Origin of the sequence: Tissierella pigra, from assembly GCF_018917845.1 — a bacterium.
GTDB lineage: Bacteria > Bacillota > Clostridia > Tissierellales > Tissierellaceae > Tissierella > Tissierella pigra.
The window spans coordinates 115,344-173,014 of record NZ_JAHLPJ010000001.1; the positions used below are offsets into that span (position 1 = coordinate 115,344).

At 29.7% G+C, this 57,671-nt stretch carries 60 protein-coding genes and 1 riboswitch (2 of these 61 cut by a window edge); of the genes, 46 read left to right on the plus strand and 14 right to left on the minus strand.

Features of this window, described 5'->3' with window-relative positions; genetic code table 11:
- A protein-coding gene (locus tag KQI41_RS00510) for an ABC transporter ATP-binding protein (protein ID WP_216584577.1) crosses the window boundary here: on the plus strand, positions 1–18 show its end. Its footprint begins 1,833 nt before the window's first position; only the last 18 of its 1,851 coding nucleotides appear in the window; its start codon lies beyond the left edge, outside the window; it ends in the stop codon at positions 16–18.
- A 57-nt stretch (positions 19–75) separates the two neighbouring features.
- On the opposite strand, the gene KQI41_RS00515 is transcribed toward KQI41_RS00510, so the two are convergent.
- The 3 genes from KQI41_RS00515 to KQI41_RS00525 all read right to left on the minus strand — a co-directional run bounded on the left by KQI41_RS00515 (position 76) and on the right by KQI41_RS00525 (position 2,937).
- Positions 76–1,281, minus strand: a complete 1,206-nt coding sequence (locus KQI41_RS00515) for an aspartate kinase (RefSeq protein WP_216584578.1) — start codon at positions 1,279–1,281, stop codon at positions 76–78.
- Between the two features lie 108 nt (positions 1,282–1,389).
- Positions 1,390–1,576: riboswitch (Lysine riboswitch) on the minus strand.
- Positions 1,577–2,090: 514 nt separating this feature from the next.
- The gene (locus KQI41_RS00520; RefSeq protein ID WP_154439597.1) at positions 2,091–2,291 is read right to left on the minus strand and encodes a helix-turn-helix domain-containing protein; all 201 of its coding nucleotides are present in this window, start codon (positions 2,289–2,291) and stop codon (positions 2,091–2,093) included.
- A 55-nt stretch (positions 2,292–2,346) separates the two neighbouring features.
- Positions 2,347–2,937, minus strand: a complete 591-nt coding sequence (locus tag KQI41_RS00525; protein WP_216584579.1) for a 5' nucleotidase, NT5C type — start codon at positions 2,935–2,937, stop codon at positions 2,347–2,349.
- 186 nt (positions 2,938–3,123) lie between these two features.
- Between KQI41_RS00525 and KQI41_RS00530 the strand changes: the two genes are divergently transcribed.
- The 8 genes from KQI41_RS00530 to KQI41_RS00565 all read left to right on the plus strand — a co-directional run bounded on the left by KQI41_RS00530 (position 3,124) and on the right by KQI41_RS00565 (position 7,930).
- The gene (locus KQI41_RS00530; RefSeq protein ID WP_216584580.1) at positions 3,124–3,654 is read left to right on the plus strand and encodes a sigma-70 family RNA polymerase sigma factor; all 531 of its coding nucleotides are present in this window, start codon (positions 3,124–3,126) and stop codon (positions 3,652–3,654) included.
- Complete coding sequence (locus tag KQI41_RS00535) at positions 3,647–3,952, plus strand: hypothetical protein (protein WP_154439594.1); 306 nt, start codon at positions 3,647–3,649, stop codon at positions 3,950–3,952. The genes KQI41_RS00530 and KQI41_RS00535 overlap by 8 nt, the downstream gene beginning before the upstream one ends.
- Positions 3,942–4,340: a hypothetical protein gene (locus KQI41_RS00540; RefSeq protein WP_154439593.1), complete on the plus strand. Its 399-nt coding sequence runs from the start codon at positions 3,942–3,944 to the stop codon at positions 4,338–4,340. The genes KQI41_RS00535 and KQI41_RS00540 overlap by 11 nt, the downstream gene beginning before the upstream one ends.
- A 146-nt stretch (positions 4,341–4,486) precedes the next feature.
- A complete protein-coding gene (locus tag KQI41_RS00545; RefSeq protein WP_216584581.1) occupies positions 4,487–4,714 on the plus strand; it encodes a DUF2249 domain-containing protein in 228 nt (75 codons plus the stop codon).
- Between the two features lie 133 nt (positions 4,715–4,847).
- On the plus strand, positions 4,848–6,089 hold the full coding sequence (locus KQI41_RS00550) for a hypothetical protein (protein WP_154439591.1): 1,242 nt from the start codon (positions 4,848–4,850) through the stop codon (positions 6,087–6,089).
- A gap of 143 nt (positions 6,090–6,232) precedes the next feature.
- Entirely contained in the window at positions 6,233–6,940 is a 708-nt protein-coding gene (locus tag KQI41_RS00555; protein WP_216584582.1) for a LytR/AlgR family response regulator transcription factor, read from the plus strand.
- Positions 6,931–7,563, plus strand: a complete 633-nt coding sequence (locus tag KQI41_RS00560) for a hypothetical protein (protein WP_154439589.1) — start codon at positions 6,931–6,933, stop codon at positions 7,561–7,563. The genes KQI41_RS00555 and KQI41_RS00560 overlap by 10 nt, the downstream gene beginning before the upstream one ends.
- A 73-nt stretch (positions 7,564–7,636) precedes the next feature.
- On the plus strand, positions 7,637–7,930 hold the full coding sequence (locus tag KQI41_RS00565; protein WP_154439581.1) for a transposase: 294 nt from the start codon (positions 7,637–7,639) through the stop codon (positions 7,928–7,930).
- 352 nt (positions 7,931–8,282) lie between these two features.
- Here KQI41_RS00565 and KQI41_RS00570 read toward each other — a convergent pair whose 3' ends face one another.
- A complete protein-coding gene (locus tag KQI41_RS00570; RefSeq protein ID WP_154439588.1) occupies positions 8,283–8,657 on the minus strand; it encodes a hypothetical protein in 375 nt (124 codons plus the stop codon).
- 375 nt (positions 8,658–9,032) lie between these two features.
- Here KQI41_RS00570 and KQI41_RS00575 point away from each other — a divergent pair, with 375 nt between their 5' ends.
- From KQI41_RS00575 to KQI41_RS00605, 7 genes are all read left to right on the plus strand, one after another.
- On the plus strand, positions 9,033–9,800 hold the full coding sequence (locus tag KQI41_RS00575; protein WP_154439587.1) for a type IV toxin-antitoxin system AbiEi family antitoxin domain-containing protein: 768 nt from the start codon (positions 9,033–9,035) through the stop codon (positions 9,798–9,800).
- Positions 9,793–10,734, plus strand: coding sequence for a nucleotidyl transferase AbiEii/AbiGii toxin family protein (locus KQI41_RS00580; RefSeq protein WP_154439586.1), 942 nt, complete (start codon positions 9,793–9,795; stop codon positions 10,732–10,734). Before KQI41_RS00575 ends, KQI41_RS00580 begins: the two co-directional genes overlap by 8 nt.
- Positions 10,735–10,941: 207 nt before the next feature.
- Positions 10,942–12,480 carry a stalk domain-containing protein gene (locus KQI41_RS00585; protein WP_216584583.1) on the plus strand — a complete coding sequence of 513 codons (1,539 nt, stop codon included), beginning with the start codon at positions 10,942–10,944 and terminating at the stop codon, positions 12,478–12,480.
- A 66-nt stretch (positions 12,481–12,546) separates the two neighbouring features.
- A complete protein-coding gene (locus tag KQI41_RS00590) occupies positions 12,547–13,620 on the plus strand; it encodes a hypothetical protein (protein WP_154439585.1) in 1,074 nt (357 codons plus the stop codon).
- 56 nt (positions 13,621–13,676) lie between these two features.
- Positions 13,677–15,119, plus strand: a complete 1,443-nt coding sequence (locus KQI41_RS00595) for a leucine-rich repeat protein (RefSeq protein ID WP_154439584.1) — start codon at positions 13,677–13,679, stop codon at positions 15,117–15,119.
- Between the two features lie 372 nt (positions 15,120–15,491).
- Complete coding sequence (locus KQI41_RS00600) at positions 15,492–15,659, plus strand: hypothetical protein (protein ID WP_154439583.1); 168 nt, start codon at positions 15,492–15,494, stop codon at positions 15,657–15,659.
- Positions 15,660–15,913: 254 nt separating this feature from the next.
- Positions 15,914–16,507 (plus strand): PBECR4 domain-containing protein, encoded by a 594-nt coding sequence (locus tag KQI41_RS00605; protein ID WP_154439582.1) that lies wholly within the window; start codon positions 15,914–15,916, stop codon positions 16,505–16,507.
- Between the two features lie 5 nt (positions 16,508–16,512).
- On the opposite strand, the gene KQI41_RS00610 is transcribed toward KQI41_RS00605, so the two are convergent.
- Together KQI41_RS00610 and KQI41_RS00615 are read right to left on the minus strand one after the other, a co-directional pair.
- Positions 16,513–17,376 (minus strand): IS3 family transposase, encoded by an 864-nt coding sequence (locus KQI41_RS00610; protein ID WP_342366204.1) that lies wholly within the window; start codon positions 17,374–17,376, stop codon positions 16,513–16,515.
- A 10-nt stretch (positions 17,377–17,386) separates the two neighbouring features.
- Entirely contained in the window at positions 17,387–17,680 is a 294-nt protein-coding gene (locus KQI41_RS00615; protein ID WP_154439581.1) for a transposase, read from the minus strand.
- Between the two features lie 108 nt (positions 17,681–17,788).
- Between KQI41_RS00615 and KQI41_RS00620 the strand changes: the two genes are divergently transcribed.
- Complete coding sequence (locus KQI41_RS00620; RefSeq protein WP_154439580.1) at positions 17,789–18,349, plus strand: SagB/ThcOx family dehydrogenase; 561 nt, start codon at positions 17,789–17,791, stop codon at positions 18,347–18,349.
- 148 nt (positions 18,350–18,497) lie between these two features.
- Here KQI41_RS00620 and KQI41_RS00625 read toward each other — a convergent pair whose 3' ends face one another.
- Positions 18,498–19,391, minus strand: coding sequence for a helix-turn-helix transcriptional regulator (locus KQI41_RS00625; RefSeq protein ID WP_154439579.1), 894 nt, complete (start codon positions 19,389–19,391; stop codon positions 18,498–18,500).
- 146 nt (positions 19,392–19,537) lie between these two features.
- Here KQI41_RS00625 and KQI41_RS00630 point away from each other — a divergent pair, with 146 nt between their 5' ends.
- From KQI41_RS00630 to KQI41_RS00655, 7 genes are all read left to right on the plus strand, one after another.
- Positions 19,538–20,884, plus strand: a complete 1,347-nt coding sequence (locus KQI41_RS00630) for an MATE family efflux transporter (protein ID WP_154439578.1) — start codon at positions 19,538–19,540, stop codon at positions 20,882–20,884.
- Positions 20,885–21,161: 277 nt separating this feature from the next.
- Positions 21,162–21,890: a TraX family protein gene (locus KQI41_RS00635; RefSeq protein WP_216584585.1), complete on the plus strand. Its 729-nt coding sequence runs from the start codon at positions 21,162–21,164 to the stop codon at positions 21,888–21,890.
- A 19-nt stretch (positions 21,891–21,909) separates the two neighbouring features.
- The gene (locus KQI41_RS19020) at positions 21,910–22,044 is read left to right on the plus strand and encodes a hypothetical protein (RefSeq protein ID WP_268233511.1); all 135 of its coding nucleotides are present in this window, start codon (positions 21,910–21,912) and stop codon (positions 22,042–22,044) included.
- A 184-nt stretch (positions 22,045–22,228) separates the two neighbouring features.
- A complete protein-coding gene (gene lplA / locus KQI41_RS00640) occupies positions 22,229–23,254 on the plus strand; it encodes a lipoate--protein ligase (protein WP_216584586.1) in 1,026 nt (341 codons plus the stop codon).
- Positions 23,245–24,087, plus strand: a complete 843-nt coding sequence (lipA, locus tag KQI41_RS00645) for a lipoyl synthase (protein WP_216584587.1) — start codon at positions 23,245–23,247, stop codon at positions 24,085–24,087. Before lplA ends, lipA begins: the two co-directional genes overlap by 10 nt.
- 314 nt (positions 24,088–24,401) lie before the next feature.
- Positions 24,402–25,232: an ATP-grasp domain-containing protein gene (locus tag KQI41_RS00650; RefSeq protein ID WP_216584588.1), complete on the plus strand. Its 831-nt coding sequence runs from the start codon at positions 24,402–24,404 to the stop codon at positions 25,230–25,232.
- Between the two features lie 102 nt (positions 25,233–25,334).
- Complete coding sequence (locus KQI41_RS00655; protein ID WP_154439573.1) at positions 25,335–26,255, plus strand: GGDEF domain-containing protein; 921 nt, start codon at positions 25,335–25,337, stop codon at positions 26,253–26,255.
- A gap of 26 nt (positions 26,256–26,281) precedes the next feature.
- Here the strand turns inward: KQI41_RS00655 and KQI41_RS00660 are convergent, their stop codons facing one another.
- The 4 genes from KQI41_RS00660 to KQI41_RS00675 all read right to left on the minus strand — a co-directional run bounded on the left by KQI41_RS00660 (position 26,282) and on the right by KQI41_RS00675 (position 29,556).
- Entirely contained in the window at positions 26,282–26,947 is a 666-nt protein-coding gene (locus tag KQI41_RS00660) for a DUF6320 domain-containing protein (RefSeq protein WP_154439572.1), read from the minus strand.
- 14 nt (positions 26,948–26,961) lie between these two features.
- A complete protein-coding gene (locus KQI41_RS00665) occupies positions 26,962–28,227 on the minus strand; it encodes a hypothetical protein (RefSeq protein ID WP_154439571.1) in 1,266 nt (421 codons plus the stop codon).
- A gap of 20 nt (positions 28,228–28,247) precedes the next feature.
- Positions 28,248–29,159 carry an alpha/beta hydrolase gene (locus tag KQI41_RS00670; RefSeq protein WP_154439570.1) on the minus strand — a complete coding sequence of 304 codons (912 nt, stop codon included), beginning with the start codon at positions 29,157–29,159 and terminating at the stop codon, positions 28,248–28,250.
- Between the two features lie 133 nt (positions 29,160–29,292).
- Entirely contained in the window at positions 29,293–29,556 is a 264-nt protein-coding gene (locus KQI41_RS00675) for a YciI family protein (RefSeq protein ID WP_154439569.1), read from the minus strand.
- Between the two features lie 154 nt (positions 29,557–29,710).
- On the opposite strand from KQI41_RS00675, the gene KQI41_RS00680 reads away from it, so the two are divergent.
- The 15 genes from KQI41_RS00680 (at position 29,711) to KQI41_RS00750 (ending at position 47,094) form a co-directional block, all read left to right on the plus strand.
- Positions 29,711–30,265, plus strand: a complete 555-nt coding sequence (locus tag KQI41_RS00680) for a DJ-1 family glyoxalase III (protein ID WP_216584589.1) — start codon at positions 29,711–29,713, stop codon at positions 30,263–30,265.
- 362 nt (positions 30,266–30,627) lie between these two features.
- On the plus strand, positions 30,628–31,071 hold the full coding sequence (locus KQI41_RS00685) for a hypothetical protein (protein ID WP_216584590.1): 444 nt from the start codon (positions 30,628–30,630) through the stop codon (positions 31,069–31,071).
- A gap of 150 nt (positions 31,072–31,221) precedes the next feature.
- Complete coding sequence (locus tag KQI41_RS00690) at positions 31,222–32,190, plus strand: Rpn family recombination-promoting nuclease/putative transposase (protein WP_154439563.1); 969 nt, start codon at positions 31,222–31,224, stop codon at positions 32,188–32,190.
- Between the two features lie 276 nt (positions 32,191–32,466).
- Positions 32,467–33,699 (plus strand): ABC transporter substrate-binding protein, encoded by a 1,233-nt coding sequence (locus tag KQI41_RS00695; RefSeq protein WP_216584591.1) that lies wholly within the window; start codon positions 32,467–32,469, stop codon positions 33,697–33,699.
- 15 nt (positions 33,700–33,714) lie between these two features.
- On the plus strand, positions 33,715–34,416 hold the full coding sequence (locus KQI41_RS00700) for a GTP-binding protein (protein WP_154439561.1): 702 nt from the start codon (positions 33,715–33,717) through the stop codon (positions 34,414–34,416).
- Complete coding sequence (locus KQI41_RS00705; RefSeq protein WP_216584592.1) at positions 34,409–35,410, plus strand: ATP-binding cassette domain-containing protein; 1,002 nt, start codon at positions 34,409–34,411, stop codon at positions 35,408–35,410. Before KQI41_RS00700 ends, KQI41_RS00705 begins: the two co-directional genes overlap by 8 nt.
- Complete coding sequence (locus KQI41_RS00710) at positions 35,411–35,653, plus strand: hypothetical protein (protein ID WP_154439559.1); 243 nt, start codon at positions 35,411–35,413, stop codon at positions 35,651–35,653.
- 147 nt (positions 35,654–35,800) lie between these two features.
- Complete coding sequence (hcp, locus tag KQI41_RS00715) at positions 35,801–37,465, plus strand: hydroxylamine reductase (protein WP_154439558.1); 1,665 nt, start codon at positions 35,801–35,803, stop codon at positions 37,463–37,465.
- 289 nt (positions 37,466–37,754) lie between these two features.
- A complete protein-coding gene (locus KQI41_RS00720; protein WP_154439557.1) occupies positions 37,755–39,275 on the plus strand; it encodes a YfcC family protein in 1,521 nt (506 codons plus the stop codon).
- Between the two features lie 124 nt (positions 39,276–39,399).
- A complete protein-coding gene (pepT, locus tag KQI41_RS00725; RefSeq protein WP_154439556.1) occupies positions 39,400–40,611 on the plus strand; it encodes a peptidase T in 1,212 nt (403 codons plus the stop codon).
- An 18-nt stretch (positions 40,612–40,629) separates the two neighbouring features.
- The gene (locus KQI41_RS00730) at positions 40,630–42,078 is read left to right on the plus strand and encodes an aminoacyl-histidine dipeptidase (protein WP_216584593.1); all 1,449 of its coding nucleotides are present in this window, start codon (positions 40,630–40,632) and stop codon (positions 42,076–42,078) included.
- 111 nt (positions 42,079–42,189) lie between these two features.
- The gene (locus KQI41_RS00735) at positions 42,190–43,590 is read left to right on the plus strand and encodes a sigma-54 interaction domain-containing protein (RefSeq protein ID WP_154439555.1); all 1,401 of its coding nucleotides are present in this window, start codon (positions 42,190–42,192) and stop codon (positions 43,588–43,590) included.
- Positions 43,591–43,935: 345 nt separating this feature from the next.
- Positions 43,936–44,577, plus strand: a complete 642-nt coding sequence (locus KQI41_RS00740; RefSeq protein ID WP_154439554.1) for a cyclodeaminase/cyclohydrolase family protein — start codon at positions 43,936–43,938, stop codon at positions 44,575–44,577.
- Positions 44,578–44,610: 33 nt separating this feature from the next.
- Positions 44,611–45,534 carry a glutamate formimidoyltransferase gene (gene ftcD / locus KQI41_RS00745; protein WP_326828315.1) on the plus strand — a complete coding sequence of 308 codons (924 nt, stop codon included), beginning with the start codon at positions 44,611–44,613 and terminating at the stop codon, positions 45,532–45,534.
- A 75-nt stretch (positions 45,535–45,609) separates the two neighbouring features.
- Positions 45,610–47,094, plus strand: a complete 1,485-nt coding sequence (locus KQI41_RS00750) for a YjiH family protein (protein WP_154439553.1) — start codon at positions 45,610–45,612, stop codon at positions 47,092–47,094.
- 36 nt (positions 47,095–47,130) lie between these two features.
- On the opposite strand, the gene KQI41_RS00755 is transcribed toward KQI41_RS00750, so the two are convergent.
- Positions 47,131–47,994: a LysR family transcriptional regulator gene (locus KQI41_RS00755; RefSeq protein WP_216584594.1), complete on the minus strand. Its 864-nt coding sequence runs from the start codon at positions 47,992–47,994 to the stop codon at positions 47,131–47,133.
- Positions 47,995–48,107: 113 nt separating this feature from the next.
- On the opposite strand from KQI41_RS00755, the gene KQI41_RS00760 reads away from it, so the two are divergent.
- From KQI41_RS00760 to KQI41_RS00770, 3 genes are all read left to right on the plus strand, one after another.
- Positions 48,108–49,466 carry an MATE family efflux transporter gene (locus KQI41_RS00760; RefSeq protein WP_154439552.1) on the plus strand — a complete coding sequence of 453 codons (1,359 nt, stop codon included), beginning with the start codon at positions 48,108–48,110 and terminating at the stop codon, positions 49,464–49,466.
- A gap of 40 nt (positions 49,467–49,506) precedes the next feature.
- Entirely contained in the window at positions 49,507–49,734 is a 228-nt protein-coding gene (locus tag KQI41_RS00765; RefSeq protein ID WP_154439551.1) for a DUF896 domain-containing protein, read from the plus strand.
- Between the two features lie 114 nt (positions 49,735–49,848).
- Entirely contained in the window at positions 49,849–51,087 is a 1,239-nt protein-coding gene (locus KQI41_RS00770; protein WP_326828314.1) for a metal-dependent hydrolase family protein, read from the plus strand.
- A gap of 40 nt (positions 51,088–51,127) precedes the next feature.
- On the opposite strand, the gene ytaF is transcribed toward KQI41_RS00770, so the two are convergent.
- Complete coding sequence (ytaF, locus tag KQI41_RS00775) at positions 51,128–51,748, minus strand: sporulation membrane protein YtaF (RefSeq protein WP_154439549.1); 621 nt, start codon at positions 51,746–51,748, stop codon at positions 51,128–51,130.
- Positions 51,749–52,122: 374 nt separating this feature from the next.
- On the opposite strand from ytaF, the gene KQI41_RS00780 reads away from it, so the two are divergent.
- From KQI41_RS00780 to KQI41_RS00790, 3 genes are read left to right on the plus strand one after another with little or no spacing between them, the layout of a single operon-like run.
- Complete coding sequence (locus KQI41_RS00780; RefSeq protein WP_154439548.1) at positions 52,123–52,902, plus strand: ABC transporter ATP-binding protein; 780 nt, start codon at positions 52,123–52,125, stop codon at positions 52,900–52,902.
- Complete coding sequence (locus KQI41_RS00785; protein ID WP_154439547.1) at positions 52,903–54,528, plus strand: hypothetical protein; 1,626 nt, start codon at positions 52,903–52,905, stop codon at positions 54,526–54,528.
- A gap of 12 nt (positions 54,529–54,540) precedes the next feature.
- Positions 54,541–55,395, plus strand: coding sequence for an AAA family ATPase (locus KQI41_RS00790; RefSeq protein ID WP_154439546.1), 855 nt, complete (start codon positions 54,541–54,543; stop codon positions 55,393–55,395).
- Positions 55,396–55,452: 57 nt separating this feature from the next.
- On the opposite strand, the gene abc-f is transcribed toward KQI41_RS00790, so the two are convergent.
- A complete protein-coding gene (gene abc-f, locus KQI41_RS00795; RefSeq protein ID WP_154439545.1) occupies positions 55,453–57,333 on the minus strand; it encodes a ribosomal protection-like ABC-F family protein in 1,881 nt (626 codons plus the stop codon).
- Between the two features lie 287 nt (positions 57,334–57,620).
- Here abc-f and KQI41_RS00800 point away from each other — a divergent pair, with 287 nt between their 5' ends.
- Positions 57,621–57,671, plus strand: the start of a protein-coding gene (locus KQI41_RS00800) for a GNAT family N-acetyltransferase (RefSeq protein WP_195837936.1). Its footprint extends 447 nt past the window's final position; 51 of the gene's 498 nt are visible here — the first part of the coding sequence; the start codon lies at positions 57,621–57,623; its stop codon lies beyond the right edge, outside the window.

Genomic DNA, 57,671 nt, shown 5'->3' on the forward strand with positions numbered 1-57,671 from the left:
AGTCAATTTGTAGCATAAAAAAATTCAATCTAATTTAGATAAAATTATAAGTGACCAAGGATAAAACCTTGGCACTTATAATTTAAACTCGTTGGTGATTTTAATTATTGCTTTATCTTTATCCTTAGTATTTATCGTATATGATATTCTAATTTCTGAAGTTGTAACTTGTTTAAATTCAATATTATTGGTGGCAAAAATTTCAAATATCTTTGCTGCAACTCCAGATTGAGTTCTCATGCCCAATCCTATTACTGAAATTTTGGTTATATTCTCTTCTATATCAGCTTTTATCTCTTTCATTGTTATTTTCAATTCATTAATTATATTATTTATTGATTTCTTACTGTCTTTGGGAGCAGTAAAAGAAATATTCACATATCCACCTATTGGTGCAGTTTGACTAATCATATCAATATTTATATCTCTTTCAGATAATTTACTAAATATATTAGATATTCCTCCAATACGATAAGGTACGTTATTAATTGTTACCATTAAATCACTATCACTAACAGTAAGACCTGTAATTACTTTAGATTCCATAGACTTATCATACTCCTTTATATAAGTTCCTTTAAGCTTACCAGTACTTAATGCAATATAAATAGGCACATGATATTTACATCCTATTTCAATAGCTCTAGTTGCTATGACATTAGCACCTAAACTGGACATCTCAATCATTTCATCATAACTAATATAATCTAACTTTTTTGCATTTGGATATATCCGAGGGTCAACTCCATAAATACCTTGTACATCAGTATATATTTCACAAGGACAATCTAACTTGGCTGCCAATGCAACAGCAGTGGTATCAGAACCACCTCTACCTAAGGTTGTTATGTCTCCATTATGGCTTATACCTTGAAATCCAGCTACTATGATTACTTTCCCTTCACTTAATTGTTTTTTTATGTTTTTGATATTAATATCTAAAATAGTGGACTTAGTATGTTTGTCATCAGTTGTTATACCAGCTTGGAATCCAGTTAATGCTACGGCATCTTGTCCTTTTTCCTTTAGTGCCATAGCTAAAAGAGCTGATGTAATTTGTTCTCCTGTAGATAAGAGCATATCTAATTCTCTTTCACTAGGATTTTTAGAAATTTTCTTTGTCATTTCAATAAGGTTGTTAGTAGTTTTTCCCATGGCAGAAACAACAGTAACAATATCAAAACCAGATTTTTTTCTTTCTATAATAAGATTAGCTATAGAATTAATCTTATCAATTGTCTCTACTGATGTTCCACCATATTTCTGTACTATAATGGACAATTAAATCACTTCCTCTATTTAAATTAAAAAAACAGTCATGAGTAAAAGAACTCATAACTGTTTTAGTTGCAAAGATAACAAACTAAAAAATCATATAACTTTTACCCTGTGTAATATAGCACTCTATTAGAGACTGGGTAATCAACTAATGGCAGTGATGTATCTATTAAATACATCCCCAACATATAATTCTAGGGGAAATTATACGTTTCGGCAGTTACACCTTTTTTATAGGAATAGGACTCCCTAAATCTGACCTATAATACTAATTGCAACTGCATCCTCTATATTACAACTAAAACTATGAAATTGTATTTTGAAAAGTATAGCATGTACTAGAGAAATTGTCAAATTAAGATTTTGAGATAATAGAGAATACTTTAAATTTAGGAGTTATTAATATAGATATTTCGATAATATAGATAAATTATTAGGTCTAAGATTAGGTAGAGATGACTATGATACTAAGACTTTCAGCCCTAAAGAAGAGGATTATAGAATAAAAGCACGGCTGAGGAGAAAGGTATATTTAAACACTATTTCAAAGTTATTAGATTATTTAAAGTCATATACATTGTACTAAAATCCACAGTAAGAGATGCAGATTTAATTCTAGTAATGACAGATAGAGATATAATAGAATAAGGAAGCCATGAAGAGCTTCTAAAGAAAAATGGATTCTATGCAGAACTATATAATAGTCAATTTGCAGCATAATATGGGATTATAAATATAAAAAACATTACCCCTTGATATTTTATTAAGGGGTAATTTTGCTAGTATTTTTAATCAAAATTGATTTAAGTAGTCTATGTTCTTAAAACTAATTCATCTATCTTAACACCTAAAGCTTCTGCCAGCAAAACTACCTTATTGAAAGCAGGATTCCTCTTCGTTCCTCGCTCTAGTTCTTCAATATAAGATTTAGAGATATGAGTGAAGTTTGATATATCTAATGTAGTATATCCTTTGCTGTTTCTTAGTTCTCTTACCTTCGAACCATTTAACATAAAAACCCTCCTCTAAAAGACTATATTTAATTATACTTAATATAATCTAAAACTATTACGCAATTCTAAAATCATTAAAGGATTTTTCTGCATAACCTTTTATTATGTTTTCTATTTCAAACCAGTTATTTACACGTGTAACTCTTTCTGGTATAGGTCCTTTATTATAGTTACAATCCATAAGAAGTACTTGAAATCCTGATTCTGATAATTGTATAGCATTTTCATATCTATCTTCTATAAAAATATCACAATTTAAGTCTTTAGCAGTTTTGACTTTGTTATGGGAACCCAATAAGGTCAAAGAATCCATAGGTATATTGTAGTAGGAAAGCCACATAAGGGTTACAGTTTTCATTCGTTCTTCTCTTGCAGTTACAAAATAAATTTGATGATTTTTGTATAAACTATCAAGAACCCTTTTTACACCCATTCTGATTTTAGTTTCAAGGTGTAATGTCTCCCCATATAGAGCATAGAATAATTCATAGGCTGATCTATCTATGCCCAAAACTTGGTGTATTTCATATACTGTCACATCTTCAGGTGTAATTGTAGTATTGAAATAGGTGTTTACCATAGGAATCCAGTCATAAGCTTCAGTAATAGTTCCGTCGATGTCGATACATAAATTTAACTGTTTCATCAATATCGCCTCCATATATATTGTGACTTAATTATATAATATAAATATAAAATCTCTTTTAACAACAAGTTAAGTTTAGGTAAAGAATTCTTCATAAAATGGAATTAGTAAAAAAATAAAAAATTATATTTGAAAATGAACTAATTTTAATTACAAACGTAGTAAATATATAAGGAGGGTGAGGGTTTGAAAAAAGATATAGATTTATTAGTCAATGAATATAAAACTAAAATATATACTTTTTGCTTTCATCTTTCTAAAAATAAACAAGATGCAGATGATTTGTTTCAAGATACTTGGATAAAAGTATTCTCTAGTATTGATTCCTTTGATGAAAGTAAAAGTTTTGAAGGTTGGCTATATACTATTACACTTAATTGTTATAGGGATAAATACCGAAAAGCAAAACGATGGTTAAATAGGATAATTGATTTCAACGATACAGATACAAAAAATAAGATATTGGAAAATGCTAAATCTATATTGGGATTGCCAGAAGAAGAATATTGTGAAGAAGAAGAGAAAAGAAAAGTACAACAGGCAGTAGATAAACTAGACGATAAATATAGATTGCCATTGGTACTGTATCATTTTAAATCCTTATCTTACAAGGAGATTGGAGAAATGTTAGAAATTCCAGAAGGTACTGTTAAATCTAGAATAAATACTGCAAGGAAAAAACTAAAATGTATCTTAAAGGAGGACAGATATGAATGATAAAAAAATAGAACAAATACTAGATGAAATAGGAAAAGAAGAAATTAAACCTTCACAGGACATAGTAGATGACACAATTTCATTTATAAAAAATAGAGATATTTACTTTATAATTGCAGTATCTATTATATCCTATATAGTCCTTATTTTAGGAACTACTGTATTAGGATATAACCTTGGTTTAAAAGTTACAGTTTTTCTATTATGTATAATTCATTTTATTGGTCTGATCCCAACAGTGGGAGCAATAATTATAGCAAAGAATAATAAGGAAGGAGAGTGTCATTATGAAAAGTAAAAAATTATTTCGATTTATTACTGGTTTATGGATAGGTTTTGGAGTACTTCCTCTGACTTTAATTATACTGAAGTTAGCATATGATGGAAACATATCATCTAAAGCCCTCACTCTATTTTTATTAGGTTTAGTGATAATAGGTATTATAATTGTTGGAATATGTAAATATGTATATAAAGATGCAAAAGAAAGAGGAATGGATCCTTATTTATGGATGGCAACTGCTGCCTATGTGCCTAATCTTGTAGGATTAATAGTGTATATAGTTATGAGAAAGCAGTTTAGCCCCAATATAGAAAGGTTAAGATGTGAAAGTTGCAGTACAGAAGTAAAAGGAGACTGGAAATATTGTCCTAATTGTTCCAATAAATTATCTAAATCCAAATAGTGGTAAATAACAGTAAAAGGTCTCTAATGTGGAGACCTTTTACATTCTATTTCAAAAAGATTAAGAAAAAGTTTCAATAGACATTAGACATAATATGAATATCTTAGGGTATAATTCATACTAAGTATAATATTAGGAGGAGTTGTATGTTTGTAAAAAAAGTAGATGCTAGAGAATATGAACCTAAGGATAAACATAGAGTAATTTTTGAAACCTTCGATTCCCTTAAAACAGGTGAGAAAATGGAATTAACAAATGATCATGATCCAAAACCACTACATTATCAAATGTTGGCAGAGATGGAAGGACAATTTCAATGGGAATACCTAGAGGAAGGACCAGAGGTTTGGAGGGTATCCATAGGTAAAAAATAGATGGTTGAGGGGCTGTTTCATAACTGATTAATTAGTTATGAAACAGCCCCTTTTACATTGCAAAAAAGTAAAACCAACTATATAATTGAATTACCATGTTAAATTAGCAATAGGATATATAGGTGGTGATAAAATGATAAAGGAATTGAAAGATAAGTATCTGGAACTATGGTGGAATACGGAAACAGATTTACATATGACAAATAATAAAGTATCTTTTATAAAAAAACTAGCAAATGAGAGAAAAATAGAGGGATTTAGAAAAGAACTTTTCAAAACTTTAAAGAAATATCCCAGTAAACATGAAGAAGAAATATGGAGAAAAGATGTATTTAAAAAGATAAAAGATATGGAAGTAAATATATTAAATAGTGAAGAAAGTATAATAGATTTCTTTACTAATAGTGGCTATGGAAATGTAACAGAAGATTTTATAGATGAAGTAAAAGTATTTGATCCTAAAATGGATGTATACGATATATTTCAAGCCATTAGAAATGTTTGGATTATGAATAGCATACAGATTTTATTTGATATGGAAGTAAAATTAACACCGTCTATTTTTTCCTATAGTATGTTATACCCCTATAGTGACAATTATTTAGATGATGATGGGGTGTCCAACAAAGATAAGATAGAATTCAACAAAAGATTCAGAGAATGGCTTTTGGGAAGAGAAGCTAAACCCTTAAACTTTAATGAGGAACAAATTTGCAAATTAGTAAAAAGGATAGAAGAAGACTTTAAAAGAGATACCTATAAAGAGGTGTTTCAAAGTCTATTGATTATTCATAGTGCTCAGGAAAAAAGTCTTATACAGCAAAGAGAAAAGACTCTGCCCTATGAAAAAGATATAATAGGGATTACCTTTGAGAAGGGTGGTGCCTCTGTATTGGCTGATGGATATTTAGTTAAAGGAAACTTAGAAAAAGAAGAGGCTGAATTTATGTTTTGCTATGGAGTATTTCTTCAAATAATAGATGATTTACAAGATATAGAGGAGGACTACAATAATAAACACATGACTATATTTTCTCAAATAGATGGAAAATATCCTTTAGATAGAATTATAAATAAATTAATAAACTTTATTGATGAGTTTTTTCGTAGGGAGATTATTTTTACTTCTGGAAAATCAGAGAAGTTAAAGAAAATAATACAAAATTGCTCTAAAATCATGATATTTGAAGCCATATCTAAAAATAAAAAAAGATTTACTAGAGAATATATAAAATTAGTAGAATCTCGCTCAATAGTTAGATTTTCCTATTTCAAAAAGATTAAGAAAAGGTTTCAAAAAACATTTTCAGAAGAGGATATTATTAGGATTTGTAATATATTAAGTAATAGTGAACTAGGTATAAATATAAAATAACAATAAAATCTGAACTATTAACATAGTTCGGATTTTATTGTTATTTTTTCTTAAAACTAGACAATAACTTTCGCTTCATTATGGGTAATAAATATGGTAGGATAAAAGAAAAATATATAGTCTAACAATAAGAGGTGATTTAGATGTCTAGCATATTGATTGTTGAAGATGAACCTATAATTGCCAATGGATTGGCAGCGATGATTAACTCTATAGACAGCAAAATAAATATTACCATAACTGGCTATGCCAAAGAAGCTCTAAGATATGCAGAGGATATTAATTATGATATATTTTTACTAGATATTCAACTGAAAGATTATTCGGGATTTGAATTGGCTAAAGAAATACGAAATATTGACAATTATAAACTAACCCCAATTGTATTTATAACTGCTGTACCAACTAGAGAGTTAATGGCATTTAAAGAAATACATTGCTATGACTATATTGTAAAACCTTTTAAAGAAGAAACAGTGAAAACTATTTTAGAAACCATAATCAATTATGGAGTAGTAAAAGAACAGGAGGTGTATTTAAAGTTAAAGCAAAAAGAATATACTTACTTTGTAAAACAAGATGAAATCATTTATATTGAGTCACAAAGTAGAAAGATATTTGTTACAACAATAAGAGAGCAAATAGAATTATCTACATATACTTTAAGCCAATTATTGAAGGAGCTAAATCCTAATTTTATACAATGTCATAAGGGATATACAATTAATGTCAATTATATTGAAAAAGTTGATAAGGCTAATAATGATATTTATATGAAAGGTGCGGAATTTCCCGTTTCCATTGGCAGAAAGTATAGGGATTTCATAAGAGGTAATTTAAAATGGGATTAGTGGGACTATTTATAATGGCTATATTTGATTTTACAAGTTTAATTATAATATCAAGAAAGATAATCGGATCAACAAAAAATAATAAGAAAAAGATTATGATAATTATTCTAATAACTTCAGTATTAATGGGATTATCTAGGAGATATTTACCTTGTAAATATAATATTCTAATAGCACTGGTTTTAATTATGGCTATTATATTTATATTATATAAGCAAGATATGAGACAAACCATCTACATAAGTATAATTTGTATAATAATTATTTTATTGATTCAATTTATGGTTGTAGGTATATTGCAAATTTTATTTATAGATATAAAAGTAAACTTTATAAATGGAATTATTGCTCAAATTATGGGGTTCTCAGGTGTTATTTTAGTAAGCAGATATATACCCCTCAATTATCTATATAGATATGTTCTTATGAATAATAAGGTATTTAAGTATATAATATTAAATATATTTGTCATATTAGTAGCTATATTATTATACTGGAACATAGATATTAATGGTGCTTTAAAGAATATAGTTACCATAGCCACAATTTCTTTAGGAATTATATATGTTAACTTTGTTTTAATAAAGAATGGGCTTAAAAATGAGTATGTGATGATAGAATAAAAAACGGAGAACATAAATATGATATATCCTTGAATCTGGTATAATAATTATAACAGATAAGGAGAGGTTATTTATGGGAACAAAAAAACATTACACTAAAGAATTTAAACAAGATGCAGTTAATTATTATTATTCATCTGGGAAATCAATCAAAGCAGTAGCAGAAGATCTAAAAATTAGTGCTACAGGTCTTAATAACTGGATTCAAAACTCCAAAATGAATGATGGAGTAGTAAATCATAGAGGCTCTGGTAATTACTCATCAGACGCAGAAAAAGAAATTGCAAAACTAAAAAAAGAACTTAGAGACAAAGAGGATGCACTTGAAATACTAAAAAAGGCCATAGGCATACTGAACAAAGATTAACTGAAGGAATATATAAAGAAGTAAAAAACCTATCTAAAGAACGCCGAATTTCAGTTAACAGTGTGCTTAAAATACTAGGCGTTTAAAGCTTCTATTTGTCTTTGAGGATTTTGATCCTTACTAGAAACCCTTATATATCCAAATATCATTTTAACACCTCCTAGTGTCCTTTTTGGGTGGTTAAAATCAAGAGTACACTTTTAATAAGATTATAACTCAAAAAGGCATAGAAAACTATATATTTTTAAAAAAAATAAGTGTACTCAATAGGGTACACTCAAAAAGGACGATAGTATTAATAATATCATGATAAAAATTAAAGGCATAATAATTGCCATCTTTTAACATAGATTTATTTTAAAGCACCTGCTTCTTTTAGAATGTTATGAACCATAGCTTGGCTTAAACCAGTGATATCACCTATTGCTGTTTGTGTTGTTCCTTTAGCATAAAGCTCTATAACATAATTGTCACGTAACTCTTTATCAGTTATATTTGTATTTGTAAAGGTTGCTATTTGGCCTATAGGGTTAAAATTCATTTTAATTGTTGAAACTGTTCCCTCCTGATGCTTAATTGCATGAATTGTATTTTTATTAAAATCAACAGTCATTTTAGCAACATTACCTGACTGAATAATTTTTTCAATATTCTCTATTAAATTATTTTCAATAATTTTAGACCTATCATTTTCAATTCTATATGGAACAATTTTTTCCTTATTCATTTTATAACCTCCAAGTTTTATAAGTGATATAAATTATATCACTTATATCAATAAATGCAATATTTATTTTTAATTTTGAAAATATTTACCTTAATAGATTTTTTCAAAAGGTCACTGAATATTTAATTTGTATCTTGGGAGCAATACTTATTCTAAGTTGAAAAATAAGTTAGTGTAAATATATATCCTTTGTGCTCTGCTTATTTCTACCTAAATTTGAGAACAGTTTTCTTGCTATACCCAAAAAGGGACATAACTATATAATAAAAAACCTTATTATATAGTTATAAGTTTTAATTTCAGTATATTATTCTTGTATATTCTAGAATAACATGCTAAAATTAAAAAAGGAAATAATTTAAAAGAGGTGAAACTATGAATTTATATATTCAATTAGCTAAATATCCCACTTTTACAATTGAGGAAGTCAAAGAATTTACTTTAAATGTAAAAACAGCATATTTTTTGTTAGATGGGTTGATAAAGAAGGGTTTGGTTAAAAAGGTAAAGAATAATATTTATTCGGTGGTAAATCCAGCTACAGGGCAGATATACGCTAATAGGTATCAGATTGCCTGTGCAATAACAGATACTGCATATATATCTCATCATAGTGCCTTTGAATACTATGGTTTAGCAAATCAGGTATTTTATGAAGTATATGTTTCATCTGAGGTAAGATTTACTAATTTTGAATATGGTGGTATCACATATAAGTATGTAGCCTCTAGGATGGATGAAGGAATAGAAGAAGTAAGAAACACAAGGGGTATTAGAATAACAAGTTTAGAAAGAACTTTAATAGATAGTATAAATGATTTTAATAAAATAGGTGGTTTTGAAGAACTTCTTAATTGTATAGAAGGGATCCATTATCTTGATGAGGAAAAATTAAAAAAATACCTAGATATATATAATAAACAAGTTCTATACCAAAGGACAGGATATATCCTTAAATACTTCCAAAATAGACTAAACCTTTCAGTAAATTTTATAGAATACTGTAAAAGTAGAATAGGTAAAAGTATGAGATATTTAATAAATGATTCAAAAGAAGAAAACCTTTTTGATAAGGAATGGAATTTAATGATACCAGATGGAATATTTGAAATAGGAGACCAAGGAGGTAATATACTTGTTTAATTATGATGGTATTTATTTAGGTAAAAAGGCAGAGGAACTTGGTTTTGTTAGAGATACATTTGAAAAGGTAACAAGGCTTGCGGATGTTTTGGAATATCTAAACACTAATCCACTACTAAAAGATAGTCTTGCTTTAAAAGGTGGCACAGCCATTAATCTAACCATATTTAACCTACCCAGGCTTTCAGTAGATATAGATTTAGATTACCTAATTACTAATAGTAGAGAAGAAATGTTAGAAAATAGAAATATAATAAATTCTACTATTGATAGATTTATGGTATCTCAAGGTTATCAAATGAATCCTAGAACTAAAAATCCCCATAGCTTAGATTCATGGATATATGACTATACTGGTGTTAGTGGAAATAAGGATAATATTAAAATTGAAATAAATTACTCTCTTAGATCTCACATCTTTGAACCAGAAGAAAGGCCAATTATAACTGAGCATTTTTCAACTATGTATAAGGTTAAGTCATTAACTTCTTTAGAAATATTCGGGAGTAAAATCAATGCATTATTAAGTAGGGCTGCAGCTAGAGATTTATATGATGCTCGAAATATGATTTATTATGGTCTATTTGATGAAACAGAGGAAGACTTATTAAGAAAGTGTGTTGTTTTTTATTCAGCTATATCATCTAAAGAGATAAATAAGAACTTTGATGTAAGGGCTATAGATTCAATTAGTCAAAGAAAAATAAAAACAGATTTATATCCAGTAATTAAGAATAAGGAAAAGTTTGATTTAGAAGTTACAAAGAATATAGTTAAAGATTATATTACAGGATTAATGAAGATAACAAGTCATGAAAAAGAGTTTTTGAATAAGTTTGAAAATGGAGAATACATACCTGAACTATTATTTGAAGATAAAGAGATAATTAATAGAATTAAAAATCACCCAATGGCTCTATGGAAAATAAGATAAAGACACATTTCTTAATATATAAAAAATACCCCTGGTAGATAACTATTAAAACATCTTTTAATAAGGTTAAATTGAAATGATATGGAAAGGTATTCCATTAGATGTTAATATATAAATATTACTATCTTATAATTATATTAACAATATATATAATTAGGGGAATATAGAACCCCTATTTATATAAATATAAAATAAAGGAAGGATACTATGAACAAAAGAGGATTATTAGCTATATTGGTATTTTGTATGATTTTAGGAATTGTCCCCGTCTTTTCACTACCTGTACAAGCTGAAAAGACCATGACTTGGCAGGATGCATATTTTGAATTACTGGACAACCCAAGTATGCAACATGAGGTAATTGATTCACTACTTACTATAAAAGATCCCCTATTTGCCATAAGAGATATTGATAATAATGGTATACCAGAACTGATTATAAGGTGGGATCCAGTAGATTTACCAGGTATATATGAAATCTTCACATATTCAAATGGGGTAAAAAAAATAGGTAGCATTGGAATGCGTACAGGTACGTTGTTTATATCTGATAAGTTAGATTTACCAGGCTTACTTACCTATACATATGCTTATAATGGAAATGAAACTTTTGAGTACACTACAATCAAAAATAAAGAATTAGTTTCAGAAACCATCTGGTCATCTGCTAGGAAAGATTCAACAGACGGTGGTTATAGTGGAGAGATAGTGGTAATTAAAAATAATGAGAGACTTATGGCTGAGCTTAATAGAGGAATAGAACTTATGGAATATCCATTTACGCCTATTAATATGTATGATAAAATTTACAGCTATGGTAGAGCTCAAGAAACTAATCCACACCCTTATGCAATAGCTTTGAGGGATTATCTTAAGGAAGTGAATGATAAGGATGATAACAATGGGTATCCTCCTACAGCCTATCTAGCAGATATTAATAGGGATGGAATAATGGAAATGCTTGTAAATGGGACAAGGCTTTTTTATCTTCAGGATGGAAAACTAAAGACATATGACATAGAAGCAGACTTTGGTGATGCTGATTATACTATGGAATTTAGCCAAAACAATTATTTAGTAGCTCAACCTACTGTAGGAGATGCTGAAGCAACAACTGTTTTAATATTAAAAGATGGAAAGATTGTTAAAGAGCCTGAGTTTGTTGGCATGTATTTCCTTGGATATACTAGCTTTATGCATGGGGATAAAGAAATTTCTGAATTAGAATATGAAAAATTGAAGGAATTCTATGGTGTTACTGAGGTCTACAGTAATCGAAAGAATCAAATCGATGAAATTCTTGCAATGACAAATACAATAAAAGCTATGACAACATCCTCCAAAGTTAAAGTAAATGGTATTTTAAAAGAATTTGAATCCTACAATATCAATGGTAATAATTATTTTAAATTAAGGGATTTAGCACAAGTTGTAAATAAAACTTCCAAGAATTTTGAAGTAGAATGGGACGGAGCTAAGAATGCAATAAGGCTTATATCAAACAAAGCTTATACTCCTGTAGGGGGAGAATTAGCCAAGGGTGATGGAAAGACTAAGTCGGCACAGGTAACTACTTCAGCCATTTACAAGGATGGAAAAGAGATTTCACTAACTGCCTATAATATAGGTGGAAGTAACTTCTTTAAACTAAGGGATATAGCTAAAGCCTTTGATATAGGAGTAACATGGGATGGACCAACCAATACTGTAGGTATAGACACAGGTAAGAGATATGTAGCTGAATGATACAAATAAAAGTAGAAAGGTTTTGTAAAAATCTTTCTACTGATTTTAAAATAAGGAGGTTTTTTTATGAATAAAATAGAATTGAAAATTATATATGACTATGTTTGCCTAGGTAGAACCTTGCAAGAAATAGCAGATACTAGATATGATTACCAATATGCAACTAGATCTGCAGTAACAAAACTTATCAATGGCAATGGGTTTAATACTGCACCTATAGAGGGTCAGGGTTGGAGTGGTGAGTCCAGGGGAGCTTATCCTAAAATGTCTTTTGAAACATTTTGCAAGATTATGCAAAGTTATCGTGGACAAAATATTGATGATTTTAGGATTCATGAGACTAAGATTAATTCTAGGCTACAACAAAAGACAATAAAACAAAATTCCAAGCAAACAATTACAAAGGATCTTGAGTTTCAATCAGAACCGTCTATACAGCCACGTAACCTATATAACTTAAAACCTGAAGAAATGTACCCCCATGAACTTGAAAAAATGAAAGGAGATGGGATGACATATAGTTATGAGCTTGGATTTTGGGGTGAAACGACTTTTGATCCTATTTTTCATGAATGGGACACTAAGCAACTTAGTCCTGATTTATGTAAGAACATGGAAGAATCAGGGTATAGATTTAATTCTTTGTTAGGTTGGTATAATATACAAAATTATATTAATTTAAACACAGCACAAATACCAAAATCCAAACGAGACATTTCACTTTTAAAGAAGGTTATTGTAGAGTTTGATAATCACCCTAATGATATAAACACTGTTGCTACAATTTATGATCTAACGTTAGCAACTTCTAAACAAAACCTTACAGGATTGGTAATTAATAATGTTGATAAGCAAAAAATGACTTTCAGGGTGGTTTTATTTTCGGAGGATATATCACCAACAATTTCATTTTATGCCAATGTAAAGGAAGAACGTAAAGTACTAACGTTTATGAAACCAAAATTAAAAGAATATCTTATTACTTATCCAAACTTTACACTTTCTTATGATGACATAACAAATGTAAATAGTGTTTATTTAATTCCGCGTGGTTACCGTATAAGCAAAATATCACCATTTGATGGGCCAGTACCAGAGCATTCGGGCATCTTATGTGAGTTGTTATGTGAGCGTTTATAACATCAATTTACTATGTAGTTCGTCATTAAAAAATACTTTTTTGGAGGCTAATTGTTATGAAGAAGAAAGTTTTATCTGTTATACTGCTGTTATTTATGCTATTGGGACTCGTGTCAACATTTTCAATACCTGTGCAAGCAGAAGGTTTATTTAATATTAAGAATGGTGTTTTAGTCAGATACGATGGCGACTTTGGTAGCGACTTCCCAGAAAATGTTGTTATACCAGATGGTGTAACTGAAATTGGAGATCATGCTTTTTTTGACCATGATAAGATAAAATCGGTATTTATCCCTGACAGTGTAGTAAAAATAGACGATAATGCTTTCTGGGGATGCTCTGGATTAGATTCAATTACAATCCCGGGAAGTGTTAAAGTTATTGGCAAAGATAGTTTGGGTTGGGATAGAGCTGGAAGTTTTCATACCCCACATGACGGATTTATAATATATGGCACTATTGGTTCAGCCGCTGAGCAATATGCAGCTAATACTACTGATGCCGATGGTAACCGTTTTATTAAGTTTGTTCCCATAGCGGCAGCAGCAACAGCTGACCCTCATCCCTACTCAACTGCCTTGAGTGAGTATTTCAAAGGTGCAGCAGGCTACAAGGCAGCTTACCTGGTTGACATAAATGGTGATGGCACAAAGGAAGTGATTGCACATAAAGATGACCTAAATGGGGGAGGGCAATCTTATCGTTTATTTTATTTTCACAATGGAAAGCTTTGTACTTATGACAAATCATATGTACAAGGTAGTCTGTTTGTTTCACCAAACAACTATTTGATAGATTACAGCCACGGCCTGTATACACACTATCATATTTTATCTATTAGCAATGGAAAGGTTATAGAATTAACTCATATCATAGCCGACTATGATGACTATGGAAAAGACGATGAAAATCCTACTTATTCTCAGGATGATAAGATAATTTCTAAATCAACTTATGATGGATTGATCACAAAATATGGGGTATCTGACAAAAATCTTTTTATCCCTGGATCAATTAGCAAATCCAATCGACCAAATCAAATCAATGAAATTCTTGCAATGACAAATACAGTAAAAGCTATGGCCACAGTTTCTAAAGTGAAAGTAAATGGAGTTTTAAGAGAACTTGAATCCTACAATATAGATGGCAATAATTATTTTAAATTAAGAGATTTAGCTCAGGTTGTAAATAAAACTGCCAAAAATTTCGAGGTGGAATGGGATGGAGCTAAGAATGCAATAAAGCTCATATCAAACAAAGTTTATACTCCTATAGGAGGAGAATTAGCCAAGGGTGATGGAAAGTCTAAATCAGCACAGGTGACTACATCAGCCATTTACAAGGATGGAAAAGAGATTTCACTAACTGCCTATAATATAGGTGGAAGTAACTTCTTTAAACTAAGGGATATAGCTAAAGCCTTTGATATAGGAGTAACATGGGATGGACCAACCAATACTGTAGGTATAGACACAGGTAAGAGATATCTAGCTGAGTAAACTATATGATGCTTTTCATAAGTAAAAAAGGCACAAGGTAAATATTTTTTATATTATAAAAAAAGTCTTGGCAACAAATTTTTTTATCAATAAATACTAACCAAATCGGAAAGGTTATAGCATAAAATGAAAAGGTCTATAATTATAAAATATGCTTGGTTAATATTTGCCTGTATATTTTTATTAACAGCTTGTAAGAATCTTTCAAGCAATAATTCAGATAAATAAACTAGTACCCAATCCCATAATTATCCACCTAAGGTATAGGAACAAAACCCTGATTCAGACTTTGATTACACATGTGACTCTGACTTACAATGAGTGAAGGTTTTTTATAATGGTGACTAAACAAGGGTTTGGTTTCCAGCAACAATGAACAGAGACCCTGTTGTATCTGTTAGAATAAAAACAGAAAACCCATTTGCAAAGTCTGAGGATAAATATAATCCTGAGATTATAGAAGAAGTATATATTCCAGAGGGTATAAGGGTTTTAAGTGCAGGTGATAACCCTAAAAATTTGACTTTTAGCCAAAATTGATATATTATTAAATTGTAGTAAAGAATATTGATATACAAAAGTTAACTTTTGTATATACTAATAGAGAATAGGCAACAGAGTGTGTCTATTAAGCGTAGAAACAGGATGTTGTTCCAAGTCGCAGTGTCCTGTGGAGCTTCCGAGGGGTTTAAATGAAAACCACAACTTGGATAGGATTTAAATATCTGAAAGAAAACATTTAATGGCACTATGGATTATCCGTAGTGCCATTTCTATGTTATGGGGTGAATAAATTGAGTCTAAAGAGTGCAGCATTATCTTTTAAAAATTTGTTAGATATAGAGTATAAAATAGTTGTTGGAAGAAAAGGAATTACAACAGAGTTAATTATAGAATTTAAAAAAGAAAATTTTTTTCATCTTGTAGGATTACAGAAGTTAAATGATATTAACTATCCCTCAGAGAATAAAGAAAAAGTATTTGATTTAATAATAGAAAATCAAATAACAGAAAGCTTTATTTCTAAAAGTAGTAAATATGAAGTTACAAACATAGAGCGGATAACCCCTTTTGTTAAAATAGAAGAAATAATGGATAGTAATAATTTAGTATTTAAATTTAATAGAAGTCAAAGTAATTGGACAAGTGTAGAATGTAAATTTATTTTGGAGAATATAGATAGTGGAGGATCTATTTATATTTTTATAGATGGAAATTATGAATTAAAAGAAAAGATGTTTTGTAGATCTTTTTTTCTTAAAACACAAAAAGATTTTACAAATGGAAATACAAAAATGGTACTACTATATAAAGAAAAAATTAATAAGAAAACTGGTGAATGGTCTTCTGTCAAGAAAACGGACAATAAAAACTTAATATATTCTTGAATCGATTAACCAACATGTTTATCCTCAAAATCATAAGGCGAAGACATATCACAATGGCTGTGAATTCTCTTAGTATTATAGAATGTTTCAATATATTCAAAAATGAGTTCATGAGCATGACTAATATGCCTTATGACGAATCTGTTTAGCCATTCTCTCTTTATTAGAGCATGAAATGACTCAATGACAGCATTATCCCAAGGGGTTCCCTTTTGTGAATAGCTTCGTATGAATTTCCCTGCTGGTGTTACCTCAATATATGCCTTTGACACATATTGTACACCCCTATCACTATGAATAATTATAGGAGCATCTATTTTCCTGCATGATTTTGCTTTATTGATGGCTTTTAGCACTCCTTCTGTTGATAGAGTATCTGAAAGGTGCCAACCTATTACTTTTCGTGAGAATAGATCTATAACTGTTGTTAGATAGACAAATCCGCTTACTGTCCATATATAGGTAATATCTGTTACCCATACCGTATTTGGTGCATTAGGTGAAAAATTTCTATCTAGAATATTTCTAAGCTTACTATCAAAATCTGGATCTATTGTCGTTCTTTTATACGGACTTACCCAAATTGCTTTGATTCCGAGTTCACGCATGTAGTTTCCTACTGTTTTTTCAGCAATAACATGACCCCTGCTTTGAAGTATGGATGTGATTTTAGGGGCACCATATATTTGCTTGGATTCATTGTAAATCTCTGTAATTTCTTGCTTAACTTGTTGTTTTCTAATCTTCTGATTTGAATCTTCTCTTTTTAAATAATCATAATATCCAGAAGATGAAACGCCTAGTATTTTAAGCACACTGTTAACTGAAATTCGGCGTTCTTTAGATAGGTTTTTTACTTCTTTATATATATTCCTTCAGTTAATCTTTGTTCAGTATGCCTATGGCCTTTTTTAGTATTTCAAGTGCATCCTCTTTGTCTCTAAGTTCTTTTTTTAGTTTTGCAATTTCTTTTTCTGCGTCTGATGAGTAATTACCAGAGCCTCTATGATTTACTACTCCATCATTCATTTTGGAGTTTTGAATCCAGTTATTAAGACCTGTAGCACTAATTTTTAGATCTTCTGCTACTGCTTTGATTGATTTCCCAGATGAATAATAATAATTAACTGCATCTTGTTTAAATTCTTTAGTGTAATGTTTTTTTGTTCCCATAAATAACCTCTCCTTATCTGTTATAATTATTATACCAGATTCAAGGATATATCATATTTATGTTCTCCGTTTTTTATTCTATCATCAGATCAAATAAATTCAATACAAGTGAGAAGAACAAAAAGAGAGTTTTCAAAACAACCTATAAGTTTAATGGACTTTACAAAAGTTTTATTTTACTCCAGCTTTGTTACAGGACGATTAGATGAATTTATGTTCTATCCAAAAGCAAACTTAACACCTTATGCAAGTTCTGGTGCAATTGACTCTATGTACTTATTTGTAACAGTTTTAAATGTAGAGGAACTGGAAGCTGGAATATACTTATATAATAATCTAGACAATAGCTTATATATAATAAAAGATAATTTTTCTAAAGAAGAATATAATTTTATTACTGCAAATGAACATTTTTGTTATGGATCTTCATTTAATATATATATAGTAGGAGATATGAGTATAAAAGGAATGAAATATCAAGATAGAGCATATAGATTTTTAAATATTGAGGCAGGACATCTTGCACAGAATATATGCTTGATATGTGAAGGTCTTGGAATAGGAGTTATTTCATCAGGAGGTTTTTATGATGATATATTTTTAGAATACATAAATATTGATATTGGTGAAAAATACTTATTGTATGAATTAATACTTGGGATGATTTAGTATGAGAGACTAATAATTTATTTCAGACTATGATATTTACTAAGATAGATTATAATTAGTTGAGAAAGAGGGAAGGAGTATTTTGTTAATTGGTAAAGGATTATTTAAAAAGAAAATTATAATCTCTATTGAAAAATAGATAGGGCTTTTAATTAAATTGTTTTCGATATTCAGTAGGAGTACAATTAGTAAATCGTTTAAATATCTTTGTAAAATAACTTGCATCATTAAATCCCACTAAACACATAATTTCGGTTATGGATTTAGTGGTATTTTGTATAAGGCTCAAGGCTTCTACTATTCTATATTGCATAAGATACTCAAAAGGTGACATTTTCAAATATTTTTTAAAACATCGACAACATTCTGATTTACTAATATGAACAGAATCAGATATATCTTTGAGACTAATATTATTTGAAAAGTTATTATGAATATATTCAAGGATAATTTTGATTCTTTCTTCTTCATGTTTATGAAGCTTAGATGATAAATTTAAATTTGGAACTAAATTATAAGCTAAAATTAGCCATAAACTACATAGATTATTTTTTATGGAAAGTTCATATCCGAAATCACGATTCTTATGGAAATCATAAATCTCAAATAATTTTATAATTATATCCTTATTCCACTTAATGGTATTATCTAAAAGTAGAAAATCAAGACTACTATTATTTACAATAGGATATATATATTTCCTATCTATAAGGGATAAATTGTGTCCACCTATTAATGTGTGATTAAATACTATATTGACTACTACACAGTCTGGAGTAATCGGCTTCATTTGATGAAGACTATTTGAATTAATAAATAAACCATTTCCTTCCGATAGCTGAAAGGATTCATCTAAGAAGAAAAATTCAACAACGCCTTTTTGTACAATGGCAAACTGAATTTCCTTATGCCAATGCCAACGAATAAAATTCATATCATATTTATATAAATCGTCATAAAAGACTTCTAAGGGAAATTCAAGAGTGCCATATTCCATTTTTGATTGTAAATTACTATTAACATTGAAAGTATTTAAATACATATTAAAGACCTCGCTAATATAGTTTTAGTTTATGACAATATACTTATGGATTGTAACTAGTTTATCATAATATAATTATAGATATAAGATATAATTGAGAAAATCCATATAATAAATTGAAAAGGTATTAGAAGGAGGAGAATCAATTGAAACAACTTGAACAAAGTTTAACTGAAGGGAGTATTTATAAATCGCTTATAAGTTTTTCGATTCCCTTTATAATAGCAAATATTCTACAGGCTTTATATGGAACAGCAGATTTATTAATTGTAGGTCTATTTACAGATACTGCTGGACTATCATCTGTAGCCATTGGTACACAAGTTATGCAAATTGTAAATGGATTAATAATTGGACTCACTATGGCAGGGACTATTTTAGTTGGACAGTATTATGGAGCAAAGAGAAATAATGATGTATCTGAAACCATAGGAAGTTTACTATCCTCAGGTGCAATTGTATCATTGTTTATAACTGTTTTGATGTTTATACTGACAAAACCTTTACTTAATATTTTGAAAACACCACCAGAGGCTTATGCAGATACTGTTAAATATGTAATGATATGTTCTTCTGGAGTTATATTTATATTTGGATATAATGCCATAAGCTCTATTCTGCGAGGGTTAGGAGATTCTAAAAGACCAGTATATTTTATTGCCATAGCTTGTGTAACTAATATAGTTTTAGATTTAATTTTAGTGGGAGTATTTGATATGAGAGCAGCAGGAGCTGCCCTAGCTACTATATTATCACAAGGGATTAGTATGGTTTTGGCAATAATATATTTAGCCAAAAGAAACTTTATATTTGAATTTAAATTGGGAAACTTTAAAATAAAAAAGGACAAGATGTCAATGCTACTAAAAGTTGGAGCACCTTTATCTTTACAAGAAGTATTGCTTTGGGCTTCTTTCTTGGTTATAGCTGGTATTGCCAATAGTATGGGGCTAGCAGAGTCAGCAGCAGTAGGTGTAGTGGCTAAATTTGAAGTATTTTCAATGCTTCCACCTATGTCCATATCCTATGCCTTAGCAGCACTAACTGCTCAAAACATAGGGGCTAATAAACCAGAAAGGGCTATGAAAGCCTTAAAGATAAGTATATTAATATCTTTTATATGCTCCTTATTTTTTTTCGTATGGGCTCAAGCACACCCTCAATCTATAATGGGAATATTTAAAGCTGATGCAGATGTAGTAAATGCAGGAGGTAAATATTTAAAAACATTTAGTATAGATTTTATCTTAGTTGCCATTAAATTTAATTTAAATGGATATTTAAATGGAAGTGGAAGAACTAATTTTACCATGATAAATGGGATAGTATCATCTATAGCAGTTAGAATACCAGTAGCATTTTTGATGACCATAGTACTTCAAAAAGGTTTAATAGGATTAGGTTTAACTGGACCAGTAGCATCTATAACCTCTATTTTAGTATCTATTGTATATATAAAAATGAATAGTTCAAAGGAAGTTAATTTAATATAAAACGTTTTTATAATCTATAATAGTTAATTCTTGCAGTGTCATTGCAAAAAAATGTTTAATTGAGAGTAGCTCTATTTTCTTTCTTGGTATAATAACCTTTTGCAATTAAGAAATCTACAACATTATTTAGGGAAAAACTTCAGCTTAATAATTTACATTTCCTAATTGGCAATAAATATGATAGGATAACAGAAGAAAAGTAATTTCTTTCAAATTATGTTATTTGCTAGGATATATTATAATTAGTTGAGAAAGGATGTGCTATTTTATGGAGGTAATGACTCAACGTAGGGGATTAAATGGATTTCAGATTAAGCTTATTATGGCTTTTTTGATGGTGTTGAATCATTTGGAATTTGGATATAATTTTGTTTCCGATGACTTAGCACATGTTTTTTTAATTATTTCAAGATGTGTAGCTCCTATGTTTGCATATTTAGCTATTGAGGGAATTATATATACTAGGAATTTAAAAAGATATTGTTTGCGATTAGTTATGTGGACGATTTTGGTATTAGCAGGTAATAAGCTTTTAACATACTTACTTATAAATTTCAGCTCAACAATAGTTGAATCCAATTATATATATCTAAAAATTAGAACCTTTATATGTCCCACTATTGTAGCTGGAGTATTATGTATTTCATTCATCATATGGAGTAAAGATAGCAAAGGTATTGTACGGTCTTTATTTTTAATGATGTCAGCAATATGCTTTATTATAGGTTTCTGGTCAGAATGGGGTGTTGTATTATTACCATTTATGTTAATTACATATTTTTTACACAATAAGAAAGGGGAAAGATTTTTAGGGTATATAGCTGTGGAAATTATAGCAATACTTCTAAGAAGTGAAATATACTATTTCTTTGTTTTTCCTTTTATAGCATTATATAATGGAGAAAGAGGATTGAATAATAAATTCGGCAAATATTTTTTCTATGTTTTCTATCCATTACATTTATGGATTATTGCATTTATAAATTTTATAATACTGTCTAGATAATATTATAAGGAGTGCTTATATGTTAAAGAAGTATGGAAGAAAAGACGCAGCGTCAATTGGAATTATAGGAATACCTAATGTGGAAATCATTGAAATGTTAGAGAAGGAGTTAGGAAAACCCATAAAGAAAATTGTAATTGCTACTGAAGAATAGAAATACTGAAATTTGATTTACTTAAAAATACACTCAAAAAGTTAAATTTATTCTTAACTTTTTAAGTGTGTTTTTTAAATTATAATTAGATTGAAGAAATATACTTTAATATGGAAATATTGAAAGTAGTAGAACTATTGTATATAATTATACTAGAATAGTTCATATGAATAGGAGGACTCTAATGATTTATGTAATAAATAATAGCAATGATCCATTCTTTAACCATGCTGCGGAAGAATATCTAATGAATAACTTTGATGAAGAGATTTTTATGTTATGGATAAATAAACCTTCTATACTTATTGGTAGAAATCAGAATACCATATCTGAAATAAATTTAGATTATGTTGAGGAAAATCATATTACAGTAGTTAGAAGATTATCAGGTGGTGGAACTGTTTATAATGATTTGGGAAATATGAATTTTACATTTATTACTTATAGAAATTCCCTAGAGACTAAAGTAAAAAATGGATTTGAAAAATTTGCATTACCAGTAATCAATGCCTTAAAGTCTTTAGGGGCAAATGCAGAATTTACAGGAAGAAATGATATAGTAATAGGTGGGAAGAAGTTTTCTGGAAATGCACAATACTCTCAGAAGGACAAACTGCTTCACCATGGAACGCTACTATATAATTGCGATATGTCAAAATTATCTTTGGCACTTAAAAGTAAGCCTATAAAGTTTGTAGATAAATCGGTGAAATCCGTGGGAGCTAGAGTAACTAATATTATTGAACATATAGACGAAAAAATGGATTTACTGGAATTTAGAGAGTACTTAAAAAACTATGTAATAAAAACCCATGGAATAGAAACCATATATGAATTTAATGAAAAAGATTTAAAAGAAATAGATAAAATAGTTAAAAATAGATTTGAAACTTGGGATTGGAACTATGGAAAGAGTCCTAACTATAGATATACAAATTCTAGAAAATATCCAAGTGGAGTGGTTGAGTATCATTTAGAGGTGGAAAGTGGTCAAATAGAGAATATCTCTATTTATGGGGATTTTTTCGGAGAAAAAAATATCAAAGAGTTGGAAGAAAAACTGATTGGGGTAAAACATAATATAAATGATTTAGAAGCTGTATTAAATACAATAAATATAAATGACTATATTCATGGATTATCAGCAAAGGAATTTATTGAAGGATTACTGGATATAGAATTAGATATGGAGGTAAGCCAATGCGATTAAGAAAACCAGAGTGGATTAGAGTAAAAATGCAAGGAGGAGTCGTATCTAACAAAGTTAATTCTTTATTATCGGACCTTTCTTTAAATACAGTATGTGATGAAGCCAATTGTCCCAATAGAATGGAGTGCTTTGCAAGAGGAACAGCTACTTTTATGATACTAGGCAGAAATTGTACTAGAAATTGTACTTTTTGTAATGTAACTAGGGAAATGCCAGATAAGGTAAATTTAAAAGAACCAGAAAATGTAGCTAAGGCTATAGAAAAACTTAATTTAAAACATACTGTTATTACATCTGTCACTAGAGATGATTTACCAGACCAAGGAGCAAATCAATTTGCAAATGTTGTTAAAGAAATAAGAAAGAGAACACCAAATGTAACTATTGAACTGCTTATACCAGATATGCAGGGGGATAAGGAGTTAATAGATATTATTATAGATTCAGAACCAAATGTATTAAATCATAATGTAGAAACTGTACCAGAATTATATGATGAAGTTAGGCCAATGGCAATATTTGAAAGATCATTAGAACTACTTAGTTATGTAAAGAAAGTAAAGCCCAATATGAGGACAAAATCTGGTATGATGTTGGGACTAGGTGAGACTAAAGAACAGGTAATAGATGTATTTAAGAGACTTCGAGAAGTAGAGTGTGATATGTTAACACTAGGACAATATCTGCAACCTACTTCGTCACATATAGAAGTAGTAGAGTATATTACACCTGAACAATTTGACGAATATAAAGAGATAGCTTTATCTATGGGATTTAAGAGGGTAGCATCATCACCTCTTGTTAGAAGCTCCTACTATGCAGAAGATTTTTAATACATAAAAAAGTATTTGTTACTATTGACAGTGAATAAAAAAATAATAAAAATCCACGTTCACAGTTTCGGAAACGAATAATTCTAAAGTTTATGTAAATTAAAAATCCTACAGTTTGCAAACTCGCTACGCTCAAACAGTGCAAACTGCTTAACGGCTTTTGAGTTTACATTCACTAAGAATTAAATCGTGTCCTGCAAATGTTCTCTTAGTATTTTTAGTATTTCTGTGAATACATAAAAAGTTTTCTTCAAAAATATCTTTTTCCAGTAAAAAATATATTGCTAAAAGTCCTTTTTAAGAGTAAAATATTTTTGTCACAAATTAGAAAGGATGGTATGATGAGAATAGTTACATTTAATCCTTTTAGGACATTAGGAATGCCTAATGTTACCTATATTAAGCCAGAAAATATGCTAATGGAAATGGACAAGATTAAAGAAGCAGATTATATTTTATTTCCTGAATATTGGCAGGTAAATACATTGGTATATGGGTTAAAGAAAAAGATATTTCCAAATATTAGCACTTATCAACTAGGGCATAATAAAGTTGAGACTACTAGGGTATTACAAGCTATATTTCCTAAAAACATACCTTATACTCAAATAACAAGCAAGGATCGTATAAATATAGAAACTATAGAAGAGGAGTTTGGCTACCCCTTAGTTGCGAAGGAAATCAAAAGCTCCATGGGCAGAGGAGTTTTTTTAGTAGAAAATAGAGAAGAACTTAAATCTTATATAGAAACCAATGAGTCTATATATATTCAAGAAAAACTTCCTATAGATAGGGATATTAGAATTGTATATGTAGGAGATAAAGTAATTGGAGCTTATTGGAGAATTGCAGGAGAAGGACAGTTTCATAACAATATAGCAAAAGGTGCAACTTATGATTATGATAATGTACCTAAGGAAGCTATTGAATTAGTAGAAAATGTAGCAAAAGAATTAAATATAAATCATGCAGGATTTGATGTTGTAGTAGTAGATAATAGACTATATATATTAGAATACAATGTAATGTTTGGTAACGAAGGCTTAAGAAATATGGGTATTTCAGTAGAAAAATATATTTATGAATATATTAGCAGAGACCCTGACTTTACACCTATTAATCCAACATTTCCAAGAGCTTCTTAAAAAGAGGCTCTTTTTTATACATTATTTGGAATGAATTTAATATCTTTACAATAGATAAAAAATAAGATAGAATCTAAGCTAACTAGTGTAAAGGTGATAGATATGGAAAATAAAGATAAAGAAAAAATAGATTTTGATATTGAAAACGAAAGAAATATATTATCTACAGCAATAGATCAATCTTCTGTTGTAATACTTATTACAAATATAGAAGGTGATATTATATATGTGAATCCAGTATTTGAAAAAGTCACAGGCTATTCTAGGCAAGAGGCCATAGGAAAAACTCCAAGGATTTTAAAATCTGAGATTACCCCTTCAGAGATATATGAACAAATGTGGTATACCATATCCAATGGTGGAGTCTGGAATGGTGAGTTAATAAATAGGAGAAAAGATGGAAGCTTATATTATGAGGATTCTAGAATTACTCCCATATATAATAAAGAAGGAATACTTACCTACTATTTAGCTGTAAAACATGATATAACAGAAAGAAAACTTTTAGAAGCTAGACTAAAAGAAATTGTTATAAGAGATCCATTGACCAACTCATATAATAGATGGTATTTAATGGATAGATTTAGCCAACTCATAGACAATTATAAAAGAGTTAAAAATTCTTTTTCTCTAGTTATGTTAGATATTGACCTTTTTAAAGAAATCAATGATTCCTATGGGCATCAAGCAGGAGACTATATATTAACTAAGTTTGTAAATATTATAAATCAAAATATAAGGTCTTATGACATATTTGGTAGGTATGGAGGAGAAGAGTTTATCCTATTATTACCAGATACAGATAAAGAAAATGCTTATATACTAATGGAAAGGATATTAAATATAATTGGAAATAAACCTTTTATCTATGAGGGTATAAGTATAAATATTACATTTAGTTCTGGAATTGTAGAATCTAGTGAAATAGATTTAGATAATATCAATACAGATGAACTAATAAAAATAGCGGATAATAGACTATATGAGGCCAAAAATGCAGGGAGAAATAAAATAATAATATAAAGCTTCTACAAATCTTGTAGAAGCTTTTATATGTGCATTCTCTTATCTAATTCAACTTTAATATCCTTTCCTCTAAATATAAATATTGCAGATACAGATATAATACTTAGGGTTACACAGATAATAGTTGGGTAGATTACATTTATCCAACCAAATATAAAAAATAAAATTGGAATAATACCAAATAACCCATCAATTAATGTATAAGTAATATACTCCTTTGTACTAAGTTTCATAACTTGAGCTATTATATACATAGTTATCATAGCAGTAACACAAGTAATAGGTATTACATAATCTAATGACCAACCTTTCCATCCTATTCGCCAATCCCAAAAAATTGCCAATAAAGATATAATACAAACTTGCCGAACGATTTTTTTCGCTATATGATACCTTCTTTGAATAAGGGCAATAACTCCAAGCCATATACTAACTAGAGCAAATACTAACAATAATGGCCAGTTTATATTTGAAGGAAATATAATATTAATGGAAAAGCTAACTACCACAGTTGCTATTGAAATAAATAGTAAAATTCTAATGGCTAAATGTTTTTCGTAATATGGGAGAACATTTGGAAAAATCTTTTCATGGTGATTATGATGATTATCTGATAACATATTTCCGCATAATGGGCACTTTTCTTGTTCTCCTCGTATTTTAACTTCACAATGGCTACAGTAATTCATATATTCACTTCTTTCTAAAGATTTGATGTGATTTCAATTTCTATTCCTTTTTCAGAAAGAAATTGAAAAAATGTTCTTTGTATATCGGTTTCTTCAAAAGGTGAAGTAAAACTTATAACTAATCTATCATCATAAGTACATAAAGTAATTAAGGGTCTTCTTGCACTTACGCAAATACTAAATTGTTTTATATAATCACTAAACTCCTCTGGCATAATAATCTTTCCAATATTTGAAATAGATGAAGTTATTTTTTTATCATCTAGTTTAGTTGCTGCATGTATAACATAGTCTTTAATAGTTAAAGGGACTATTCTTGTAAAAATGCTTTTTTCTAAGGACATAAAATGATTTAATTTTTTATCCAAGGCTTCTTTAGTTAGATTTTCCTTAAAACTATTGTTTACATTTTGAATTATTTCATCTAAATTTAAATCTTGATTGTGAACGCCATGGCTAATGCTCATAGTACTAAAAAAGTTTCTTGCTGTTGTTGACTTAAAGTAAGGTCTTAAATTAATGGGAACAGACAGTACTATGGGTTTGTGCTTTTTATTAAGTGGCATCTCTTTATAAATAGAATATATAAGTAAAGAAGTCAAGAATACTGTTAAAGTAGTATTATATTCATGAGCTATATCCAAAACTGATTTTACAGACATAGCACCTTCGATTAATTTCATTCTATTTTCTTTAATTCTACTTCCTTTGATTTGATAGGCAGAAACCCCTTTGTTTCTACCGTGTATAAAAATATCTCTTTTATTGTAGTTTTTCTTAAAGCTATCATCTGATTTCTCACTTATGGAAGCTTTATAGTTTAGTTTTAGACCTTTATCCTTAAATTTATCTTTATATCTTATGGTCATATAATGATATATAAGGGTTTCCATAAACCAAATAGCACCAGCACCATCAGTAAGAGAGTGGAATACTTCCAAGTTAATCCTTTTATTGTAATAAAAGACACGAAATAAAAGATTTCTTTCATTTCTTATGTAAATAGGAGCGCATAAAGGTTTATTTTCTAGTTCAATAATAGGTTCTAGGTCACTGGATTCAAAATAGTACCAGAAGAGTCCCCTTCTTAATATGGACCTATAGAATGGAAAACTTTCCATAGTTAAATCTAGAGATTTTTGTAAAACCTTTGGCTCTACATCTTCGTACAACTCACAGGAAAATCTAAATACTTTTGTATCCTTATTATTTGCAACTGCTGGGAAAAACTTAGAGGCATTATCAAGTCTAGTCCATTTTTCTTCTTTTTGTTGTTTCATATTAACCACCATTTCAATGTTTAGTCTTTTAAAAATATATTTATAATTTCATAGAATTCATCTATACTATCTAAGCTTAAAGGATTAGAGAAAAATCCATGTATCATATTTTTCATTCTATGTATTTTGACATCATTGCCAAAATCCCTTAATTTCATGCCATAAGCTTCACCTTCATCACGGAGAGGGTCAAATTCAGCTGTTATAATTAAAGTTTTTGGCTGGTTAGAAAGGTCTTTAGATAGTATCGGTGCCACATAGGGATTTAACCTATCTTCTTCATTTTCAACATATAAGTACATATAGTCCTGTATTCGTCTTGAGGTCATTATATAGTTCTCTCCATTTTCTATTACTGAAGCATAAGGAGAATTTATACTATGGTCATAATTTGTAGCAGGATAGATTAGTATTTGTTTAGTAGGCAGAAACTCACCTTTATCTCTAGCCATAAGAGAAACGACAGCAGCCAAGTTTCCCCCAGCACTATCTCCTATTAAGACTATATCCTCTTTTTTACAATTTAGTATTTCAGGGTTTTTAAAGATTTCTCGAGCAACATAATAACAATCCTCTAATCCAGCAGGAAAAGGATTTTCAGGTGCTAATCGATAGTCTACTGAAACAACTATATGATTAGTCATATTGGCTAAATTTGTACATACATTAGTATAATAATCAATATTTCCCGTAACCCAACCTCCACCATGGAAAAAGATAAGAACTTTTTGTAAAGGATTTGATTTAGGAATAAAAACTCTAAGGGGAATCTCTCTATTTTCCATTATAATTTTATGATCCAATGTTTTATATATTGGTTCAGGTGCTTGTTTAAATATATTTAAAAATCTTCTATATAATTTATAATGCTTTTTAAGGTTAAAGTGGGGAATAGATAAAATCTTTAGAAGTACCCTTTTAAACTTATTCATAGAATTATCTTCTCCTTACCTATCTGGCTAACTAATATTATATATTATAATACCCATACATAGTCAATATATATTCTAGTGGAATTACTATAAAATAAATAAAACACTAAGAATCTTAGTGTTTTACAGGAAGCTATTCTATATTGCTACGCCATTCCTTTAATGTTAATTTTCGAGACTTCTCCAATATAGCAGGATCATTTTCAGCCATTCTTTTGGCTTCTTCATAGGAATCAGCTTTATAAATCACAAGTCCCCCACTATGGTCTGTAAAAGGCCCTTTAGCAAATATCTTCCCTTCATCTATAAGCTTTTGAAGATAAGCTTTATGTACATCTAATATTTCATCATCTTTTTTTGAATCAGTAGTTTCTAATATAGCAACATATAAAATCATTTTGTTCACTCCTTATAAATTTTATCAGTATCTTATTTAGTATTATACATATAAATTAAATTCTTCCTATGTATAAATTATCCAAAAGATTATTTGTAAGGATTTTTGGAGATTTTGGGTATAGATAAATATAAGGAAAAATAGGAGGGGTTATATGAAGAAAGTTATCTTATTTTTAGCAGAAGGATTTGAAGAGGTGGAGGCTTTAACAGTAGTAGATTATCTTAGAAGAAAAGATATTCTTGTTGAAACCATAGGCATTACACAAGATAATAGGGTAAAAGGAGCTCATGATATTGTAGTTATTGCAGACAACAATATAGACAATATTAGCGATATAGATTCCTATGATGGGGTAATTATTCCAGGAGGGTTACCAGGAGCTACAAATCTTAGGGATAATCATAAAGTAATTGATATAGTAAAGGAAATAGATAAATATGGTGGTCTAGTAGCAGCCATATGTGCAGGCCCTATAGTTCTTGAAAGAGCAGGAGTTATAAATGGTAAAAATGTAACATCATATCCAGGGTTTGAAGATGAATTAAAAAGTGGAATATATGTTGAAGAAAATGTTCTTAGGGACTGCAATATCATAACAGCAAGAGGACCAGCATTGGCAGTAGACTTTGCCATAGAGATAATAGAATACTTATTAGGAGAAGAAAAAGCAAAAGAACTAAAAGATGATATACTATATAAAGCTTAAATTTAAATTGTAGTAGGATTATAATGTGGCCGTGGATAGTTATTATACTAGGATATATTCCAGTGATTTATAAATTAAATAGGAGAATATCTATATTAGAAGATGAAGTGGCAAATCTGAAAAATAAAAATAGTTGGTAACAATTGTTACCGACTATTTTTATAAGAGTAATAGCCTTAGAAAGTGACGGATTATATAGGCTGTCATGGTTTATGCGTAAATAAAAGTGAACTGTGTTACTATATACATATGAGAAGCTTTTTAATAAACTATTTTTGTTGAAAGTATAAAATATGAAAGGGAGTAAAAAAGAAAAACTTTAAGTATATTAACAGTACTATTTATGGGAGGGGGTTACTAACATGAAAGATTCTGTTTTTAATTTTAAAAGGTATAAAGGTTTAAGATATTATTTTTTATTTTTAACTTTAATTAATTTAATATATTTATTTATAGAAACTTCTAGATTTCAATATATTGAAAAATATTCTTTAAATGGACAAATACAAAAGGAGCATTATCAATATATTTCTAACTTATGGAAGATGAATAATGTTCTGGTGATTTTTATGATACTAATATGCTTAGGATATTTAGTCGTCCTTTTTGTACAAAAAAATAAAGTAAATGGAATTAAACATTTTCTTCTAAATCTCATATTTTGTATAGTGTTTACTTGTATTAGCTATTTTATATCTTTTGTTTTTACAATACCTATTGGAAATCTAATTCAACAATTAGTAATTCTTTATGGAACTACAATAATAGTTCTTTTGTATTATACACTTAATAAAATTAAATCATAACTTTAGAGCTTGAATCTCAGATTCCAAGAAATTATAATAAAAAGTTTTTATGTTTTCAAAAGTAGTGTCTTTTAACAAATAGAATATATGGAAGAACAATTATATAAATGATATAATAAAATTAGGAAGACTAAAAAAGTTGGTGATAGGATGAAAAGTGAAATAGCAAATAAGCATGATGCCACATTTAAGGAAGTATTTAGTCAGAAAAGAATAGCAAAAGATTTTATAGAAAATAATATACCTAAAGAAGCTTTAGATATAATAGATATGGAGAGTTTAGAACTTCAAAAGGATACATTTATAAATAAAGAGTTACAAGAAAATTTTTCAGATTTAATTTATAGGGTAAAAATAAACAATAAAGATGCCTATATATCTTTTCTAATAGAGCATAAATCCTATAAAGATAAATTGGCAATGTTTCAATTAAATAAATATATTTTAGAATCGTGGATGACAATAATACAAAAAGAAAACAAAGAAGAACTGCCAATTATAATTCCAATGCTTATTTATCATGGAAAAGAAAAATGGAATATTAGGACAGATATAAGAGATATGATACCAGATTTTTATCAGTTACCAGAATACTTTAAAGAAAGAGTACCAGTATTCAAATATGATTTTTTCAATATAGGAGAATATGAGGAAAATGATTTTCAGAAACTAACTAGATTAACAGCAATGATGCTAAAAGCCTTTAAATATTCCTTTGAAGAGGATTTGGAAGTGGTTTTGAAAAACTTTCTATTAGCATTAGAAGAAGTACAAAAAGAAGAGTCCTTGGAGACAATAGTATATTATGGGGAAATATATTTAAAATATATAGAATTAACCAATAGTGATGCTACAGAGGAAGATATAAAAGAGGAAATAAGGAAATTAGATGGAAAGGGGGCTGTTACTATGAGTATATTAGAAAGAAGAGAGTTATTAGGAATGGAAAAAGGACTACAAGAAGGAATAGAAAAGGGAATAGAAAAAGGAATAGAAAAAGGAATAGAAAAAGTAGCTAAAAACTTATTAAAAGAAGGATTAGAAATAGAATTAGTAGTAAAAGCAACAGGTCTTTCTAAATCTGAGGTGGAAGAATTAAAGGAACAACTTAATAATTAAAAATAATATAAATGGGGCAAGTATAATAAATTCCTGTCGTATTTTATAGAGTAAAATCGTATGAATTTATTTTTAAACTAAACAAATTAGCAAAGCTTGGATCAAGAAACACATTGAAAAGCAGATATGGAGACATGATGACTTAAAATCACATAAAAAAGAACCAGAGAACTTTTATTCAATAAATAAAAATAGTTGGTAACAATAGTTACCGACTTTTTTTTTGTTTATGGGTATAATAGCCTTAGAGAATGACGGATTATATAGGAGGTAAATATGAATAAATATTTTGATATAAAAGATAAGGTATATGATATAACGGAAAAATATCCAGAAACCATAGATATATTTGTACAAAATGGATTTGAACAATTAGCCAATGAGAAAATGAGAAAGTTAATGGGTAAGACAATTTCCCTTGAAATGGCTTGTATGACTAAAAAGGTAAATGTAGAATTATTTACTCAAAAATTAGTAGATGTAATAGAACAAAATAGAATATCAGTAGACTCAGCATTATCTGCACCTAAAGGACAAAACGGAGGAGATATAAAAATAGAAGGGGTTTTGCCTTGTCCAGTAAGAGTTCCTTTACTAGAAGGATTTAATACTTGGATGGATGAAAATAAAGATAAATTTGATTTTAAGGTTGACTATGAATTAAAGTCTGCAAACTTAGGTGTAGATTGGATAAAGGAAAGGATTCATTCTGATAAAGAAGAGTCTCTTTCAGATTTATTTATGTCAGCAGGATTTGATTTATTCTTTGATAAGGAATTAATGGGAAAGTTTAAATCAAGAGGAGTATTTGAAGATATTACAGGATTGGAAAAATTAAATAAAGACTTTGATAATGAAGAAATAGATTTAAAAGACCCCAAAAAACAATATTCTATAATAGCAGTAGTTCCTGCTGTATTTATGGTAAATACTGAAGAATTAGGAGATAGACCGATGCCTAAGTCTTGGAAGGATTTATTAAAAGAAGAATTTGAAGATTCTGTATCCCTTCCTATGAAAGATTTTGACTTATTTAATGCTATACTTTTAAATATATATAAAAACTATGGAGAAGAAGGAGTAACTAAACTTGGGAAAACACTTCTAAGGAGTATGCATCCTGCAGAAATGGTAAAGGCTCATACAAAGAAAACTGAATCTAAGATTCCAACTATAACCATTATGCCATATTTCTTTACAAAGATGGTAAGAAGTGAGTCTCCATTAAAGCCCATATGGCCAGAAGACGGTGCAATAATTTCTCCAGTATTTTTATTGGCTAAGAAAGAGACTAAGAAGCAAACAAAACCTTTCGTAGACTTTTTCTTCTCCAAAGAAGTAGGAGAAATACTTTCAACCAATGGAAAGTTTCCATCAACTAATCCAGAGGTAGATAATGATTTATCTATGGAGCAAAAGTTTATGTGGCTTGGTTGGGACTATATAAATAATCATGATATTGGCGAATTAATAAGAAGATGTGAAAAAATATTTCATGATGCAGTTTAGGACAGGAGGTAGAAAATGAATTTAATCGTATTTTCAGGTCCCCCTTCATCAGGGAAGACCTCAATAATATTAAAAACAATCGATGCTTTAAAACAGAGAGATATTTCTGTAGGAGTAGTGAAGTTTGACTGTCTTTATACAGATGATGATATATTATATGATAAAGCTGGAATTCCAGTAAAGAAGGGGCTTTCAGGAGCCCTTTGCCCAGACCATTTCTTTGCTTCAAATATAGAAGAAGTGGTAAAATGGGGAAATCAAATGAAATTAGATATGTTAATTACTGAATCAGCAGGACTTTGTAATAGGTGTTCACCTTATATAAGAAATATAAAAGGTGTTTGTGTCATAGACAATTTATCTGGAATAAATACTCCAAAGAAAATTGGTCCCATGTTAAAATCAGCAGATATAGTAGTTATTACTAAGGGCGACATAGTGTCTCAGGCAGAAAGAGAAGTATTTGCCTCAAAGGTAAATTCAGTAAATCCAAGGGCAACTACTATGCACATTAATGGACTTACAGGTCAAGGTGCCTATGAATTAAGTACCCTGTTATTTGATGAAGAACAAAAAATAGATTCAGTACAGGGAATGGAACTAAGATTCCCAATGCCATCAGCCATGTGTTCCTATTGTTTAGGCGAAACTAGAATAGGAGAGGCTTATCAAATGGGAAATGTAAGAAAAATGGATTTAGGTGAAGACTATGAATAATTTAACCATAAGAGAATTAGAAGAAAAGTATCCTTTTGTAATAAATTATTTTGAGGAAAACAAATTAGACGTTGAAAGTCATAAAGATGAAACATTTAAAGAATATCTAGATACTTTCAGTGAAGAAGATATAGAAAACTGGGCAATAAATAAGGAAAAACTAATACTAGATTTAGAAGCCTTCATAGAACAGATGAAGGAGTTTCTAGGAATAAAGGAAGATACAAAAGTAAAGTCCCTAACTATATTACCAGGTCATGATAAGTCAGGTAATAAGGAAGGATTTGAGAAACTGACCATAAATAAATCTGAAATCATATCTATTGTAGGTCCTACTGGTTCAGGAAAATCTAGGCTTTTAGCTGATATAGAATGGACTGCCCAAAAGGATACTCCTACAGGAAGAAGTATATTTATAAATGATGAATTGCCAGACAAGAAATGGAGATTTTCATCTAATAATAAATTAGTAGCACAATTATCTCAAAATATGAACTTTGTAATGGACCTTACTGTAAGAGAGTTCTTAGAACTCCATGCAGAAAGTAGACTAGTAGAAGATGTAAAGGGAACAACAGAAAAAATAATATTAGCTGCCAATAATTTAGCTGGAGAAAAATTCAACCTAGATACTCCTGTAACATCACTAAGTGGTGGACAATCAAGAGCATTGATGATTGCAGATACAGCAATACTTAGTTCTTCGCCAATAGTATTAATAGATGAAATAGAAAATGCAGGAATAGATAGAAAAAAGGCATTGGAACTGTTGGTATCTGAAGATAAAATAGTCCTAATGGCAACCCATGATCCAATACTTGCCCTTATGGCACATAAGAGAATTATAATCAAAAATGGCGGTATAGATAAAATTATAGAAACAAGTGATGAAGAAAAAAGATTATTAATAGAGCTTGAAAAGATGGACAATGTAATTCAAGGAATGAGAAATAAACTTAGAACTGGAGAACAATTAAAAAAGGAGGAAATATAAATGCACGACGGATGTACAGGAAGTTTCGGAAGTGGAAAAGAAGTAGTAGATAAAATAAGAATGATGGGATTCAATACTCGCCCAATGCCACCGGGAGTTGTTATAAAATGTGTTGAATGTGAAAATGAGTTTGAAATGACTCATTTAGAAACAAAATGCCCTCATTGTAATATGGTTTATGGTGTAACACCTTGCTCAGTAGCATACCCAGAAAGAATCAAACCAGCAGGTAAAGATTATTAGTTGGTAATCAACAAAAAATTATAAAAATTTTTTACTTCGTAACATATGTTACCGAAATATTAAATGAGTTTATATATAATGATAAATGTAAGATAAAAGGAACAACGTGTATAAACACTATAAATATATATAATAGGGGGAGAAATAATGACTATGTTTTGTTATCAATGTCAAGAAGCAGCAGGAGGAAAAGGTTGTACAAAAGTAGGTATGTGTGGTAAAACTGCAGATTTAGCGGCATTACAAGATTTAATGATTTATACGTTAAAAGGTATTTCTTTGTTGGGAGTTAAAGCAGATGAGAATGGAATTGAAATTCCAGGACTTGATAGATTAATAATTGATGGTTTATTTATGACAATTACCAATGCAAACTTTGATAAAGACAGATTCTTTGCAAAAATTAAAGAAGCTCTTAAAGTAAGAGATGAATTAAAAGCTACATTAACTGAAAAGGGTATTGAACTAGGAGAGTTAAAAGATGCTTCAACATTTACTGTTAATTCAAATGATGAAATAGTATTTAAGTCAACTAGCGAAAAAGTTGGAGTATTATCTACTGAGAATGAAGATGTAAGGTCTTTAAGGGAATTAATTACTTATGGACTAAAGGGAATGGCAGCCTATGCAGAACATGCAAGTAACTTAGGCTATGAAGACAAAGAAATTTCAAAATTCATAAGAAAAGCCTTAGCTGCTATTACAGATGATAGTTTAACAGCAGATGAATTAGTTGCATTAACTTTAGAAACAGGTAAATTTGGTGTAGATGTAATGGCATTACTTGATAAGGCAAATACATCTACTTATGGAAATCCAGAAATAACAGAAGTAAATATAGGAGTATCAAATAGACCAGGTATTTTAGTATCAGGACATGATTTAAAAGACTTTGAAGAATTGTTAGAGCAAACTAAAGATTCAGGAGTAGACATTTATACTCATGGTGAAATGTTACCAGCAAACTACTATCCAGAGTTTAAAAAATATGATCACTTTGTAGGAAACTATGGAAATGCTTGGTGGAAACAAAAAGAAGAATTTGAAAAGTTCAATGGAGTTATATTATTTACTACAAACTGTATAGTACCTCCAGCAGCATCCTATGCTGATAGAGTATATACAACAGGTTCATCAGGTTATCCAGGATTCAAACATATTGCAGATAGAGTAGAAGGAAAACAAAAAGACTTCTCAGAGTTAATTGAACACGCAAAGAAATTACCAGCTCCAACAGAAATAGAAAAAGGTAAAATCGTAGGTGGATTTGCTCATGCTCAAGTATTTGCATTAGCGGATAAAGTAGTAGAAGCAGTTAAATCAGGTGCAATTAAGAAGTTCTTTGTAATGGCAGGTTGTGACGGAAGACAAGGAAGTAGAAACTATTATACAGACTTTGCAGCAGCATTACCAAAGGATACTATAATCCTTACTGCAGGTTGTGCAAAGTATAAATACAATAAATTAAATTTAGGGGATATTGGAGGAATTCCAAGAGTATTAGATGCAGGACAATGTAACGACTCTTATTCCTTAGCAGTTATAGCTCTTAAATTAAAAGAAATATTTGAACTAAATGATATAAATGAATTACCAATAGCATATAATATTGCTTGGTATGAACAAAAAGCCGTAATCGTATTACTTGCATTGTTACACTTAGGTGTAAAAAACATTCATTTAGGACCTACATTACCAGCATTCCTTTCACCAAATGTGGCTAAAGTATTAGTAGATACTTTTGGAATAGGAACAATATCAAATGTAGAAGATGACATAGCAATGTTCATGGGAGAAGCTGTAGAAGCTTAAAATAAAAATAGAGATAACTCTAAATAATAGAGTTATCTCTATTTTCGTACATAAGAGAAAATTTGGTGTGTTATATCTTGTAAGCCTTAACAAATTATGGTAAGCTTTATTTGATTAAATAAAAATTAGACATAGAAGGAGTGACAAAAATATTGGGAAATATATTTATAAAAACCTAATATACAATTATTAAGAATGATTATAAACAAAAATATTTATAATTAATTAATAAATGTAAACAATAGTAGTGAATACTCAAACTCATAATATTTTAACAGGAGATGAAAATATGAAAAAAAATAAGGAAAAAAAGAAATTTGAATTTCCTACAGCATTTACAGTTTTATTTATAATATTAATATTGGCTGCTATATTAACTTATATGGTTCCAGCAGGACTTTATGCAAAGTTAGAATATGATTCAGAACAAAATATCTTTACAGTAGTAAATCCAGAGGGAGAAGTTTCAGAACTTCCAGCAACTCAAGAAACCCTTGATAGTCTAAATATTAAAATGGATCTAAGCAAGTTTACAGATGGAAGTATAAAGAAACCCATAGCAATTCCAGATACCTATGAGACTATACAACAATCACCACAAGGATTATTACCAGTTATAATGTCCCCTATTATGGGTATTATGGATACAGTAGACATTATGGTATTTGTATTGATTCTTGGTGGAATCATAGGTTTAGTTAATAAAACTGGAACCTTTGATGCAGGAATCGCAGCTTTATCTAAAAAAACAAAGGGTAAAGAATTCTTATTAGTAATCTTTGTAACAGCGTTGATAGCTTTGGGAGGTACTACCTTTGGATTAGCAGAGGAAACAATAGCCCTATATCCTATATTGATGCCTATATTTATAGCAAGTGGATATGATGCAATAGTTGCCATTGCAGCAATATATATGGGTTCTTCTATCGGTTCTATGTTCTCGACAGTGAATCCTTTTTCAGTTGTTATTGCTTCAAATGCTGCGGGGATTTCATTTAACGAAGGACTTACATTCCGTATTATAGCACTGATACTTGCAACTATAATAACTCTTGTATATATATATTATTACGCAAGAAAGGTTAGAAAAGACCCTAAGAGTTCCATAGTTCATGAGGATATGGATAAAATTGAAGAAAGATTTTTAAAGAACTATGACCCAAACAATGTTGCACCTTTTAATTGGAAGAGGATTTTAATATTAGTTGTATTTTTAGGTGCTTTTCCAGTTATGATTTGGGGAGTTTCTAGTGGTGGATGGTGGTTCCCAGAAATGGGCGGACTTTTCTTATCAGTAGCTATTATAATAATGTTCTTATCAGGACTTTCTGAGAAAGAGGCAATAAACACATTTGTAGCTGGAGCAGCAGACTTAGTTGGAGTAGCACTTATAATAGGAGTTGCTAGAGCTATTAATATTGTAATGGATGATGGAATGATTTCAGATACATTGTTATTCTACACATCATCTATTATTAGAAATATGAATGGTGGTATCTTTGCAGGAGTTCAGATGATATTATTTAGTTTCTTAGGATTCTTTATACCATCTTCATCAGGTCTTGCTACACTTTCAATGCCTATAATGGCACCTTTAGCAGATACTGTTGGAGTAGCTAGAGATGTTGTAGTTACAGCATATAACTGGGGTCAAGGTTGGATGGCATTTATTACTCCAACTGGACTAATTTTAGCAACTTTAGAAATGGTAGATGTAACATATAATAAATGGCTAAAATTTATACTTCCTCTTATGGGGATAATAGGAGTTTTCTCAATAGCCATGCTTGTAATACAAACACTATTATAATGAATAGGAAGGTTCTTTCTATTTTTGCAATTAAGAATTTTCCTTCATGAATATAAAAAAGGCTTCCTGAAAAGATTTCTTTAGAAGCCTTTTTTATGGATAATTAATTGAAAGGATGATTAATATGGATAAAATTATTGAAAGATTTAAAAACTATATTGCTATAGACACTAAGTCTGATGAAAATAGCAGTACTTGTCCTAGTACAAAGGGACAACTAGAACTAGGTGCCCTTTTAGTGAAAGACTTACAAGAGATAGGTCTTGAAGATGTACGTCAAGACAAAAATGGATATGTATATGCAACATTAAAATCTAATATGGACACAAAAGTACCAACCATAGGCTTTATAGCTCATTTAGATACTAGTCCAGATTTGGATGGTAAATGTGTAAATCCAAAGATATTTACCTATGAAGGTGGAGACATAAAATTAAATGAACAATATAGTATAACAGAGAAAGAGTTTCCTTTTATAAAAGATTTAGTTGGAAAGGAACTCATTACAACAGATGGCACAACACTTTTAGGTGCAGATGATAAGGCTGGAATAAGTGTGATTATCGATGCTATGGAATATCTAATTAATCATCCTGAGATAAAACACGGAGATATAAAAGTTGGAATTACACCAGATGAAGAAATAGGAAGAGGAGCAGATTTATTTGATGTAAAAGATTTTGGTGCAGATTTTGCTTATACTGTAGATGGTGGACCTATAGGTGAATTAGAGTATGAAAACTTCAATGCAGCAAGTGTAAAAATAGAAATTCAAGGGAAAAATGTTCACCCAGGAACAGCAAAAAATATCATGATAAATTCCTCAAGAATAGCTATGGAAATAGATAATATGCTTCCAGTAAATCAAAAACCAGAATATACAGAAGGATATGAAGGGTTTTATTTACTAGATGAAATTAATGGAACTGTAGACTATACTGTAGTTACCTATATTATTAGAGAGCATTGCAGAGAAAAATTTGAAAAGATGAAAGAAGACTTTAGAAAAATAGTTAATTTCTTAAATGATAAATATGACAATATAATTAAAATAGAAATTAAAGATAGTTATTACAATATGAAGGAAAAGGTTGAACCTCATATGGAAATCATAGAATTAGCTAAAAAGTCTATGTTGGACCTTGGAATTGAGCCAATGATTCAGCCAATTAGAGGTGGTACTGATGGTGCTAGATTATCATATATGGGTTTACCTTGCCCTAATATTTTTACAGGGGGATATAACTTCCACGGAAGATTTGAATTTATTCCAACTGAATCTATGAAATTAGCATCTCAACTAATTGTAAAAATTGTGGAGAACAACGGAAAGTAAACAAAGGAAGGTGATAAGGTGGGTAAATTAGAAGGATTAAAACCAGAAAGGGTTTTTTGTTACTTTGAACAATTAACACAAATACCTAGATGTTCCTATGATGAAAAAAGAGTAAGTGATTATATTAAAAGTGTAGGAGAAAAGTTAGGACTTGAAACTATTCAAGATGACACACTAAATGTAATCATAAGAAAACCAGCTACTCCAGGATACGGAAATTCTCCAGGAGTTATTATACAAGGTCATATGGATATGGTAGGTGAAAAAGAAGATGATAGTAACCATGATTTCGCCAAAGACCCTATTTCATTAAAAATAGATGGAGACTATATATATGCAGATAAAACTACTTTAGGGGCAGATAATGGAATTGCCATAGCCATGGGTCTTGCAATACTTGAAGATAATACACTGGAGCATCCTGAAATAGAACTTTTAGTAACTACATCAGAAGAAGTGGAGATGGAGGGAGCTTTAGGTCTATCTGAAAATGTTCTAAAGGGGACGAGATTGTTAAATGTAGATTCAGAGGAAGAAGGAGTTCTAGTTACTGGCTCTGCTGGTGGAGAATTAATTGAAGTAAGAATTCCTATAGAATATGAAGAAGTAGAAAATTATTCAGCTGTTCATATAGAAGTAAGAGGCTTGTTTGGAGGACACTCAGGTATGGAAATTCACAAACCTAGAGGAAATTCTAACAAGATTTTAAATGATATAGTGGAAGAACTAAAAGATGGTTTTGATATAAAATTAGTGTCTATCAATGGTGGAACTAAGGATAATGCTATTCCAAGACAAACATCTGTTACAGTTGGTGTAAAATCAGAAGAAATATCTAAATTTATAGACAAAGTAGAAGAAATCAAAGAAAAAACTATAAATAAATATAAATCAGAAGAACCAGAAATAGATGTAGCAGTATCTAAAGGAGAAGAAGTAAGCAAGGTAATAGATAACAAAGCCTTTGATGCTTTAACTCTGCTTCTTCACAATATTCCTACTGGAGTATATACTATGATTCCAGACAATAAGGAAATAGTAGAAAGTTCTAGTAACTTGGCCATATTAAAAATAGAAGATGAGCAAATTATTATTCAAGTATCTACTAGAAGTTCTACGGAAAGTGTATTGATGGAACTACGTGAAAAGATTGTAGATGAAATAAACAAAACCCATTCTAAATGCAGTATAAGTGGAAATTATCCAGAATGGGAATACAATCCTAATTCAAGACTAAGAGATACAGCACTTGAAATATACAAAGATATGTTTGGAAAAGAAATGGAATCTACAGTTATTCATGCAGGATTGGAATGTGGGGTACTTGCTAAAAAATATCCTAAATTGGATATTATCTCCTTTGGTCCTAATATGTATGATGTTCACACTCCAAAGGAAAGACTTAGTATATCATCTACAGAGAGGACCTATGAATATTTAATTAAACTTTTGACTAAATTACAATAACCGAGTAAAAGGCTAGTTGGAGAATAGATTTTCTAACTAGCCTTTTTATATAGTCATAGCCTTATGATATAATGTTATATAATTAATAATGCTGTTAAAAGAGGTGTTAATATGGAAAATGTCAAAATGTGTTTAAACCTAAATAAGATTAAAGATATATTTAATTCATTAAATTTAGGAGTTCATGTAGTGGATTCTAAAGGTGTAACAATTTTATATAATAAGGCCTGTGAAGAAATAGAAGGAATTGAAAGCAATTGGATTGTGGGAAAGGATATGAAAAATCTAGTAAGTGAAGGTGTTTATTCTGAATCTGTTGCTTTGGAAGTTATTGAAAAGGGAGAAGTAGTGGGGAAAACCCAGAAAGCAAATGGAAAAAATATTTTTTCCACAGGAGTCCCAATTTTTGAAGATGGACAGCTGATAAATGTAGTTGTAAGTGTTATGGACATAACAAGTATAGAAAATTTGAAGTTTCAATTAAATGAACTAAGAAGCGTAAATATAAGGATGCAAAGAGAGCTAGATATATTAAATGCTAAGGAAACAGAAGATAATTATATGATAGCCAAAAGTAAAGTTATAAAGGATATACAAAACTTAGCTCTTAGAATTGCCAAGGTAGATTCTACAGTATTGATTACAGGAGAATCGGGAGTAGGAAAAGGGGTTCTCAGTAAATATATACATGAAAATAGTCTTAGACAAAAAGGAAATTTTATAAAGGTTGACTGTTCTTCACTTCCTGAAAGTCTAATAGAATCGGAACTATTTGGATATGTAGAAGGAGCATTTACAGGAGCTAAGAAAGAAGGGAAAATAGGGTTGATTCAGTTGGCACATAAGGGGACTCTATTTTTAGATGAAATTGGAGAACTGCCACTTAATCTACAAGTAAAGCTTTTATCTGTAATTCAAGATAAAGTATTGCAAAAGGTTGGGGGTACAGAGAATATATCTGTAGACACTAGGATTATAGCTGCTACAAATAAGGATTTACATCAAATGGTAGAAGAAGGAAAGTTTCGTAGCGATTTATACTACAGATTAAAGGTTGTTCCAATTGATATTCCTCCCTTGAGAGAAAGGAAAGAAGACATAGTTCCATTGATTAAGTTTTTCCTAGAAAGATTAAATGAACATTATAATTATGATAAAAGAATTTCTTCAAGGGCAATGCAGTTACTAATTAGTTATGATTGGCCGGGAAACATACGTGAGTTAGAAAATGAAATTGAAAGATTAGTTGTAACGTCTGAAATGAATCTAATAAGTGAAAGAGATATTTTAAGTGGAGATATAGGCAAAATTAGAACTATGGCATTAGATGAGACTAAATCCTTTAAGGAAAATATCTATAACTATGAGAAAGTATTATTAGATGAATATATGTATAAGGCAGGAGATATACATGAGTTAAGCAAAATGACCGGATTAGAAGCCAGTACCTTAAGAAAAAAGGCAAAAAGACTTGGGATTGACCTTAAATTCAGCACGGGAAAAAATTCCTAATTGGCAGGAAAAAATTCCTCAACCTTAAAATTATACGTTTTGAAGGTTCTTGTAGGTAATTGAAGTTTTAAGAGAGAAAAAAATCTTCTGAATAATTAATTTAATAATATATAAAGAGACATATTATTTAAGATTAAAGTATTTTTTAGAACTTTACAAAAAGATATAATAATTATATATCTGTTCAAAATAAGTAAATTACCATATCATCTAAATATTAGATATAAAAATAAAACTTCTTTCAATAATTATTGAAAGAAGTTTTATTTTTGGCATAAGTCTTGCTATATATAAGGGCAGTGGTTAGAAATAGCAAAGTTATATATTAATATCGGAGGTGCAATAATGTTTATTGATAAAAGTTTGAAACAGTATGCCTTAGATACTAAGAGTAGTGATCCTACTCCTGGAGGCGGAAGTGTATCAGCTTATGTAGGAACACTTGGATCAGCTTTAACAAGTATGGTTGGTGGATTAACATTTTCTAAGAAGAATTATGAAGAGTTACCAGAAGAAGTAAGAACTACCTTAGAAACAAATGAAAAAGAATTAGAAGGATTATTTGAAGAATTAGCAAATATAGTAGACGAAGATACAAATGCTTTTGATAAAGTAATGGAAGCATTTAAAATGCCAAAAGAAACAGATGAAGATAAAAAGGCTAGATCACAAGCTATTCAAGATGGATATAAAATTGCATTGGAAGTTCCTTTAAAATGTGCAGAGAAATGCCATAGAGTATTGGAATTACAAGATGTTTTTGCGAAGTATGGAAATGTAAATGCTATAACTGATATAGGAGTAGGTGTATTATTAGCTTATTCAGGATTAGAAGGTGCATTATTAAATGTAACTATTAATCTAGGAAGCATAAAAGATGAAGAATATAGAAATACAATATCAGCAGAAGTATCTTCATTATTGAATTCAGCAAAAGAATTAAAGGAAGCATCCTTAAAAGTTGTTTATGAAAGGCTTAATGGCTAGAAACATATAAATTTATATTAAGGAGAGATAATAGTGGAAAAGAAATTCATACTTGCAGTACCTAATTTTAGTGATGGTAGAAGACAAGAAGTAATAGATGCAATTTCTGGTACAATTAAAAATAGAGAAGACGTTAAACTTGTTACTTGTGAACCAGAACATGATTTTAACAGAACGGTTTTAACAATAATCGGAGAACCAGCTCCATTAAAAGAAGCTTTATTAGAAATGGCTGCAAAATCATATGAGTTAATTGATATGACAGTTCAAGAGGGAACTCACCCAAGAATAGGTGGACAAGATACAATTCCTCTATTCCCATTAATGAATACAACAGTAGAAGAGTGTAAAGAATTAGCAGAAGAAATAGGAAAAGAATTATTTGAAAAACATCAAGTACCAATATTCTTCTCTGGTGAAAATGCTAGAACAGAAGATAAAAAGAGTATTTCATATATAAGAAAAGGACAATATGAAGGATTAAAAGCTTTATTAGATGATCCTAATCATCCAGACCATGAAGCAAGACGTCCTGATTTATCAGTAGACGGAAAATTAAGTCCTGAATTAGGAGCAACTATAGTGTCTGCAGATAAAGAAGGTTTAACTGCATACAATGTATTCCTAGCTACAGAAGATGTAAATATAGCTAAACAAATAGCAAAAGCTGTAAGAGGGCCAAGCGGTGGATATTCAACAGTAAGAGCAGTAGGAATCAAGTTCCCAGAAAGAGAAGGAGTAGTTGTGTCAATGAATATGTTTGACTGTGCAAACACTCCACTTTATAGAACTTTTGAATTAGTTAAACTTGAAGCTCAAAAATATGGTGTAGCAGTAACAGGTTCAGAATTAGTAGGACCAGTTAAATTAGAATACTTATTAAATAACTTAAATCATTATTTAGGATTACAAGGATTAAAGCAAGAACAAATATTAGAAACTCACTTAATGGGTTAATAAATATAAGGCTGTCCATCTAGGAACGTAAATGGACAGCCTTATACATGTGATTCAAATAACAGAAAGAAGAAGGTGACAGAACTGAAAACAATAAATTTAAGCAAAAACAAAGACTATGATTTAAGTCAATTAGATTTAAATGATCCCAAGGTTCTAGACTCTATTGAATTAGATAGAAGAGACTGGACAATGGGAGCTATAAAAGCATTTATAATTTCAGCAATAGCAATATTTGTGTTTTTCGTACCTATAAATGGGGGAATTCCATTTGGATATATTTACCAAGGTGCAATATCAATTGTAGATTCACTAATAGTTATTAATGGACAGGCTGTTGGAGCATTATTATTATGTACAATTGTACTTATGAGTACAGGAATTGCAAGTGTAATTGGAAAATTCTTTTCAAAAAAGGAAAGTAAGCTTTATAAGTATTTTGAAGCAGATTCAATCATACATCCATTTTTATATTTAGCAGGTGGAATATTTATATTACTTTATTTCTTAAATAAAATTGGTGTTTATTCTGCACCAGAAATGATAGTTGGACCATCAACAGGTGAAATGGTAATACCTGGAGTAGTTATAGGTGTAGCATTTATTATTCCAGTAGGAGCATTCTTTATTCCTTTCTTAACTGATTATGGCTGTATAGATTTCTTTGGAGTTCTTTTAGAGCCTCTAATGAGACCATTGTTTAAGACACCGGGAAAATCAGCAGTTGATGCCTGTGCTTCTTTCGTAGGATCAACAACTATGGGAATTATAATTACTAGTAGAATGTATAGAGGAAATATATATACAGAGAAAGAATCATCTATAGTGGCTACTTGCTTTAGTGCGGTTTCTGTAGGCTATGCTCTGTTAGTTATGGAAACAGCAGGAATAGGTGAACACTTTATAAAGACTTATTTTGTATCATTCTTATTAGCCTTTATATTAGCTGCTATTTGTAGTAGATTGTGGCCTTTAAATAAAAAGAGAGATGTATTCGCAAATGGAAAAGTGCAAACAGATGAAGATAGAAAAGAAGCTTCATTAAAATTTGGACCTTCAATGTTAAAGGCTGGTGTAAATAGGGCATCTGTCAGAGCTCATACATCAGGTGGAATGTTTAAGAGAATAGTTGATTCAGTTGTGGATTCATTTCCTGTATTACCAAAGGTTATTACTTTATTATGTTCCATAGGTATACTAGGTATGATTGTTGCAAAATATACTCCAGTATTTGATATAATAGGATATGCTTTTTTACCTTTAACTAAATTGTTAGGAGTACCAGATGCTCAAGTTGCAGCAACAGCAATTCCAACTGGAATTACAGAGATGTTTATTCCAGTATTAACTATTGCAGATAAGGTAGCTCAGTTACACATTAAGACAAGATTTTTTGTAACTGTAGTTTCAATGGTACAAATTATATTCTTAGCAGAGTCAGTAGTTGTAATTATGAATACAGGACTTCCTTTAAAATTCAAAGAATTAATGATTATATTCTTACAAAGAACCATAATAGCAATGCCATTTGCTGCATTGTTTATGCATATACTATTTTAAAATAAATACCATGTCTAGAATTTCGAGACATGGTATTTATTTTATATTATCTATAAAATTAGTTGCAACAGTAGACAAATTACTATCTTCTAAGGTTATTATAGATACTTGAGAAAATAAGGATTCATTGTCTATGATTTTAAACTTTAAGTTATTTGCTAAAACCAGGTTTTTAGATGACATTGGAACAATAGCAACACCTAATCCAGTATTTGCCCATAGAAGCGAAGTTCTAGAATCATCATTAATACAGAATATATATGGATTTACATCAAGTTTTTGAAATGCAGATACTATTATGTTTTCAAATCGACGATAAATAATAAGAGGTTTTCCATCTAAATCTTTTATGCTGATTTTAGAATTTATTTTATCTAAATCATTATCCTCTTTATATGCAGCTATCATAGGTTCCATTTCTAAATAATGAGTATTTAGTCCTGTTTTATCAAAAGGAGTCCTTACAATTCCTACTTCAATAACTCTTGAAAATAATAGATTAATAATTTCAGGAGTTATACCTTCATAGACTTCATATTTGATATTGTTATATTTTTTATGAAATCTAAGAAAAGTATTTTCTAGGAAATCAGCATCTATTGCAGATATAGTGCCTATTTTTAGAGTACCTTTAAATCCTGATTTACTGTCTTCTAGTTCTTTTCTTATGGAATTTTTCAATTCAAGAATATTATTTGCCTTAGTATAGAGAATTTCACCTGCTTCTGTCAAGGTGATTTTTCGAGGTCCTCTATGAAACAACTTAACATCTAAGTCATCCTCTAGATTTTTAATATGGTTACTAAGGGCAGGCTGTGCAATATGAAGTTTTCTTGCAGCAGCTGTAATATTTCCTTCATTTACAACAGTAATAAAATATAAAAGTTGTTTTATATCCACGTCAACCCTCCCTATATAATAAAATATATACATTCCATAATATATTGATATTTTAATTATATATTTATTCATGTTAAACTACAATAGTATAGATGGAAAAGGAGTGAAAGTATATGATAACAGATATGACAAGGGGAAATCCAACTAAGACTTTAATAGCATTTACTTTTCCCATGTTAATTGGAAACCTATTTCAGCAATTATATAATATAGTAGATTCAGTTGTAGTTGGAAGATATGTAGGAAAAAATGCTTTGGCAGCAGTAGGCTCGTCTTTTATGCTTATGAACTTTTTTTCCTTTGTTATAATAGGTTTATGTATGGGAGCAGCAGTAGTATATTCCTATTATTTTGGTGAGAGGAATTACTCAAATCTTAGGAAAACTATATTTATATCATTTTCATCCATAGGGATTTTTACTATTGTATTATCTATTATATTAGTATTTACTACAAAGGGTATGCTAAACCTTATAAATACACCAGAAGAAATATTCTTAGACTCACAAAAATATTTACAAACCATATTTGCAGGATTGATATTTGTTTACCTATATAATGCTTGTTCAGCTTTACTTAGATCCATAGGGGATTCAAAAACACCTTTATACTTTCTAATATTAGCGGCTATAATCAATATAGTACTAGATTTATTATTTGTCATAGTTTATGATATGGGAGTATTTGGAGTTGCATTTGCCACTGTAATTGCTCAAGGAGTTTCATCTATTTTATGTTTAATATATGGGCTCTGGAAAATAGAATTTATAAGGTTGAAGAAAGAAGATTTAGTATTTGATAAAGGTATATTTGCAATGGTAAGTAAATTTAGCTTTCTTACATCTATTCAACAGTCCATAATGACCTTTGGAATGGTATGTGTACAAGGTATAGTAAATACCTTTGGTTCAGATACTATTGCGGCTTTTACTGCGGCAGGTAAGGTAGACTCCATAGCATATTTGCCAGTTCAAGATTTTGGAAATGCCTTTGGAACATATGTGGCACAAAACAAAGGAGCTAAGAAAAATGACAGAATAATTCAGGGAGTAAAATCAGCCATAAAAACTATAATAATATTTTGTCTTATAATGTCCATAATAATATATATGAGTTCAAGCAGTCTAATGAGAATATTTGTAGAGGCAAGTGAAGTAAATGTAATTAAATTAGGAGTAGAATATTTATCAATAATATCTGTTTTCTATGTTCTAATAGGATTTTTATTTATGTTTTACGGATTTTTCAGAGGTATTGGTGAATTAAATATATCTTTGATTCTTACAATAATTTCATTAGGTACTAGGGTACTTATGGCTTATATACTTTCAAGTATTCCATCTATAGCACAAAGAGGAATATGGTGGTCTGTTCCCATAGGTTGGGCTTTAGCCGATGGAATAGGATTTATACTGTATAGAAGGACAAAGCACAAAAAACTACTTATTGAAGAAGATAGTCCTAAGTGTTAAAATCTAATTAAGTATCAAAATCAAGAATTGGAGAGATTGTATGGAAGAATTAATAAAAAGAATAAATGAACTTTCTCATAAGTCTAAAACCATAGGACTAACAGATGAAGAAAAGGAAGAACAACAAAAATTGCGTCAAGAATACCTTAAAATATTTAGAGGAAATATGAAAAGGACTTTAATGGAAGTCAAAGTAGTAGATGAGGAAGGCAACGATGTGACTCCTGAGAAGTTAAAAGAAGAACAAAGAAAAAAACATATGAACTAGTTAAATAAATTCCCTTAGTTACAACAACTAAGGGAATTTATTTAAGTGATTTTTAATAAAAACATGGTATAATATTGGTGATTGATATATTTAAATTATAAGGAGGGGGTTTTTGTGAATAAAATCATATTCACTGGTGGGTTATTAATAAATGGTACTGGAGAAGTAATAGAAGATTCTATGGTAGTAGTAGAAGCTAAAAAAATTAAATATGCAGGACCTAAGTTGGATACAGAACAAGAAGGTACAGTAATTGATATAACTGGAAAAACTATTATGCCAGGTTTAATAGATACACACCTTCATTTTAGCGGTAATTTAAGTGATGACGATAATGAATGGGTACTTGAACCAGCAATTCAAAAAACTGTAGTAGCAGTGGCACAAGCAAAAGAATCCTTAGAACATGGTTTAACTACAGTAGGAGAAATCTCTCGTTCAGGTATACATATTAGGAATATGATTGAAAAAGGAGTTATTGAAGGGCCAAGAGTAATAACAACAGGACTTGGTTTTTGTAGAACTGCTGGACATGGAGATTCCCATAGACTGCCTTTAGAATATAATAATGACTCTCATCCTTGGGCAGAAAGAGTAGATGGACCTTGGGAATTAAGAAAAGCCATTAGAAAGAGACTTCGTGAAAATCCAGATGCAGTTAAGATATGGTCTACTGGTGGAGGAATATGGAGATATGATGCTAAGGCTGATACTCACTATACAATGGAAGAAATACAGGCAGTAGTTGATGAGTGTAATATGGTAGGTATACCTGTATGGTCCCATGCTGAAGGCTATGAAGGAGCTTTAAATTCATGTAAAGCAGGAGTAGATTCTATTATTCATGGACAAGAATTAAATGAAGAATGTTTAGAGATTATGAAGGAAAAGGATATAACATTCTGCCCTACACTTCAATTCTTCTTTGAATGGTTTACAGTATATGAGCCGCCATATAGACCTATACATGATCAGTATCCAGGAAATACAACTGCGGAAAAAGAGTTGAACCGTATAATTGATAATTTACAAAATGCCAATAAAAAAGGAATTAGAATTACAGTAGGTTCTGACTCCTTCTGTAGTAGCTTAACTCCTTATGGTAAATATGCAATTACAGAAATGTATGCACTAAATAAGGCAGGGTTAACAGAAATGGAAGTAATACTTGCTGCAACTAAAAATGGAGCAGAGATGTTAAAGGTAGATAAGATTACAGGAACTTTGGAAGAAGGAAAGTTTGCAGATATAATAGTTTTAAAAGAAAATCCTTTATTGGATATTCATAATATTTCTGTTGATAATATGGAAGTAATTATGAAGGAAGGACAGTTTGTAAAAAAATTAATATAAAAATAAATAAGTCCTATGTCAATCAGCCATAGGACTTATTTTAAACTAATTTTAAAATTGCTAATATTATTAGTAGAATACCAGATAACCAAGATAAATTGATTTTTGTCTTTTCCATAATCTTTTTTCCGATAAAGATTCCGCTGTAAATAGAAAGTAATCCTATAATTAAAGATAATCCTATTACATGAATATAATTAATATTACCTAGACTACTTCCAAAACCTACAGCCAATGAATCTAGTGAAAGGGCAGTGGCAAGATATACTGCTTCCTTTGCATCAAGTTTTTTAGATAGATTAAAATCTGCTTTAGTTTCATCGCAATATACATCTATCATTATCCATATATCAAATAGTTTTATTTTAACTTTCTCATTTTCTTCTAACTTCTTTTCCAAATAGGTTTTAATAATACTTTCAAATAAATAATATATTCCAAGTAGCATTAGTATAGAAAAGCTTAATATTAATGTAATATTATTAGGGAGTATTTTTTTTATTTGAGAGCCAAAGAAAATAGAAACACCTAGGAAAAGTGAACAAATAGTATTAATAATTAGGATTGACCTAAATGGTATCTTTATTTTATTTGTTCCGTAAGCAATACTAGCTACGAAAGAGTCTAAAGATAATACCAATACTAATAGTATAACTTCCATACTCACACCCCTATCATTTAAAACTAGTATTATTTTATTCAAATTACTAATATATGTGATGAAATAAGGAGAGATTGTAATATTAGCTAATCTACTTTTATATAAATAATATAATTGATTAAAGAATAAATATAGCTACCATATTGCAAGAGCTTTTCGTATCTACATTATTAAGTTATAAAAGATTAACAGATATGGCAATTTTATTTTAAATAATAAAAATAGAATTACCTCTTAATTATAATTAAGAGGTAATTTTGATGACTATTTTAGTAAATTTAAAGATAGGATAGAGGATTTGAAAAAATAAGGTGAGATTTAGTAGAATTCATTATGTTATAATATAGTAAATAAATTTCTAGGGGGATAAAAAAATGGAATCAATAGTAACCATAAGGAATTTAAGTAAAAGCTATGGAGATAAAGAAGTACTAAGGGATATTAATCTAGATGTACATAAGGGAGAAATCATAGGGTATATTGGACCAAATGGTGCTGGTAAGAGTACGACTGTAAAGATAATGTTAGGTTTAGTTGGAGACTATTCTGGAGATATAAGGATATTTGGTGAAGATATAAGAGATGGAAAAGTAGACTATAAGAAGAAAATTGGATATGTACCTGAGACTGCTGAAATTTATGAAAACCTTACAGCTAGAGAATATCTAACTTTTATTGGAGAGCTCTATGGTATGAAATATGAAGAAGCAAATAAAAAAGCTGGGAAGCTAATGGATTTATTTGGGGTTAAAGATGTTTACGATGCTAGAATTAGCTCTTATTCTAAGGGAATGAAGCAAAAGGCTCTTATAATATCAGCCTTAATCAATGATCCTGAAGTTCTATTCCTAGATGAACCTTTAAGTGGAATGGATGCCAACAGTGTTATGGTATTTAAGGAAGTATTAGCAGAATTAGCTAGAAAGGGAAAAACTATTTTTTATTCTTCTCATATCATGGAGGTAGTAGAAAAAATCAGCAGTAGGATAATACTTATAAATAATGGAGAAATAGTAGCAGATGGAAGTTTCAATGATTTAAAGGGTACAACTATGGATAGTTCATTAGAGGAGATATTTAACCAATTAACTGGATTTAATGAACACGAGAAAATAGCTAAGGAAATAGTGGCTACCATAGAAGAGGTGATATAGATGAAGGATTTTGGAGTATTGAGATTCTTAGATGTTTTCAGGGGAGTATTTGAAAAAATGGGAGTAGATTATCCTGTTATGCGAAAGATACTCAATGTAAAGCTAATATTAGATGGAAGAAGAGTATCTACCATTTTAAGCAATGAAAATAATAAGAAAAAGGTAAAAGAAGATAATGACAAGAATAATTTTCTAAAATCTTTATGGACATATGTTTTAATGGGAGCATTCTTAATTTTATTTATAGTAGTTGGAGATAATTTCTTGTTTCAAATGAGCTTTGTATTTGGAGTAATTATTTTTTTATTGATGACTTCTTTAATAGCAGATTTTAGTTCTGTACTGCTGGATATAAAGGATAAAGAGATACTGCTTTCAAAGCCTGTAGATAGTAAGACTTTAAACATGGCTAAAATATTACATATATTTATGTATATTACAGTTATTACTATGGCTATTTCTGGCCCTTCGCTTATTGCATCTATAATAAGACATGGGATAACTTTCTTCTTAATATATTTGGTAGAAGTAATTTTGATTGCATTATTTATAATAATACTCACCGCCCTTATTTACCTTGTAGTTCTTAGGTTTTCCAGTGGCGAAAAACTAAAGGATATTATTAACTATGTTCAAATAGGTTTAGCCATAGGAATGTCACTGGGGTATCAATTAATAGGCAGGATTTTTAATTTCATAGATATAAATAATTTAGAATTTAATCCAAGCCCATGGAAATACTTTTTTCCACCATTATGGTTTGCAGCACCCTTTGAGTTAATATTAAAGGGTAATAATCAAAGTTATATTGTAATTTACTCTATACTTGGAGTGTTAATTCCAATCATATCTATAGTAATTTATATAAAATTCATACCTATATTTGAAAGAAATTTACAGAAGTTAAATAGTGCAGAGGGGCAGACTAAGGATAAAAGCAAAGTTAATATTTTTATATCTAAGGTAGTTTGTAAAGATGAAGAGGAAAGAAGTTTTTACAAATTTGCTACTAGTATGCTAAAAAATGAAAGAACTTTCAAGTTAAAGGTTTATCCAAGTTTGGGAATGGCAATTATATTTCCATTTCTTATGATGTTTAGTATGAATAGAAGTCAAATCTCAAATATTTCCAATACGAAGAATTATTTATGGATTTATATGGTTTTTGCAATGATTCCTAATATATTAGCCTTTTTAGGGTATTCGGGAAATTATAAAGGGGCATGGATATACGAAACTATACCTATTAAAAATAAAGCAGCTATTTATAGAGGAACTGTTAAGGCAGCAATTGTTAATCTATTTGTACCAGTATTTATTTTAGTTAGTTTAATATTTTTAATTATATATAAAATGCAGATAGTTGAACAAATTATAGTGGTTGGAATAAATATGCTGCTATTTATCATTATAGAATTTAAAATATTAGATAAGAAGCTACCATTTTCCAAAGCCTTTGAAGTAACAGAAGGGCCAGGTGGATATAATATTATAATAGGTATCCTTATAATGGGAGTATTTGTATTGGGACACTATATATTGACTAGAATTCCTTATGGTGCATATATTTATATTCCAGTTGGATTAATTGCAACTAAAGCAGTCTGGAAAAAATGTATTAGTTAAAGGAAGATGATAATGATTTATTTAAATGCTTTTACATTTCCAAATAAGGACATGGAATTTGATTTTTTTCTAGGGATAAAAAGAACTTGCTATGACTCCTTTTATCCATTTAATATATTATCAAGAAATAAATTTGAAAGAATTGATTTTCAGCCAATTACAATTTTATATGGAGGAAATGGTTCAGGAAAGTCAACTGCATTGAATGTTATAGCAGAAAAAACAGGAGTCAATCGTGATTCTATCTATAATAAATCTAATTTTTATACCGACTATGTCAGTATGTGTACAATGGAGATTAGGACTGAGATTTCTGAAAAGAGTAGAATTATTACTAGTGATGATGTATTTGATTATATGTTTAATATCCGTAACCTTAACGAAGGAATCGACCAAAAACGAGAAGAACTTTTTGAGGAATATTTGGATTCTAAGTATTCTCACTTTCAAATGAATTCCATAGCAGATTATGAAAAATTAAAAAAGATAAATGACACTAGAAGAAAAACTCAATCTCGTTTTGTAAGAAATGAATTAATGGATAATGTACGAGAATATTCAAATGGTGAAAGTTCCTTTTTATATTTTACGGAAAAGATAGAAGAAGACGGACTTTATTTATTAGACGAGCCTGAAAACAGCCTTTCTCCAAAACGTCAAATGGAGTTAATGAAATTTATTGAGGACTCAGCACGATTTTTTAAATGTCAGTTTATTATATCAACACATTCTCCTTTTCTTCTTGCTATGGCTGAGGCGAAAATATATGATCTTGATGAAAATCCAGTTGTAGTGAAGAAATGGACAGAACTAGAAAATGTGCGTACATACTATGAGTTTTTCAAGAAATATGAAAGTGAGTTTTAAATAATATATCCCTTAATCGTTACGATTAAGGGATATATTATTATTGTTTAATGATGTTTAGATTTGAAGGGTCTCCCATAATTCATAAGAGTCCTCCAGTTGCTTTTCAATTAATTCTTTTTGGGCAAATAATTCATATAATTTATCTGCATTATCGCTGTTTAAAGCCATTTCTTCATCAATCAGTTTTAATTTATTTTCAAATTCTTCAATTTCCTTTTCAACCTGTGCTATTTTAAAGGTATTAGGTTTTTTAGGTGGTTTAGTTGGAATGGCTTTAACTGGCTTAGATCCTTTTATTATAGGTTTTACAACTATTTCCTTTTCCCTTATTTCTAAATATTCATCATATGGTACAGGATATAGTTTAGCTTTAGATTTATCTAATACCATTATCTTTGTGGCTACTTTTTGTACAAAATATCTATCATGGGAGACAAATAAAATTGTGCCATTGAAATTAGAAAGTGTTTCTTCTAAAACTTCCCTAGAATCAATATCCAAATGGTTAGTAGGCTCATCTAGAATCATAAAATTCACTTTATCAAGTATTAAAGAACATAATTTAAGTCGAGATTTTTCACCACCAGATAGGGATTTGATTTTCTTATATACATCATCTCTAATGAATAACATTTTTGCCAGTTCAGACCTTGCTTCTGAATTGCTGATATTATGTTTTGCAGCAAAGTAATCAAGAATTGTCATATCTTCATCTTCAAATACTACATTTTGTGGTAAATAGCCTAATTTTATACTGGATCCTATGGTAAAGTTCCCATTATCAGCTTCAATTTCTCCAAGTATAATTTTCAATAAGGTTGTTTTTCCACCACCATTTTCTCCCATTATACATAACTTATCCTGATAAAATAGAGTAAAGGATATATCTGAAAATAATTTTTTCTGAGGAAAGGATTTTTTCAAGTTTTCTACATTAAGAACAATCTTTCCAGAACGATTTACTTTTTCGGCAGAGAGTCTAATTTTGGAATCTTCCAATGTTGGTCTATCTACTACTTCTACTTTTTCCAATCGTTTTTCAAGCTCTTTAGCACGTTTATACATCTTTTCACTATCTCTCATGGCACCCCAAATTCTATATCTTTCAATTTGCTGTTCCATTCTCTCAATTTTTCTTTGATTATTTATATAGGCATTATATTCTAACTCAAATCGCCTTTGCTTTTCCTCAACATAGTAACTATAATTTCCATCATAGATTTTTGTACCTGTAGGTTCTAACTCTATAATTCTATTGGCAACTTTATCAAGGAAACTTCTATCATGTGAAACCATAAGAACTGTACCATTATATCCTAATAAAAATTCTTCCAACCATTCAATGGATTCTATGTCTAAATGGTTAGTAGGCTCATCTAATAAGAGTATATCTGGATTTTCTAAAAGTAATTTTGCTAAAAGAACTCTGGTTTTTTCACCACCAGATAATTGTTCAAATAATTTATTTCTAAAATCATCTGGTATGAAAAGTCCATTACATACTTTGTTTATATTGATTTCCATAGTATATCCGCCACAGCGTTCAAATTCCTCCATGAGAAGACCATAATTTTTCATTTCAATCTCTAATTCTTCACCAGATAAATTTTTTAATCTTTCCTCAAATCCTTTTAATTCTAGCTTAATATTAAATATATTTTCAAAAGGCATTTCAAGGATTTCTATTACAGTAGTATCCTTGGAACATTTGAATATCTGGTCTAAATATCCAATTCTACTTCCTTTTCTAAAGCTAATATTTCCTCCATGATAATCTTCAATGCCCATTAGTATCTTCATTAAAGTAGTTTTTCCGCATCCATTCTGTCCAATCAACCCGACCCTTTCATTACTGTGTAATTCAAAGGATATATTTTCAAAAATCTTATTTGCTCCATAATATTTGATTAAACTATTTATACTACATTCAATCATATGTACCACCTCACTTAGTTAAATTATATTTGAAGAAATATTCATAGTCAAGGATAGGAAAGATCACAATAAATCTTTCAAAATCAATTATCTATCTCTTTTCTTATAATTGTAGTCTGTAGGAATGGAAAAATAAAGATTAATAAGATATAATATAAAAAGATGTACCCAAATTTTAAAAAGAAAGGGTGTTTTTTATGAGAAATATAACTAAATTATTAAAGCATAGTGCAAGGAGGGTGCACTCACTTTAACCCTCCAAAATGAAGATTTTAGGAGGAAATATTTTGGTAGATAATAAAATTATTATTAGAGAAACAAGTAGAGATGATTTAGAT

Coding starts and splice junctions, on each gene's coding strand:
- KQI41_RS00520 (WP_154439597.1), bottom strand. CDS start 2,291: ATGTTAAATGGTTCGAAGGTAAGAGAACTAAGAAACAGCAAAGGATAT.
- KQI41_RS00525 (WP_216584579.1), bottom strand. CDS start 2,937: ATGAAACAGTTAAATTTATGTATCGACATCGACGGAACTATTACTGAA.
- KQI41_RS00535 (WP_154439594.1), top strand. CDS start 3,647: ATGAATGATAAAAAAATAGAACAAATACTAGATGAAATAGGAAAAGAA.
- KQI41_RS00540 (WP_154439593.1), top strand. CDS start 3,942: ATGAAAAGTAAAAAATTATTTCGATTTATTACTGGTTTATGGATAGGT.
- KQI41_RS00545 (WP_216584581.1), top strand. CDS start 4,487: ATGTTTGTAAAAAAAGTAGATGCTAGAGAATATGAACCTAAGGATAAA.
- KQI41_RS00550 (WP_154439591.1), top strand. CDS start 4,848: ATGATAAAGGAATTGAAAGATAAGTATCTGGAACTATGGTGGAATACG.
- KQI41_RS00555 (WP_216584582.1), top strand. CDS start 6,233: ATGTCTAGCATATTGATTGTTGAAGATGAACCTATAATTGCCAATGGA.
- KQI41_RS00560 (WP_154439589.1), top strand. CDS start 6,931: ATGGGATTAGTGGGACTATTTATAATGGCTATATTTGATTTTACAAGT.
- KQI41_RS00565 (WP_154439581.1), top strand. CDS start 7,637: ATGGGAACAAAAAAACATTACACTAAAGAATTTAAACAAGATGCAGTT.
- KQI41_RS00570 (WP_154439588.1), bottom strand. CDS start 8,657: ATGAATAAGGAAAAAATTGTTCCATATAGAATTGAAAATGATAGGTCT.
- KQI41_RS00575 (WP_154439587.1), top strand. CDS start 9,033: ATGAATTTATATATTCAATTAGCTAAATATCCCACTTTTACAATTGAG.
- KQI41_RS00585 (WP_216584583.1), top strand. CDS start 10,942: ATGAACAAAAGAGGATTATTAGCTATATTGGTATTTTGTATGATTTTA.
- KQI41_RS00590 (WP_154439585.1), top strand. CDS start 12,547: ATGAATAAAATAGAATTGAAAATTATATATGACTATGTTTGCCTAGGT.
- KQI41_RS00595 (WP_154439584.1), top strand. CDS start 13,677: ATGAAGAAGAAAGTTTTATCTGTTATACTGCTGTTATTTATGCTATTG.
- KQI41_RS00600 (WP_154439583.1), top strand. CDS start 15,492: ATGAACAGAGACCCTGTTGTATCTGTTAGAATAAAAACAGAAAACCCA.
- KQI41_RS00615 (WP_154439581.1), bottom strand. CDS start 17,680: ATGGGAACAAAAAAACATTACACTAAAGAATTTAAACAAGATGCAGTT.
- KQI41_RS00625 (WP_154439579.1), bottom strand. CDS start 19,391: ATGTATTTAAATACTTTCAATGTTAATAGTAATTTACAATCAAAAATG.
- KQI41_RS00635 (WP_216584585.1), top strand. CDS start 21,162: ATGACTCAACGTAGGGGATTAAATGGATTTCAGATTAAGCTTATTATG.
- KQI41_RS19020 (WP_268233511.1), top strand. CDS start 21,910: ATGTTAAAGAAGTATGGAAGAAAAGACGCAGCGTCAATTGGAATTATA.
- lplA (WP_216584586.1), top strand. CDS start 22,229: ATGATTTATGTAATAAATAATAGCAATGATCCATTCTTTAACCATGCT.
- lipA (WP_216584587.1), top strand. CDS start 23,245: ATGCGATTAAGAAAACCAGAGTGGATTAGAGTAAAAATGCAAGGAGGA.
- KQI41_RS00655 (WP_154439573.1), top strand. CDS start 25,335: ATGGAAAATAAAGATAAAGAAAAAATAGATTTTGATATTGAAAACGAA.
- KQI41_RS00660 (WP_154439572.1), bottom strand. CDS start 26,947: ATGAATTACTGTAGCCATTGTGAAGTTAAAATACGAGGAGAACAAGAA.
- KQI41_RS00665 (WP_154439571.1), bottom strand. CDS start 28,227: ATGAAACAACAAAAAGAAGAAAAATGGACTAGACTTGATAATGCCTCT.
- KQI41_RS00670 (WP_154439570.1), bottom strand. CDS start 29,159: ATGAATAAGTTTAAAAGGGTACTTCTAAAGATTTTATCTATTCCCCAC.
- KQI41_RS00675 (WP_154439569.1), bottom strand. CDS start 29,556: ATGATTTTATATGTTGCTATATTAGAAACTACTGATTCAAAAAAAGAT.
- KQI41_RS00680 (WP_216584589.1), top strand. CDS start 29,711: ATGAAGAAAGTTATCTTATTTTTAGCAGAAGGATTTGAAGAGGTGGAG.
- KQI41_RS00685 (WP_216584590.1), top strand. CDS start 30,628: ATGAAAGATTCTGTTTTTAATTTTAAAAGGTATAAAGGTTTAAGATAT.
- KQI41_RS00690 (WP_154439563.1), top strand. CDS start 31,222: ATGAAAAGTGAAATAGCAAATAAGCATGATGCCACATTTAAGGAAGTA.
- KQI41_RS00695 (WP_216584591.1), top strand. CDS start 32,467: ATGAATAAATATTTTGATATAAAAGATAAGGTATATGATATAACGGAA.
- KQI41_RS00700 (WP_154439561.1), top strand. CDS start 33,715: ATGAATTTAATCGTATTTTCAGGTCCCCCTTCATCAGGGAAGACCTCA.
- KQI41_RS00705 (WP_216584592.1), top strand. CDS start 34,409: ATGAATAATTTAACCATAAGAGAATTAGAAGAAAAGTATCCTTTTGTA.
- KQI41_RS00710 (WP_154439559.1), top strand. CDS start 35,411: ATGCACGACGGATGTACAGGAAGTTTCGGAAGTGGAAAAGAAGTAGTA.
- hcp (WP_154439558.1), top strand. CDS start 35,801: ATGACTATGTTTTGTTATCAATGTCAAGAAGCAGCAGGAGGAAAAGGT.
- KQI41_RS00720 (WP_154439557.1), top strand. CDS start 37,755: ATGAAAAAAAATAAGGAAAAAAAGAAATTTGAATTTCCTACAGCATTT.
- pepT (WP_154439556.1), top strand. CDS start 39,400: ATGGATAAAATTATTGAAAGATTTAAAAACTATATTGCTATAGACACT.
- KQI41_RS00735 (WP_154439555.1), top strand. CDS start 42,190: ATGGAAAATGTCAAAATGTGTTTAAACCTAAATAAGATTAAAGATATA.
- KQI41_RS00740 (WP_154439554.1), top strand. CDS start 43,936: ATGTTTATTGATAAAAGTTTGAAACAGTATGCCTTAGATACTAAGAGT.
- KQI41_RS00760 (WP_154439552.1), top strand. CDS start 48,108: ATGATAACAGATATGACAAGGGGAAATCCAACTAAGACTTTAATAGCA.
- KQI41_RS00765 (WP_154439551.1), top strand. CDS start 49,507: ATGGAAGAATTAATAAAAAGAATAAATGAACTTTCTCATAAGTCTAAA.
- ytaF (WP_154439549.1), bottom strand. CDS start 51,748: ATGGAAGTTATACTATTAGTATTGGTATTATCTTTAGACTCTTTCGTA.
- KQI41_RS00780 (WP_154439548.1), top strand. CDS start 52,123: ATGGAATCAATAGTAACCATAAGGAATTTAAGTAAAAGCTATGGAGAT.
- KQI41_RS00785 (WP_154439547.1), top strand. CDS start 52,903: ATGAAGGATTTTGGAGTATTGAGATTCTTAGATGTTTTCAGGGGAGTA.
- KQI41_RS00790 (WP_154439546.1), top strand. CDS start 54,541: ATGATTTATTTAAATGCTTTTACATTTCCAAATAAGGACATGGAATTT.
- abc-f (WP_154439545.1), bottom strand. CDS start 57,333: ATGATTGAATGTAGTATAAATAGTTTAATCAAATATTATGGAGCAAAT.